Source organism: Streptomyces sp. NPDC052496, from assembly GCF_040679095.1.
Taxonomy (GTDB): domain Bacteria; phylum Actinomycetota; class Actinomycetes; order Streptomycetales; family Streptomycetaceae; genus Streptomyces.
The window spans coordinates 408,337-451,982 of record NZ_JBFAUH010000002.1 but is presented as its reverse complement, the minus strand read 5'-3'; the positions used below and the strand labels follow the sequence as shown (position 1 = coordinate 451,982).

Below are 43,646 nucleotides of genomic sequence, written 5' to 3'. Positions count from 1 at the left end.
CGGAGGGCGCGGGCGGCGCGGAGGGCGCGGGCGGCGCGGAGGGCGCGGGCGGCGCGGCGGGCGCGGAGGGCGCCACCCACTTTGGTCCAGACCTCTTGACCGTAGGTCTGGACCTTTTTACGCTCCCTTCACATCTTTGCGGTGAGCGCGCCCCACAGCGCTCACCGGGCGGCGCAGGTTCCCCCACCCTCCACCCCCTCACCTGGGAGCATCCGTGACACCCGGAACCCTGACACGCACCACCCACGCCCGACGAAGAGCCCTCGCGGCCCTCACCGCACTCCTCCTGCCCGTGGCCGCCCTCATCGGCCTGGCCGGGGCCACCCCCGCGCACGCCGCCGAGGCGGCGACCGCCACGTACACCAAGGTCTCCGACTGGGGTACCGGCTTCCAGGGGCAGTGGACGGTGAAGAACACCGGCACCACCACCATCCAAGGCTGGACCGTCGAGTGGGACTTCCCCGCCGGCACCACCGTCGGCTCCGCCTGGGACGCCCAGGTCAGCGGCTCGAACGGGCACTACACCGCCAAGAACGTCAACTGGAACGGCACCATCAACCCCGGCGCCTCGGTCAGCTTCGGCTTCGTCGGCACCGGCTCCGGCGGCGGCGAGGTGACCGGCTGCAAGCTCAACGGCGGCCCCTGCGACGGGGCGCAGCCCGGCGACACCCCGCCGTCCGCGCCCGGCAAGCCGGTGGCGGGTGAGGTCACCGACACCTCCGTACGGCTGACCTGGACCGCCGCCACCGACGACAAGGGCGTCAAGAACTACGACATCCTCCGCGACGGCACCAAGGTCGCCACCGTCGAAAAACTCGCCTACACCGACACCGGCCTGACCAAGGACACCTCGTACACCTACACCGTCGTCGCCCGCGACACCGCCGACCAGACCGGCCCCGCCAGCGCGCCCACCACCGTGCGCACCACCGGCGGCGGCGGACAGCCCGTGGACGCCGTCAAGCTGGGCTACTTCACCGAGTGGGGCGTCTACGACCGCAACTATCACGTCAAGAACCTGGTCACCTCCGGCTCCGCGAGCAAGCTGACGCACATCAACTACGCGTTCGGCAACGTCCAGGGCGGCCGGTGCACGATCGGCGACGCCTACGCGGCCACCGACAAGGCGTACACCGCCGACCAGAGCGTCGACGGCGTCGCCGACACCTGGGACCAGCCGCTGCGGGGCAACTTCAACCAGCTCAAGAAGCTCAAGGCGAAGTACCCGCACATCAAGATCCTGTGGTCCTTCGGCGGCTGGACCTGGTCCGGCGGCTTCACCGACGCGGTCAAGAACCCGGCGGCCTTCGCCGACTCCTGCTACCAGCTGGTCAACGACGCGCGCTGGGCCGGCCTCTTCGACGGCATCGACCTGGACTGGGAGTACCCCAACGCCTGCGGCCTGACCTGCGACACCAGCGGCCCGGCGGCGTTCGCCGAGATGATGAAGGCGATGCGCGCCAAGTTCGGCAAGCAGCTGGTCACCGCGGCGATCACCGCCGACGGCTCGGACGGTGGCAAGATCGACGCGGCGGACTACGGCGGCGGCTCGCAGTACGCCGACTGGTACAACGTCATGACGTACGACTTCTTCGGCGCCTGGGACAAGACCGGCCCCACGGCCCCCCACTCGCCCCTGACGTCGTACCCCGGCATCCCCAAACAGGGCTTCACCACCGACGCTGCCCTGCAGAAGCTGAAGGCCAAGGGCGTCCCCGCGAAGAAGCTGCTGATCGGCATCGGCTTCTACGGCCGCGGCTGGACCGGCGTCACCCAGGACGCACCCGGCGGCACCGCCACCGGCCCGGCCCCCGGCAAGTACGAGGCGGGCATCGAGGACTACAAGATCCTCAAGGCGAGCTGCCCGTCCACCGGCACCGTCGCCGGCACCGCCTACGCCCGCTGCGGCAGCAACTGGTGGAGCTACGACACCCCGGCGACCATCACCGGAAAGATGACCTACGCCAAGCAGCAGGGACTGGGCGGCGCCTTCTTCTGGGAGTTCAGCGGTGACACGGCCGACGGCGAACTGATGACCGCCATCGACAGCGGCCTGAAGTAACCCGGCTCACCACCCCGGACCGGCCGGGGAGGCGGCGTCGCCCCCGCCTTCCCGGCCTTCGGCCTGCGGAAACAGGTGGATCGGGTTACGCCACGTTCACTCTCCCCCAGACTCCGTCCGGGGGCACCCCCAACCAACGATCTCCTCTATTCAAGCCACATTGACTCTCCCCCAGACTCCGTCCGGGGGCACCCCCGACCAACGAGCTCCTCTATTCAAGCCACATTGACTCGTTGTCCAGGCGGCGCCGCCTCCAGCCACGCCAGGAAGCCCGTCAGGGCGTCCTCGCTCATGGCCAGCTCCAGCCTCGTACCGCGGTGGCGGCAGGCGAGCACGACGGAGTCGGAGAGGAGGGCGAGTTCTTCCTCGCCCTGGGGGGTGCGGCGTTCCAGCACCTCGATGGAGAAGCGTTCGAGGACGCGGCGCGGGCGGGGCGCGTAGGAGAAGACGCGGAACCACTCGACGCGGTCACCGTTGTAGCGGGCGACGCCGTAGATCCAGCCTTTGCCGCTGGGCTCGGCCTCCTCGTCGGGCACGTTCCAGCGCAGGCTGCAGTCGAACGTGCCGCCGGAGCGCTGGATGAGCCGTCGCCGTAGTCCGAAGACGAAGAGCCCCAGCAGCACCAGTACGACGACCGCGCCGCTCACGAGCAGAGCGAGGACCATCCGAACCGACCTCCTCGCCTCGATGGGGGTACCCACGCGCCGGTTCGGGCGCGAGGGGAAAACGCACCTGCATTGCCTCAGCCGCGGACCGCCCTGGAGGATTCCAGCGCAGCCCGCGGCTGAGGGACGAACTCGTCGGTGGTGGGCTTCAGTGCACGCCCGCCACCGCGCGCAGCCGGACATCGGCGCGGCGCTCGGCGGCCGCGTCGGCCTCCGACTTCGCCCGCTCCAAGGCCCGCTCCGCGCGCTGGACATCGATCTCGTCGGACAGCTCGGCGATCTCCGCGAGCAGAGACAGCTTGTTGTCGGCGAACGAGATGAAGCCGCCGTGCACGGCGGCGACGACGGTGCCGTCCCCGTCCTCGCCGGTCGTACGAATCGTCACCGGGCCGGACTCCAGCACGCCGAGCAGCGGCTGGTGCCCCGGCATGACGCCGATGTCGCCCGACGAGGTGCGCGCGACGACCAGGCTGGCCTCGCCCGACCAGACCTGACGGTCGGCGGCGACCAACTCGACGTGCAGCTCAGCCACGATGGCTCCTCGGGTCTCCACCTGCCGGGTGCGGCAGATGTTGGGTCAAATACTAGTGGTCGTACGGACCGGGGGCGGCCAGGGCCGCCCCCGGAACGCGGCCGGGCCTCAGGAGACGCCCAGCTCCTTGGCGTTCGCCTTCAGGTCCTCAAGGCCACCGCACATGAAGAACGCCTGCTCGGGGAAGTGGTCGTACTCACCGTCGGCGATCGCGTTGAACGCCGCGATGGACTCGTCCAGCGACACGTCCGAGCCGTCGACACCGGTGAACTGCTTCGCCACGTGGGTGTTCTGCGACAGGAAGCGCTCGATACGACGGGCACGGTGGACGGTGAGCTTGTCCTCCTCGCCCAGCTCGTCGATACCGAGGATCGCGATGATGTCCTGGAGGTCCTTGTACTTCTGCAGGATCGTCTTGACGCGCGAGGCGCAGTCGTAGTGGTCCTGCGAGATGTAGCGCGGGTCCAGGATGCGGGACGTCGAGTCCAGCGGGTCCACCGCCGGGTAGATGCCCTTCTCCGAGATCGGACGCGAGAGAACGGTGGTCGCGTCCAGGTGGGCGAAGGTGGTGGCCGGCGCCGGGTCGGTCAGGTCGTCCGCGGGGACGTAGATCGCCTGCATCGAGGTGATCGAGTGACCACGGGTCGAGGTAATGCGCTCCTGGAGGAGACCCATCTCGTCCGCCAGGTTCGGCTGGTAACCCACCGCGGAGGGCATGCGGCCCAGCAGGGTGGACACCTCGGAACCCGCCTGGGTGTACCGGAAGATGTTGTCGATGAAGAAGAGGACGTCCTGCTTCTGGACGTCACGGAAGTACTCCGCCATCGTCAGACCGGCCAGCGCGACCCGCAGACGGGTGCCCGGGGGCTCGTCCATCTGGCCGAAGACCAGCGCGGTCTTGTCGATGACGCCGGAGTCCGACATCTCCTCGATCAGGTCGTTGCCCTCACGGGTGCGCTCACCGACACCGGCGAACACCGACACACCGTCGTGGTTGTTGGCCACGCGGTAGATCATTTCCTGGATGAGGACGGTCTTGCCGACGCCCGCGCCGCCGAACAGACCGATCTTGCCGCCCTTGACGTACGGGGTCAGCAGGTCGATGACCTTGACGCCGGTCTCGAACATCTCGGTCTTCGACTCGAGCTGGTCGAAGTTCGGGGCCTTGCGGTGGATCGGCCAGCGCTCGGTGACCTCGACCGTGGACGGGTCCACGTTCAGGATCTCGCCGAGGGTGTTGAACACCTTGCCCTTGGTGACGTCACCGACCGGCACGGTGATGCCGGCGCCGGTGTCGGTCACCGTGGCCTGGCGGACCAGGCCGTCGGTGGGCTGCATGGAGATGGCGCGGACCAGGCCGTCACCCAGGTGCTGGGCGACCTCGAGGGTCAGCGTCTTGAGCTTGCCCTCTTCGGCCGGGTCGGCGACCTCGACGTGCAGAGCGTTGTAGATGTCCGGCATCGCGTCGACGGGGAACTCCACGTCGACGACCGGGCCGATGACCCGCGCGACGCGGCCCGTCGCCGTGGCCGTCTCAACAGTGGTGGTCATATTTGTCAGTCACTCCCCGCGGTCGCGTCGGCCAGTGCGCTCGCGCCACCGACGATCTCGCTGATTTCCTGGGTGATTTCGGCCTGGCGGGCCGCGTTGGCAAGCCGCGAGAGCGACTTGATGAGTTCTTCCGCGTTGTCGGTCGCCGACTTCATCGCGCGCCGCGTGGCGGCGTGCTTGGAGGCGGCGGCCTGCAGCAGCGCGTTGTAGATGCGCGACTCGACGTACCGCGGCAGCAGGGCGTCCAGGACGTCCTCCGCCGACGGCTCGAAGTCGAACAGCGGCAGGATCTCGCCCTTGGACGACGCCTGCGCCTCCTCGGCCGTCTTTTCGAGGCTGAGCGGCAGCAGCCGGTTGTCGACCGGCGTCTGCGTCATCATCGAGACGAACTCGGTGTAGACGATGTGCAGCTCGTCCACGCCGCCCTCGGCCGTGTCCTGCTGGACAGCGGCGATCAGCGGCCCGGCGACGGCCTTGGCGTCCGCGTACGTCGGGCTGTCGGTGAAGCCGGTCCACGACTCCGTGACCTTGCGCTCACGGAAGGCGTAGTACGAGACACCCTTGCGGCCGACGATGTAGCTGTCGACCTCCTTGCCCTCGGCCTTGAGCCGCTCGGTGAGCTGCTCGGCGGCCTTGATGGCGTTGGAGGAGTAGCCGCCGGCCAGACCACGGTCGCTCGTGATGAGCAGCACCGCGGCCCGGGACGGCTTCTCCACCTCGGTCGTCAGGGCGTGCTTGGTGTTCGATCCGGTGGCAACCGCCGTCACCGCGCGGGTCAGCTCACTCGCGTACGGCGTCGATGCCGCCACCTGGCGCTGCGCCTTGACGATGCGCGAGGCGGCGATCATCTCCATCGCCTTGGTGATCTTCTTGGTCGCGGTGACGGAGCGGATGCGACGCTTGTAGACCCGGAGCTTGGCTCCCATTGGTCAGGTCCCTTCCGTCGTCACTTGCTCGTGCTGACCGGTGCGTCCTCACCGAGAAGCTTGCCGTCCGAGGTCTCGAACTGCTGCTTGAAGGCGGTGACGGTGTCGGCGAGCGCCTGAAGGGTGTCGTCGGACATCTTGGCGCCCTCGGCGATGCTGGTGAGCAGCTCCTTCTTCTCGCGGCCCATCCAGTCCAGGAGCTCGCGCTCGAAGCGGCGGATGTCCGCGACCGGGACGTCGTCCATGTGGCCGTTGGTGCCGGCCCAGATGGAGACGACCTGCTCCTCGACCGGGTACGGCGCGTACTGGCCCTGCTTGAGCAGCTCGGTCATGCGCTGACCACGGGCGAGCTGGGCCTTGGACGCGGCGTCCAGGTCGGAACCGAAGGCGGCGAACGCCTCCAGCTCACGGAACTGGGCGAGGTCCACACGGAGGCGGCCGGACACCTGGCGCATGGCCTTGTGCTGGGCGGAGCCACCGACGCGGGAGACGGAGATACCGACGTTCAGCGCCGGGCGCTGGCCCGCGTTGAACAGGTCGGACTCCAGGAAGCACTGGCCGTCGGTGATGGAGATGACGTTGGTCGGGATGAACGCCGACACGTCGTTCGCCTTGGTCTCGACGATCGGCAGACCCGTCATCGAACCGGCGCCGAGCTCGTCGGAGAGCTTCGCGCAGCGCTCCAGCAGGCGGGAGTGCAGGTAGAAGACGTCACCCGGGTACGCCTCACGGCCCGGCGGGCGGCGCAGCAGCAGGGACACGGCGCGGTAGGCGTCGGCCTGCTTCGAGAGGTCGTCGAAGATGATCAGGACGTGCTTGCCCTGGTACATCCAGTGCTGACCGATGGCCGAGCCGGTGTAGGGCGCCAGGTACTTGAAGCCCGCCGGGTCGGACGCCGGGGCGGCGACGATGGTGGTGTACTCCAGGGCACCGGCCTCCTCCAGCGCGCCGCGCACGGACGCGATGGTGGAGCCCTTCTGGCCGATGGCGACGTAGATGCAGCGGACCTGCTTCTTCGGGTCGCCGGAGCGCCAGTTGTCGCGCTGGTTGATGATCGTGTCGACGGCCAGGGCGGTCTTGCCCGTCTGGCGGTCGCCGATGATCAGCTGACGCTGGCCACGGCCGATCGGCACCATCGAGTCGACGGCCTTGTAGCCGGTCTGCATCGGCTCGTGGACCGACTTGCGGACCATGACGCCCGGAGCCTGGAGCTCCAGGGCGCGGCGGCCCTCGGACTCGATCTCGCCGAGGCCGTCGACCGGGTTGCCCAGCGGGTCGACGACGCGGCCGAGGTAGCCCTCGCCCACGGCGACCGAGAGCACCTCACCGGTGCGGCGCACCGGCTGGCCCTCCTCGATACCGCTGAACTCACCGAGGACCACCGCGCCGATCTCGCGCTCTTCCAGGTTCAGCGCAAGACCGAGCGTGCCGTCCTCGAACTTCAGCAGCTCGTTCGCCATCGCCGAGGGAAGACCCTCGACCTTCGCGATGCCGTCACCGGCCTCGCTGACCGTCCCGACCTCCTCGCGCGAGGCCGCGTCCGGCTTGTACGCCTGGACGAAGTTCTCCAGCGCGTCCCGGATCTCCTCCGGCCGGATCGTGAGCTCCGCCATCTGGGTTCCCTGCTCTCCTTGTTGGGCCCGTCGTCGTTTACGGGGGTCATGCGTGTCCCCCGCCGCAGGCAGGGGCGGTTGCCCCCGTGATGTCACTGCGTCCACGGCCCAACTCGGGCCGCCGTACTACTTCTTGAGTTGGTGGGTGGGTCAGCCGGCCATCCGCCGGGACGCCTCTTCGAGGCGTGCCGCGATGCTGCCGTTGATGACCTCGTCGCCGATCCGGACCTGGACGCCGCCGAGGACCTCGGGGTCCACGTCGAGGTTCAGGTGGACCTGCCGTCCGTACACCGACGCCAGGGCCGCACCGAGGCGCTGCCGCTGGGTGTCGCTGAGCGGGACCGCGGAGGTGACGACCGCGACCATCCGGTCGCGGCGCGCCGCGGCCAGCTTGGACAGGGCGTTCAGCCCTGCTTCCAGGCTACGGCCCCGCGGCTGTGCGACAAGCCGGACCACGATGCGCTCGGTGACCGGGTTCGCCCGGCCGCCCAGCAGCGAGCGCAGCAGCTCGGCCTTGGCCGGGCCCTGCGCGTTGCGGTCGGTCAGTGCCGCGCGCAGCTCGTGCGACGAGGCGACGATCCGGTCGAACCGGAACAGCTCGTCCTCGACGTCGTCGAGGGCGCCCGCCCGCTGTGCCGCGACGAGGTCGGCGCTGTACGCCAGCTCCTCGGTCGCGTCCGCCAGGTCGCGCGAGCGCGACCAGCGGGAGCGGACCATGCCGGAGAGCAGGTCGACGGTCTCGCCGCCGACCTGGCCGCCCAGCAGGCGCCCGGCCAGCTCGGCCTTGGCCTCGCCGGCCTGCGCCGGGTCGGTCAGGACCCGACGCAGCGACACCTCACGGTCGAGCAGAGCGGTGACGGCAGCCAGCTCCTCGGCGAGCTTCGCCGCGTCGACGACCGTGTTGTCGGTCAGCGCGTCGAGCTGCTCGCGTGCGGAGGCGAGTGCCTCGCGGCTCGCTCCATTCATCGGCCGGCCTCTGCCTTCGTCGAGTCCGACGCCGCCTTGGCCTCAAGCTCGTCGAGGAAGCGGTCGATGGTCCGGCTCTGGCGGGCGTGGTCCTCGAGGGACTCGCCGACCAGCTTGCCCGCCAGCTCCGTGGCGAGCTTGCCCACGTCCTGGCGCAGCGACTGCGCGGCCTGCTTGCGGTCCGCCTCGATCTGCGCGTGGCCGGCCGCGATGATCTCCTCGCGCTGCCGCTGGCCCTCGGCACGCATCTCGGCGATCAGGGTCGCTCCCTGCTCCTGCGCCTCCTGGCGCAGCCGGGCGGCCTCGTGGCGCGCGTCGGCGAGCTGGGACCGGTAGTCCTCCAGGACCTGCTGGGCTTCGGCCTGTAGGGCCTCCGCCTTCTCGATACCGCCTTCGATCTGCTCGCGGCGCTGGTCCAGAACGTTGTTGATGTTCGGGAGAAGCTTCTTCGCGAGGAAGCCGAAGACGATGAAGAAAGCGACCAGGCCGATGACCAGCTCTGGAATCGGCGGGACGAGGGGGTTCTCAGGAACCTCCGCCGCCATGTTCACCAGGGCGCTCACATCAATGCCTTCCGTCTAAGTGGCGTCGTCGGTGCGTTCCGTGGTCAGGCCGACGGGTACGCGTAACCCATGACGATGCCGATGAGGGCGAGCGCCTCACAGAAGGCGAAGCCCATGATCTGGTTGGTGCGGATCAGGCCGGCGGCCTCGGGCTGACGGGCCAGGGCCTGGGTGCCGTTACCGAAGATGATGCCGACGCCGACGCCGGGGCCGATGGCGGCGAGGCCGTAGCCGATCGAAGCGACGTTGCCAGTGAGGCCGGCGGCGAGTTCGAGAGTCGCGGACATGCCGTGTCTTCCTTCTCTTTCATGGACCGGTGGGGGTTGGCCACCGGACGTCTGGTGGGACTGCTGGGTTCCTGGGGGCTCAGTGGTGCTCGGCGAGCGCGCCCTGGATGTAGTTACAGGCCAGGAGCACGAAGATGTACGCCTGAATGGCCTGGATGAAGAGCTCGAAGGCCGTCATCACGATGGTCATGACGAACGAGACGCCCGCGTAGGCGATGCCGATGCCGTTCAGCAGGTACCAGCTGGCGACCGTGAACATCAGGATGAGCATGTGGCCCGCGAACATGTTCGCGAACAGCCGGACCGCGTGCGTGAAGGGCCGGATGATCAGGTGCTGCAGCAGTTCCAGGAACATGATCAGCGGGAGGACCCAGCCGAGCGACTTGTCGTAGCCGGTGAGGTTCTTCAGACCGCCGACGAAGCCCTGCCGCTTGAACGTCAGCACGAGCCAGGTGATGTAGACCACCAGGGCCAGACCCATGGGGAACGCGATGACCGACGTCACCGGGAACTGGGCGACCGGAATGATCGACCACAAGTTCATGATCCACACGAAGAAGAACAGCGCGACCATGAAGGGGACGAACTTCTCGCCCTCCTTCTTGCCGAGCGCGTCGTAGACGAGCCCGCGGCGCACGAAGTCGTAACCCGCCTCACCGATCATCTGCAGCTTGCCGGGCACCACCTTGGCGCGGCCGAAGGCGGCCCAGAAGAACGCCACGATGATCACCGTGCTGACCAGGGCCAGCAGCATCGGCTTGTTGAACTCGTAGCCACCGATGGTGAAAAGGGGCTCGAAGACGAACGAATGAAGGCCCGGGGCCTCGAAGCCACACCCCGGGATGAAGAGGTGGCACTCCGTGTCGAGGGCGAGCATCGTTTCAGCACTCACCGCGAGCTCCTTCAGCGTGGCGCATGGGTACGGCAACCTCGTTGTGTCGGCGCGGCATTGAGCCACGGTGCGGCACTGGACTGGTCTTACGGATGGGGGGGCGGCTGACCGGCACGGGGCCGGATCGGTTCACAGGCGTCGGCCGGACGTGCCACCGGTTCCCTGACTCGGGACCTGGAAGCTCAGCCGCCTGCGCCGACTGCGCCGCAGTTGGCACCGGACGATAGCAGGCTCTCGCGTGGGCTTTTATTCCGGCCCTACGGCTCACGTCCGCGACCCCGTGGTTTCCGCCTTCTTGGACTCGGCGGATTCGGGATTCACGTAGAGAACCTTTGCCTTCATATAGCTGCGGGCCTGGAAGGCGATCCATACCAGGACGGTCGCGAGCAGGGTGAAGGCGAACGCCCTGACGTTGAAGAGCGTGGTGTCCTTGAAGACGATCATGAAGATCGCGACGGCCAGGATCTGCACCGCGTACAGCAGCAGTCCCATCATCTGGAACAGATCCGGGAGGCGCTTCGCGGTCTGCTGGAGGACCACCAGACCCGACCCCATCAGCACCAGCACCAGCACCGTTCCGATGGCAGCACCGATCGCGCCCTGCCCGCCCGCGACCACGGCGCTGATCACGACGCCGACGGCGCCGGTGGCAAGCGAGGGTACGGAGACATTGGCAAGTAGGCGGGCGTCAGTGGACTGCATGGCGGCGCTCCGGCAAGAAAATGGGGGTGGTGTCGTCAAGGACGAGCGTAGACCCGGCCTGAGGGAGATCCTGAGGCCGAAAGACCGTCGCACTTCGGTCCTTCGGCTCTGTCGCCGGGTTTCGTGAACGGTATCACAAACTATTTGATGAGGTCTTTACCTGCTCGGTGTGCTACCCGTCACACGTGAGCAGTAATCCGCGCGTTGGAGCGCGACACGGCGGCGTTCTGTCTGCTATGCGGCCCAATGGGGGCATTTTCGAGCGTCGCTCGTACGAGCGAAAACTCGCCTCAGCGATGACTTCCGGCCTTACGCCGATCGGTGAACCGCGACCGGTCGCCGATCGCGGTCGCCCCGTTGACGCCCGCCGGCACCGGCTGCCGCTCCCGTTCCGGAGCGCCCTCCGCGTCCGGCGCCCCCACGCCGTCCAGCTGCCCGGCCGCGTCGACCGCCGCGCTCTCCTCGGCCGCCGCGGCCACGGCCGCCGCCTGCACGCTGCGCCGGTACCGCGGCGGAACCATCCACTCCATCCAGCGCGGCGCCCGCGGCGTGAACCGCGGCAGCAGCAGGAGCACCAGCCCGATCGCGCTCAGCAGCACGATGCCCATCACGACCCACACGCTCGCGTTGTTGACCGAGTACGCCACGGCGCCGAAGGCGATCAGCGCGGACCAGAAGTACATGATCAGGACGGCCCGGCTGTGCGAGTGGCCGATCTCCAGCAGCCGGTGGTGCAGGTGGCCGCGGTCGGCGGCGAACGGCGACTGGCCCTTCCACGTACGGCGCACGATGGCCAGCACCAGGTCGGCGACCGGCACCGCGATGATCGTCAGCGGCAGCAGCAGCGGGATGTAGACCGGCACCATCGCGTGGGTGGCCTCGCGGACGCTGCCCGCCTTCAGGTTGAGCAGGTCGGGGTCGACCTGACCGGTCACCGAGACCGCGCCGGCCGCCATGACCAGCCCGATCAGCATCGAGCCCGAGTCGCCCATGAAGATCCGCGCCGGGTGCATGTTGTGCGGCAGGAAGCCCAGGCACATGCCCATCAGGACGACCGAGAACAGCGTCGCGGGCGCGGCCGCCTCGATGCCGTACCCGAACCACATGCGGTACGCGTACATGAAGAAGGCCGCGGCGGCGATGCACACCATGCCGGAGGCCAACCCGTCCAGGCCGTCCACGAAGTTGACGGCGTTGATGGTGATGACGACCAGAGCCACCGTCAGGAGCGTGCCCTGCCAGGGGCTCAGCGAGACGGTGCCGATGCCCGGGACCGGGATCCACAGGATCGTCAGGCCCTGAAGGACCATCACACCGGCGGCGATCATCTGCCCGCCGAGCTTGACCAGCGCGTCCACGCCCCACTTGTCGTCCAGCACGCCCAGCACCCAGATCAGCGCGGCGCCGGACAGCAGCGCGCGCGGCTCGTTGGAGTGCTCGAAGACGGACTTGAGGTTGGCGAGATGGGCCGCGACCAGCAGGCCCGCGCACAGTCCGCCGAACATGGCGATGCCGCCGAGGCGCGGGGTGGGTTCGCGGTGCACGTCGCGCGCGCGGATCTCCGGCATCGCGCCGGCCGCGATGGCGAACTTCCGCACCGGCCCGGTCAGCAGGTAAGTGACCGCGGCCGTGACGCACAGCGTCAGCAGGTATTCACGCACGGGCTGCCCCATTGGTATCGCTGGCCATCACAGCCACACACCATATGCGTGTCCGCCCCCTATCCGTGAACGTAAGGGAAGACAACCCCGTCGTGTGAATGGTTCCAGGTCTCAGCGCGGATCGGGATAAGGGGGAAAGCGCCGGACCAATGCCGCGGTCGCCGCGCGGGCCTGCGGGTCCTGCCGTACGGCCGCCGCGATCAGCGCGCCGACCCGCACCGCCTCGTCCTCCCCCATGCCCTGGGTGGTCAGGGCGGCGGCGCCCAGGCGCAGCCCTGGCCGGCGTCCGGACGGGTCCTCGGCGCACGGCAGGGCGCAGGTGTCCAGCACGATGCCGGCCGCCGCGCAACGCCCTCTGGCCGTACGGGCGTCCGCGCCCAGCGGCGCCGGGTCGGCGGTGATCAGGTGGGTGTCCGTACCGCCGGTGGTGACCGGCAGGCCCTCCGCGGCCAGCGAGGCGGCCAGGGCCCGCGCGTTGGCGACGACCTGCCGGGCGTACGCCGCGAAGGCGTCGGTGGCGGCCTCCCCGAAGGCCACGGCCTTGGCGGCGACCGCGTTCATCTGGGCGCCGCCCTGCGTGAAGGGGAAGACGGCCCGGTCGATGCGCTCGGCCAGCTCGGCGCCGCACAGGATCATGCCGCCGCGGGGGCCGCGCAGCACCTTGTGGGTGGTCGCGCACACCACGTCCGCGTACGGGACCGGGCTGGGCGCCAGGCCCGCGGCGACCAGCCCGATGGGGTGCGCGGCGTCCGCGATCAGATACGCGCCCACCTCGTCGGCGATGTCCCGGAAGGCGGCGTAGTCCAGGTGCCGCGGGTAGCAGATCGAGCCGCAGACGATGGCCTTGGGACGGTGGGCGCGGGCCAGCGCGCGCACCTCGTCGTAATCGAGCAGGCCGGTGTGCGGGTCGACGCCGTACCCGGCGAAGTCGAACCAGCGGCCGGAGAAGTTGGCCGGGGAGCCGTGGGTCAGGTGCCCGCCGTGCGGCAGCGCCATGGCCAGGACGGTGTCGCCGGGGCGCAGCAGGGCGGCGTACGCGGCCAGCACGGCCGAGGACCCGGAGTGCGGCTGGACGTTGGCGTGCTCGGCGCCGAACAGGGCCTTGGCACGTTCCACGGCGACCCGCTCGGCGAGGTCCACGACCTCGCACCCGCCGTGGTGCCGGGCGCCCGGGTACCCCTCGGCGTACTTGTTGGCGAGCGGTGAGCCGAGGGCGGCCAGCACGGCCCGGGAGGCGAAGTTCTCGGCGGCGACGAGCTGCAGCCCGTCGCCCTGCCGGGCCGCCTCGGCGAGCAGCATCCCGGCGATCTCGGGGTCCTGCTCCAGCAGCCCGGCGAAGTCGGGGCTCCAGGAGGGCGGCGGGTGTCCGCCGTACCCGGTACCCGGCACGGGCGCCTCCCTCCGGGCAGCCGTGGTCGCGCTCCGGGATGACGTGGTGGTGGCGGGCATGGCGTGCTCCGGGCCTCGTACGGGGACGTGCCTCCCAATGTAGGCGCGGTGCGTCGTCCGGGCGCGGCGGATGGCGCCGGCGGGTGCCGGGGCCCACCGGGGCGACGGCACGACGGGCCGGAGCAGCCCTCCGGGGCGGCTTTCGCAGCTCTGTACGAAGCCGGCGCCGCGGCCCTCAGAACGCCCTCCACGGCCTCCCTGGCCCGCGTTCCCGGGCCTGCCGCCCACTACCTCAGGCGCGGGCCGGAACTCCCGTCAGGGCCGTCACCACGGGGTCCAGGGCCTGGTTGATCTCGTCGCCGATGGAGCGGAAGAACGTGATGGGCGCGCCGTACGGGTCGTAGACCTCGTCCGCCTCCGGGTTCGGCGCCAGCAGCCAGCCGCGCAGCGCGGCGGCCGCGCCGACCAGGGCGCGGGCGCGCTCGACCAGCCCGCCGCCGGGCAGCGCCGGGTCGGGCTCGGGCAGCGTCGCCGGGTCTATGGCCCGTACCAGCCGGTTGAACTCCTTCAGCGTGAAGGTGCGCAGCCCCGCCGAATGGCCCATGGAGATGACCTGGGCGCGGTGGTCACGGGTGGCGGTCAGCACGAGGTCGGCGCGGATGACGTGCTCGTCCAGCAGCTCGCGGCCGGTGAAGTCGGCCGGATCGGCTCCGTAATCGGCCAGAACCGTGGCGGCGTGGGTCTCCATGGGCGCGCCTTCGTGGCCCCAGGTGCCGGCGCTCTCCACCACCAGGCCGCCGCGGTCCGCGCCCAGCCGCAGGTCGAGGGCGTGCCGGTGCAGCCGCTCGGTGATGGGCGAGCGGCAGACGTTGCCGGTGCTGACGTGGAGGATGCGGAACGTGCGGCAGCTGTCCTCTGGGGATCCCGCTATGCCACGCCCGAGGGGCGCAATCAATTCGCCACCTCAAGCCCGGGGGCCACCTTGCGCAGCTCCTCCGCGCTGATCGCGCCCTCGCGCAGCAGCAGCGGCGTCGGCCTGGTGACGTCCACGATGGAGGACGGCACGGCGGCGGGGGTGGGGCCGCCGTCCAGGTAGACGGAGACGGAGTCGCCGAGCATCTCCTGGGCCGCGTCGCAGTCCTGCGGCGACGGGTGCCCGGTGAGGTTGGCGCTGGAGACGGCCATCGGGCCGAACTCGGTCAGCAGCTCGATGGCGACCGGGTGCAGCGGCATGCGGACCGCGACCGTGCCGCGGGTCTCCCCCAGGTCCCAGGTCAGCGACGGCTGGTGGGTGGCGACCAGGGTGAGCGCGCCGGGCCAGAAGGCGTCGACCAGCTCCCAGGCCTGCTCGGAGAAGTCCGTGACGAGCCCGTGGAGGGTGTTCGGGGAGCCGACGAGGACCGGGGAGGGCATACCGCGCCCGCGCCCCTTGGCCTCCAGCAGGTCACCGACGGCCTCGGCGCTGAACGCGTCCGCGCCGATGCCGTAGACGGTGTCGGTCGGCAGCACGACCAGCTCGCCGCGGCGGACGGCCGATGCGGCCTCGCGCAGACCGGTCGCGCGGTCGGTCGCGTCGCTGCAGTCGTAACGCCGTGCCATTTAACGGACCTCCTCGTGCGGAACAGACAGATGACTCGTGGGGGCCGGGCTCGTCATGGCGTCGCCCTGCGCGCGGTGGCGAAGCGGGGCCGGTTGTTCAGGTCGGGGTGGTCGGCCGCGTCGGCCCAGCCCCGCTCCTCGGTGAAGATCCACGGAACCTGGCCGCCCTGGGTGTCGGCGTGCTCGATGACCACGACGCCGCCGGGCCGCAGCAGCCGGTGCGCGGTCCGCTCGATGCCGCGGATGGTGTCCAGGCCGTCCTGGCCCGAGAACAGCGCGAGCTCGGGGTCGTGGTCGCGTGCCTCGGGTGCGACGTACTCCCACTCGGTCAGCGGGATGTACGGCGGGTTGGAGATGACCAGGTCCACCTGGCCGTCCAGCTCGGGAAGCGCGGTCAGCGCGTCGCCCTGCTGGAGAACGACGCGGGAGCCCTCGACGTTCTTGCGGGCCCACTGCATGGCCTCGTCGGACAGCTCCACGGCGTGCACGCGCGAGCGCGGCACCTCCTGGGCCAGGGCGAGCGCGATGGCTCCGGAGCCGGTGCACAGGTCCACGATGAGCGGTTCGACGACGTCCATGGCCCGTACGGCGTCTATCGCCCAGCCGACGACCGACTCGGTCTCCGGGCGGGGTACGAAGACGCCGGGGCCGACGTGCAGCTCCAGGTAGCGGAAGAAGGCGCGCCCGGTGATGTGCTGGAGCGGCTCACGGGCCTCGCGGCGGGCGATCGCCTCCCAGTAGCGGGCGTCGAAGTCCGCGTCGGGAACCCGGTGCAGTTCACCGCGCTTGACGCCGTGGACGTGCGCGGCGAGCTCCTCCGCGTCGAAGCGCGGTGAGGGTACGCCGGCGTCGGCCAGCCGCTGGGTGGCCTGGGCCACCTCGGCGAGCAGCACGGTGCGGGGGTTGGGCCCGCGGCGGGGCCGCTGGGGGTCGTGACCCCCGGAAGGCGACGGCACGCTGTTCCTCCGGCTCGTTCTACGGGCGTGTTACGGGCGTTCTGCGGGCTTACTGGGCGGCGGCCAGCTTGGCGGCCGAGTCGGCGTCGACGCACGCCTGGATGACCGGGTCGAGGTCGCCGTCGAGCACCTGGTCCAGGTTGTACGCCTTGAAGCCGACGCGGTGGTCCGAAATGCGGTTCTCCGGGAAGTTGTACGTCCGGATGCGCTCGGAGCGGTCGACGGTGCGGACCTGGCTGCGCCGGGCGTCCGACGCCTCCTTCTCAGCCTCCTCCTGGGCGGCGGCCAGCAGCCGCGAGCGCAGGATGCGCAGGGCCTGCTCCTTGTTCTGGAGCTGGCTCTTCTCGTTCTGGCAGGAGACGACGATGCCGGTGGGCAGGTGGGTGATGCGTACGGCGGAGTCGGTGGTGTTGACCGACTGGCCGCCGGGGCCCGACGAGCGGTAGACGTCGATGCGCAGGTCGTTCGGGCCGATCTCGACCTCGACCTCCTCGGCCTCGGGCGTGACGAGCACGCCGGCGGCGGAGGTGTGGATGCGGCCCTGGGACTCGGTGGCGGGCACCCGCTGGACGCGGTGCACGCCGCCCTCGTACTTCAGGCGGGCCCACACGCCCTGGCCGGGCTCGGTGGCGCCGTTGCCGCCCTTGGTCTTCACGGCGACCTGGACGTCCTTGTAGCCGCCGAGGTCGGACTCGTTGGCGTCGAGGATCTCGGTCTTCCAGCCGACGCGCTCGGCGTAGCGCAGGTACATCCGCAGCAGGTCGCCGGCGAACAGCGCGGACTCCTCGCCGCCCTCGCCCGCCTTGACCTCCAGGATGACGTCCTTGTCGTCGCTGGGGTCGCGCGGGACGAGCAGCAGCCGCAGCTTCTCGGTCAGCTCCTCGCGGCGCGCTTCGAGGTCCTTGACCTCGTCGGCGAAGTCGGGGTCGTCGGCGGCCAGTTCGCGGGCGGTGCCGATGTCGTCGCCGGTCTGCTTCCAGGCGCGGTAGGCCGCGATGATCGGGGTCAGTTCGAAATAGCGCTTGTTGAGCCGCTTGGCCTCGCGCTGGTCGGCGTGGACCGCGGGGTCGGCCAGTCGCTTTTCAAGGTCGGCGTGCTCGCCGATCAGTTCTTCGACCGCCTCGAACATCGTGGGGGTTCCTCACCTGGCTGAGTCTTCCGGGATCCGGGGGTTCCCGGTTGCCGGCACCTGTGCGGCGTGCGCCGCGGCCCGGGACCTCCGGCGGGGTCCGTGGCCTGGACGACAAAACGCCGGTCCGCCGCCCCTTCGCGGGGGCGGGACGGAACCGGCGCCTTGCGGGTCGCTACTTCTTGGCGGAGCCGGCGGCCTTGCCGAAGCGGGCCTCGAAGCGGGCCACGCGGCCACCGGTGTCGAGGATCTTCTGCTTGCCCGTGTAGAACGGGTGGCACTCGGAGCAGATGTCGGCACGGATGGTGCCGCCGGCCACGGTGCTACGGGTGGTGAACGACGCGCCACAGGTGCAGCTGACCTGGGTCTCGACGTACTCCGGGTGGATGTCGCGCTTCAAGGGAATCTCCTAGGTTCGGGAGGGCTCCGGGTCGTTCCGCGGATTGCGGCGCGTGAACCGGGGCCGACGGTCCAGTCTGCCAGGACTGGCCTCATCTCCCAAAACCGGGGTGCTCCGGGATGTATTCCCAGCGGCCGGACGGTGCGGGGAGCGGGCCTGAGGGAACGATTCCGCTACTTCACGTAACTGTCGGTTCCGCCCTTGTCACCTGCGGAATCCTTGATCGCTTCCTTCGGGATGTCCTGATCCTGGCGCAGCGCGTCCCAGACCTGGCGCGACTGCTTGTCCAGCGGCAGCACACGGGACGGGTTCTTCGGGTCGTACGTGACCGGCAGCGTCACCATGTCGATGTTCTCCGACCCGATGCCGCCCATCTCCTTGGCGAGGCCCATGAGCGCGTTGACGGAGTTCAGGTCGGTGTCGGTGGTGATGGCCTTGGTCGCGGTGTCGGCGATGCCGTAGAGCTTCGTCGGGTTCGACAGCAGCCCGATGTTCTTGACCTGCTTCATCAGTGCCTTGATGAAGGTCTGCTGGAGCTGGATGCGGCCCAGGTCGCTGCCGTCGCCGCCGGGCACGCCGTGCCGGGTCCGGACGAGGCCGAGGGCGTCCTCACCGTTGAGGGTGTGCTTGCCGGGCTCCAGGTTCAGGTGGCTCTTGTTGTCGTGGATGGGCTTGGTGGTGGTGATGTCCACGCCGCCGAGGGCGTCGATGAGCTTCTTGAAGCCGGTGAAGTCGACCTCGACGAAGTGGTCCATGCGGATGCCGCTCATCGCCTCGACGGTCTTGACCGCGCAGGCCGGCCCGCCGACCTCGAAGGCGGTGTTGAACATCGCCTTGCGCTGGCCGGGTATGTTCTTGCCGTCCTTGGTGCAGTCCGGGCGCTCGACCATGGTGTCGCGCGGGACGCTGACCACGCTGGCCTTCTTGTGGCCCTTGAAGACGTGCACGATCATCGCGGTGTCGGAGCGGGCGTTGCCCCCGTCGCTGCCGTACTCGCTGTTCTTGCCCGCCCGGGAGTCCGAGCCCATGACGAGGATGTCCATCGACCCGTCGTCGTGGTCCTTGGGCCGGTCCTTGCCCAGGGCGGCGTTGATGTCGACGCCCTTCAGGTTGCCGTTGAGTTTGAAGTAGACGTAGCCGAGTCCCGCGCCACCGAGCAGTACGCAGCTGACCAGCGCGCACACGGTGATCGTCAGGGCGCGGCGGCGCCGGGTCGGGCCCTTGCGGCGGCGGCCCGTGGCACGTATGCCGCGGGAACGGCCCTTGGCCGTGTTCGCGGCGCTGCTGTCGTCCGCCATCTGCTCCTCAGTCCTCGTTCTCTCGGCTGCCCCACGCCGTCGCCGTGCACTGCCCGGCCCAGACTTGTTGCGCCTTGAAAGACGGGGGGCTGACCGGAAGGGTTGCACAACGGGGTTGAGAGCCATTCTTAGAACCGGGCCCGCGCCGGCTCCGGCCAAAAGTCGACTTTTGCCCGGGTGACCAGGTATTTCGTCCGGACCCGGAAAGCGGAGTGACGGCCTCCGCGGCCGGTGCGCGTGTGCGCAAGGCAACAATCTGCGGGTTTGTACGGGGAGCACGAAGCCCTCCCGGTCACCGAAGTGACCAGGAGGGCTCAGCCGAGCGGCTACGGCCGCGTCCGGCGCCTGTACGGGCGCCGGCGGGCCGTTCGCAGGGGGCGGGCGTCAGTCGTTGCCGTTGCCGTTGCCCATGCCGGGGGTCGTCTTCTGGATCTGGAGCAGGAACTCCGCGTTGGACTTCGTCTGCTTCATCTTGTCCAGCAGCAGCTCGATGGCCTGCTGCTGGTCCAGGGCGTGCAGCACCCGGCGCAGCTTCCAGACGACGGCCAGCTCGTCGCTGCCCATCAGGATCTCTTCCTTACGGGTGCTGGACGCGTCCACGTCCACCGCCGGGAAGATGCGCTTGTCCGAGAGCTTCCGGTCGAGCTTGAGCTCCATGTTGCCGGTGCCCTTGAACTCCTCGAAGATCACCTCGTCCATCCGCGAGCCGGTCTCGACCAGCGCGGTGGCCAGGATGGTCAGCGAGCCGCCGTCCTCGATGTTGCGCGCGGCACCGAAGAACTTCTTCGGCGGGTACAGCGCGGTCGAGTCGACACCACCGGACAGGATGCGGCCCGAGGCGGGCGCCGCGAGGTTGTACGCACGGCCCAGACGGGTGATCGAGTCCAGCAGGACGACCACGTCGTGCCCCAGCTCCACCAGGCGCTTGGCGCGCTCGATGGCCAGCTCGGCGACGGTGGTGTGGTCCTCGGCCGGGCGGTCGAAGGTCGAGGAGATGACCTCGCCCTTGACCGACCGCTGCATGTCGGTGACCTCTTCCGGACGCTCGTCGACCAGGACGACCATCAGGTGGCACTCGGGGCTGTTGCGGGTGATCGAGTTGGCGATCGCCTGCATGATCATGGTCTTGCCGGTCTTCGGCGGGGCCACGATCAGACCGCGCTGGCCCTTGCCGATCGGCGCGACCAGGTCGATGATCCGCGGCGTCAGCGCGCCCGGCTCACCTTCCAGGCGCAGCCGCTCCTGCGGGTACAGCGGCGTCAGCTTGCCGAACTCCGGGCGGCCGCGGCCCTGTTCGGGCGCGACGCTGTTGACGGTGTCCAGGCGCACCAGCGCGTTGAACTTCTCGCGCCGCTCGCCCTCGCGGGGCTGGCGGACCGCGCCGGTGACGTGGTCACCCTTGCGCAGGCCGTTCTTGCGGACCTGGGCGAGCGAGACGTACACGTCGTTCGGGCCGGGCAGGTAGCCGGACGTCCGGATGAACGCGTAGTTGTCCAGGATGTCGAGGATGCCCGCGACGGGGATCAGCACGTCGTCGTCGGAGACCTGCGGCTCGTTGCCGAAGTCCTCACGGCCGCGGCGGCCCCGGCGGTCCCGGTAACGGCCGCGGCGCCCGCGGCGCCCGCCCTCGAAGTCGTCCCCGTCCTCGTCCGCCCGGCGGTTGTCCCGGTTGTCCCGGCCGTCGCGCTGCTGACGGTTGCCGCCCTGCTGGTCGCCGCCGTCGTTGTTCTTGCTGCGGCGGTCGCGCTGGCCGCGCTCGCCACGCTCACCGCGGCCCTGGCGGTCGCCCTTCTGGCCGCGGTCCTGGCGGTCCCCGCGGTCCTGGCGCTCGCCCTTGCCCTGGCGGCCCTCGGCGCTGTCCGCCGCGGCCTCGGCCTTGGCGTCCTCGCGCGGCGCCGTACGGGTCTCGGCCTTCGGCTCGGTCCGGCCCTCGGCCTTCGCCTCACCGGCGCTGTCGGGGCTGCCCGCGGCGGCGGTGGCGCGGCGCCGGCGGCGCTCGCCGGCCGGCTGCTCGTCGCTCGGCTGGCCGGGGATGTCGATCTGCTGCTGGCCGGCGCCCTTGTCGGCGGCGGCCTTGCCGTCCGCCTTGCCCGTGGCCTTGGCGTCGCCGTCCTCGCCCGTACGGGCCTTGGAGGTCGCCCGGCGCTTGGGCTTGGTCTCGGTCTCTGCGGGCGCGTCGCCCTTGGCAGCGGCGCCGGAACCGGAGCCGGCGGCCTGCTTCTCCTTGATGACCTCGATCAGCTGGCTCTTGCGCATCCGCGCGGTGCCCTTGATACCGAGGCTGGAGGCGACCTGCTGCAGCTCTGCCAGGACCATGCCGTCCAGGCCGGTGCCGGAACGGCGGCGCCGCGCAGGCGCGGCGGGAGCGTCCGTGGCGGGCGCGGTGGCACTGCCATCGGTGCGTACGCCCATCAGATCGGTGGTGTCGCTCACGAAGGGTCCTTCCCTGGAGCGGGCGTCGGCCTGTCTGGCTCGGCGACCGGTTGTGCTGTCCGGCTGCGGTCCCGTACTTGCGGACCTGGCCGGGGCGGTGGTCCCGCCGGAAATGGCGGAGAGATCAGTTCATGGTTCCGGCGCGAAGAGATGTCTGTGACTCATGTCCGTCACGCCGATTCCGGAGCGTGCTCGCTTCTGCTCAGGCAACTGCTCCAAGCAGTTTGGGAGGCTCCCGGAAGAAAGGTGGTCCCGATGGGGGACACGGAGTACCGCGCCGCTGAGGCGTCACGTACTCACTTGAGGTTAACACTACCGGATCCAACAAACATTCCCCCTCTCGAAGACCGGCAATCGTCGATCACCCGGCGAGCGGCAGCACCGAAGTACCCGCCGCGTCGAGGGCCAGCCGGTTGGCCGCCCACCCCTCGCCCGCGAGGCCGGCGACCTTGTCGGCCGCGTCCTCCTGGACCAGCGCGAGGACCGTGGGGCCCGCGCCGGAGACGACCGCGGGGACGCCGTCCGCCCGCAGCCGGTTCACCAGGGCCACGCTCTCGGGCATCGCGGGAGCACGGTACTCCTGGTGAAGTCGGTCCTCGGTCGCGGCCAGCAGCAGCTCGGGGCGCCTGGTCAGGGCCTCGACGAGCAGTGCGGCGCGGCCGGCGTTGGCCGCCGCGTCCACGTGCGGGACGGTGCGCGGCAGCAGGCCCCGGGCGGTCTCGGTGAGCACCGGCTTGCCCGGTACGAAGACCACCGGAACGATGGAATCGGCGGGATCCATCCTGATCGCCCGCGCGGATCCGGTATCGGTCCAGGCCAGCGTGAAACCGCCGAGCAGACAGGCGGCGACGTTGTCCGGATGGCCCTCGATCTCGGTGGCCAGTTCGAGCAGCGCCGCGTCGTCCAGCTTCTGTTCGGCCCCTATGGTCACCGCGCGGGCGGCGACGATGCCGGCGCAGATCGCGGCGGAGGAGGAGCCCAGGCCGCGGCCGTGCGGGATGCGGTTGGCGCACACGATCTCCAGGCCGCGCGGCTGCCCGCCGAGCAGGTCGAAGGCGGCGCGCAGGGACCGTACGAGCAGGTGGCTCTCGTCGCGCGGCAGGGTCTCGGCGCCCTCACCCGCGATGTCGACGTGCAGGCCGGAATCGGCCACCCGCACCACGACGTCGTCGTACAGGCCCAGGGACAGCCCGAGGGCGTCGAAGCCGGGACCGAGATTGGCGCTGGTCGCGGGGGTGCGCACCCGGACGGCGGCGGCGCGGAACGCTGGACCGGCCATCGCTCGATGACTCTCCTTGATGTGATGCTGCGGCACTGCCCCGGAGCGCCGCGGCACCTGGGTGCCCGGCCGGCTCATGGGGACCGTTCTGACCTGCCCTGCACACCACTGCGGCATGCCGTGGGGAGGGGAGTTGGCTGCCAGCCTATCGAAGGAAGGTTCTGTGGCGACATAGGGCGCACAGGAGGCGCACGATGCGTGTCGCGCGCTGCCCGCGGCCGGCAGCCGTCTTTGCAGCCTTTGCAGGGTTTGCTCCGTCCGAGGTTACGGGGTTCCTGCGGGCTCCGTAACCCCTTTCGCGCGGTGTCGCACCTGCGGTCGCCGCGCGCTGTCGTACGGGGGGCGGGCACCCGGCCGCGGGAGACGGCCGGGTGCGTCGCGCCGTACGGAACGGTGTCCTACGCGAGGCCGAGGCGCTCGGCCGCGGCGTCCGCGTCGACCGGGACGGTGACCGGCTGCGGGGCGCCCGCGACGGCCCAGTCCGGGTCCTTGAGGCCGTTGCCGGTGACCGTGCAGACGATGCGCTGGCCCGGGTCGACCTTGCCCTCGTCGGCGGCCTTGAGCAGGCCGGCCACCGAGGCGGCCGAGGCGGGCTCCACGAAGACGCCCTCCTGGGAGGCCAGCAGCCGGTAGGCGGCCAGGATCTGACGGTCCGTCACCTCGTCGATGAAGCCGCCGGACTCATCCCGGGCGCGCTCGGCGAACTGCCAGGAGGCCGGGTTGCCGATCCGGATGGCGGTCGCGATCGTGTGCGGATCCTTGACGACTTCGCCACGTACGATCGGCGCGCTGCCGGACGCCTGGAAGCCCCACATGCGCGGGGTGCGCGCGGCGATGCCGTCGGCGGCGTACTCCTGGTACCCCTTCCAGTACGCGGTGATGTTGCCCGCGTTGCCGACCGGCAGCACATGGATGTCCGGCGCGTCGCCGAGCATGTCGACGATCTCGAAGGCGGCGGTCTTCTGGCCCTCGATCCGTACCGGGTTGACGGAGTTCACAAGTGCGACGGGGTACTTCTCGGAGAGGCCCCGGGCCAGCGTCAGACAGTCGTCGAAATTCCCGTCGACCTGGAGGATCTTGGCGCCGTGCACCAGCGCCTGGCCCATCTTGCCGAGCGCGATCTTGCCCTGCGGCACGAGGACGGCGCACACCATCCCGGCCCGTACGGCGTACGCGGCCGCCGAGGCGGAGGTGTTGCCGGTCGAGGCGCAGATGACCGCCTTGGCGCCCTCCTCCTTGGCCCGGGTGATGGCCATGGTCATGCCGCGGTCCTTGAAGGACCCGGTGGGGTTGGCGCCCTCTACCTTGAGATGCACCTCACAGCCCGTGCGCTCGGAGAGCACCTGGGCGGGCACCAGCGGCGTACCGCCCTCACGCAGCGTGACGACCTCGGTCGACGCCGCGACCGGCAGCCGGTCCCGGTACTCCTCGATGATTCCGCGCCACTGACGGCTCGCGGTGGAAATGGCAGACATGGGTTCCTTTACTCCCCTTCGACCCGCATGATGCTGGCGACGCCCCGGACGGTGTCCAGGTCGCGCAGCGCGCCGACGGTCGACGACAGGGCGGCGTCGGCCGCCCGGTGCGTGACGACGACGAGGGACGCCTCTCCCCCGTTCACGGTCTCACCGGAGCGGGCGGCACCCCCGTCCTTGCTCTGCTGGCGGACCGTGTCGATGGACACGCCGTGCTCGGCGAAGACCGTGGCGACCTGGGCGAGGACACCGGGCTTGTCGGCCACGTCCAGGCTGATGTGGTAGCGGGTGACGACGTCACCCATCGGGCCGACCGGCAGCTGCGTGTACGCGGACTCGCCGGGGCCGGTGGTTTCGGCCAGCTTGTTGCGGCAGACCGCCACCAGGTCGCCGAGGACCGCGGAGGCGGTCGGCGAGCCGCCCGCGCCGGGGCCGTAGAACATCAGCTGGCCGGCGGCCTCCGCCTCCACGAAGACCGCGTTGTACGCCTCGCGTACGGAGGCCAGCGGGTGCGTCAGCGGAATCATCGCGGGGTGCACGCGCGCGGTGACCGAGGCACCGTCGGCGGCCCGCTCGCAGATCGCCAGCAGCTTGACCGTGCAGCCCATCCGCTTGGCGGAGGCGATGTCGGAGGCGGTGACCTCGGTCAGCCCCTCGCGGTGCACGTCGTCGATGGTCACCCGGGTGTGGAAGGCGATACCGGCCAGGATGGCGGCCTTGGCGGCGGCGTCGAAGCCCTCGACGTCGGCGGTCGGGTCGGCCTCCGCGTACCCGAGGGCGGTGGCCTCGTCCAGCGCTTCCGAATACCCCGCCCCGGTGCTGTCCATCTTGTCCAGGATGAAGTTCGTCGTCCCGTTGACGATGCCCAGCACCCGGTTGACCTTGTCGCCGGCCAGCGACTCGCGCAGCGGCCGGACCAGCGGGATCGCGCCGGCCACGGCGGCCTCGTAGTACAGGTCGGCACCGTTGGCCTCGGCGGCGGCGTGCAGCGCGGCACCGTCCGCGGCGACCAGCGCCTTGTTGGCCGACACCACACTCGCACCGTGCTCGAACGCGGTGGTGATCAGGGACCGGGCGGGCTCGATCCCGCCGATCACCTCGACGACGACGTCGATGTCGTCCCGTTTGACCAGCTCTTTCGCGTCAGTGGTGATCAGCTCCGCGGGAACCCCGGCACGCACCCGGTCCGGGCGGCGCACCGCGATCCCGGCCAGCTCGACCGGCGCGCCGATGCGGGCCGTGAGGTCGTCGGCGTGCGTCGTCATGATGCGCGCCACCTCTGAGCCGACCACTCCACAGCCCAGCAGCGCCACCTTCAGCGGACGCGTACGCATCATTCGACCTCTTTCACTTTCCTGCTCGGTCTGCACCAGTCTCACGCACCGGACCGGGAATTCCGGCCCCGGTCCGGATACCGAGACATCTGTTCCACCATTGTCGGTCACCCGGCGGGGGTGGGGGACACCGGGCGGGCAGGCGGGTCCTGTGCCCGGCGGGTCCGGCTCCGCCGGGAGCCGGACCCGCCCTCCGGTACCGCGCCCGTCGTCACCCCACGTCGAGGCGGAGCAGGTCCTCCTCCGTCTCCCGCCGCACGATGACCCGGCCGGCTCCGTCGCGCACCGCGACCACCGGCGGGCGCAGCGCGTGGTTGTAGTTGCTCGCCATCGACCGGCAGTACGCGCCGGTCGCGGGCACCGCGAGCAGGTCACCGGGGGCCACGTCGGCGGGCAGGAACGCGTCCCGTACGACGATGTCGCCGCTCTCGCAGTGCTTGCCGACCACCCGCGAGAGCATCGGCGGGGCGTCCGAGACCCGCGAGGCCAGCGCCACGCTGTACTCGGCGTCGTAGAGAGCCGTACGGATGTTGTCCGACATGCCGCCGTCGACGGAGACGTAGGTCCGCAGCCCGTCCAGCTCCTTGACCGTGCCGACCTCGTACAGGGTGAAGGCGGTCGGCCCGACGATGGCGCGGCCCGGCTCCACGGACAGCCGCGGCACGGCCAGCCCGGCCGCCGCGCACTCCCGCGTCACGATGTCGCCCAGCGCCTTGGCGATCTCCTGCGGCTCGCGCGGGTCGTCGTCCGAGGTGTACGCGATACCGAGCCCACCGCCCAGGTCGATCTCCGGCAGCTCCACGCCGTGCTCGTCCCGTACCTCGGTCAGCAGCTGCACCACGCGCCGCGCGGACACCTCGAACCCGGCCATGTCGAAGATCTGCGACCCGATGTGCGAGTGGATGCCGGACAGCTCCAGGCCGTCCAGCTTCAGCACCCGCCGTACGGCCTCCGCGGCCTGCCCGCCGGCCAGCGCGATGCCGAACTTCTGGTCCTCGTGCGCGGTCGCGATGAACTCGTGCGTATGGGCCTCCACGCCCACCGTCACCCGGATCTGCACCCGCTGCCGCTTGCCCAGCCGGTCCGCGATGTGCGCCACCCGCACGATCTCCTGGAACGAGTCCAGCACGATCCGCCCGACCCCGGCCTCCACGGCCCGGGTGATCTCCTCGATGCTCTTGTTGTTGCCGTGCAGCGCGATCCGCTCGGCCGGCATCCCCGCCGCGAGCGCGGTGGCCAGCTCGCCACCGCTGCACACGTCGAGGTTCATCCCTTCCTCCGCGAGCCAGCGCACCACGGCCCGCGAGAGAAACGCCTTCCCCGCGTAGAAGACGTCCGCCTCCGTCCCGAAAGCGTCCTTCCAGGCCCGGCACCGGGCCCGGAAGTCCTCCTCGTCCAGGAAGTAGGCGGGCGTGCCGAACTCCTCGGCGAGCGCGGCGACGTCGACCCCGCCGACGGTGACCTGCCCGTCCTCGTTCCGGCTGACCGTACGGGACCACACCCGCGGGTCGAGAGTGTTCAGGTCGGTGGGCGGAGCGGAGTAGTGGCCCTCGGGCAGGACGTCGCCGTGGCGGGGGCCTGCGGGGTGTGCGGAGCGGCTCATGGCGTGGAGGTTCCCCTCGAGTACGGGTCCGGCGCCGCCGCGCGTAGGGCGCCGCCGGATGGTTCACAGACGTTCGGGCGTGGAGATGCCGAGCAGGTGCAGGCCGTTGGCGAGCACCGTTCCGGCGGCTTCGGCGAGGGCCAGCCGGGCACGGTGCACGGCCGAGGGTTTCTCCTCCCCGACGGGCAGCGGCGGACACACGTCATGACATCGCAGCCAGGCGTCGGCGGTCACTTCCAGATGCCGCGCGATCCGGTCCGGCGCGCGGTGCCGGGCGGCGGCCTCGACGACCCCCGGAAATTCGGCCAGCGCGGCCCAGACCTCCCGGGCCTCCCGGCCCTGCCACCCGTCCCCCGGATCCCCCGGCTCGGCCACGAACCCCAGCTCCCGGGCGTTCCGCGTCATCGCACACGTACGCGCATACGCGTACTGCACCCGGAACCGGCCGTTGCTCTCCCGCTGCACCGGCCGCCCGGGCACGCGCACAGCGTCGTGCGGGGCGGGCCGCAGCAGGACCCAGCGGGCTTCATCGGGGCCCAGGCGGGCGGTGAGGGCGGGCCAGTCCCCCAGGTTTCCCTCGACGGGACGGGGACGGATCACCTCGGGCGCCGTCCCCGCGGTCCGCTTCACGTCGGCCGTGGAACCGGCCCCCACACCCCCCGCCGGCAAAATCCGCTCCAGCGCTTCCACCATGACCGCAGCACGCACCCCCGGAGCAGCTCGCAGCACCACCGGGCCCTGGCCGTGGCTCTGCGACTGGCCCTGGTCCTGCCCCTGGGAGTGGCTCTGCGGCTGGCCCTGGCCCTGGTCCTGGCCCTGCCCCTGGCCGTGGCTCTGCGGCTGGCCTTGATCCTGGCCCTGCCCCAGATCCTGCCCTTCCCCCTGATGCTCACCGCCGCCGTGCCCGCCGCGGGCGCATCCGTACCCCCGCCCCTCAGCGATCACACTCGCCACGAACCCGGCGCGGGCGGGCCCCGTCAGCCTCACGTTCAGAAAACCGGCCCCGGCGATCTCCACAGCGCCGACCCCAGGCACCCCCACCAGCCGTTCACGCAACACCCGCGCCACCTCACGCGGCGGCCGCCGGGCCTCCTTGGCGACCTGCAACGCGACATTGCACGCCAAATCCGCTTCCCGGCCGCCGTCACCGTCACGGTCGCCGCCACCGCCGGCGCCACTCCGCAAGGCGGGCGCACGCACCACGACCCGCTCCGGAACGGTCACGGAGAGTTCTCCGTCCTCCACAGCGCCACGCACGGAGCGCAGAACGGCGCGGGAGAGCTCAGCGGGGGTCACGCCCCAAGCCTATGAGAGAAACAACCCCCCACCGCCACCCGGTTTCACCCACCGGACACCCCACACCCCTCACACCCTCCGTAACCACCGCACCCCCGCCCACCTGCCACCTGCCACCCCTGCCCCTCTCACCCCGCAGGCCGCCCCACAGACTCCTCATCCCCTTCACTGCCCACACCGCCCACACCGCCCACACCGCCCCCCGCGGCCCCGTCTCCCCCTGCACCCCCACCCGCATCCCCACCGCCCCCCGCATCAGTCAGCCCCTCACCCCTCAGCCCTTCGCCCCCCAATCCCTCATCCCCCAACCCCTCACCCTTCAGCCCCTCACCCCTCAGCTCCCCGCCACCACTCATCAGCCGCCGCACCATACGCACAAGATCCATCGGCTCGAACGGCTTCGCCAGAAACGCGTCCACCCCCACCGCCTGCCCGCTCTCCACCTCCCCCTGCGTACAGGCGGAGACGACAGCGAGCGGAATCCCCCGCGTCCGCGGATCGGCCCGCAACCGAGCCGCCGTCTGCAGCCCGTCGAGCCGGGGCATCACCACATCGAGCGTCACCACGTCCGGAGCGACCCGATGCACGATCTCCAGGCACTCGGCACCATCGGCCGCGGTCACGACCTCGAAGCCCTCAAGCTCAAGGTTGACCCTGATCAACTGCCGGATGACCTTGTTGTCGTCGACCACAAGGACCCGGCCGGACAAGCCAGGCACACCTTGAGACTAGGCGCGCGCCTCCGGCTGCGTCCGGGCTTTCCCCACTTCCGCCCCGTCCGAGGGACCTTCCCCCGACCCTCCCCACCCCCACTCCCCCATGCGCTACGCGCCCCTCCCCCGACCCGTTCATGAACACCCCGTCAGAGCTGGTAGTGTTCTACCCGTCGCCGCGAACAACGGCCGACACGCCCCCGTAGCTCAGGGGATAGAGCAACGGCCTCCGGAGCCGTGTGCGCAGGTTCGAATCCTGCCGGGGGCACTTCACCTGAAGTGCCAGAAGACCCCGCCACCAGCGAGAACGCTGGATGCGGGGTCTTTGCGTTGCATGCCGCAGTCGTGTGGCGGCTGGAACAGCCGTATGCCGGAGGCCGCGGGCGAGGCATGAACGGGATCGCGTGGCCCTCCGCCCGTCACCGGCGTACCGCTGGTGAGCGGGAGCCGACCGGGCAGGACGCCGATCGAACTCGCCCTGTTCCCCAGCTGTTTCGACGCCGCCGGCAGGTTCAGGGCCGCCACGACCTACCCGGCGGAAGCTGTCCTCCGGGGATCGGGACCATGATACGAAGAGCCGCATGCACCCGGACGCCCCACCACCTGTCACCAGCAAAGAGCTGGCGGCAGCCACCCAGGACCCCCTGAGCTTCGACGAGGAACCGAAGCGGCAGGCATCGAACGCTGAACTGGCTGATGAAGTCTCACGGATTCTTCACATCGACCAGCAGCAAGCCGCATTCATAGTCGCCGAAGCCGAACGGCTCTATGTGAACCGAATGCGCGAAAGGTTCTCAGACCTTCGAATCTCTGAACGCCTCAAGCGAACCAATCCGTTCCTGCTGCGAATCCGCGGCGCAGAGACAGTCCGAGACTGGGCGACACTGCAGGTGCAAAGCGCCTTGTACGCCTCGGAAGAGGAAGCCGTCGGGCATCTCCTCGAAGCAATCGTCAAGGCCTGCTTCCCCGGCGCCACTGAACCCGCCCTACCCGATGATTTCGACTTCGAAAGCATTGACTCAGACGGGGTCATTCACGGCTACCAGGTCAAGATGAGCTGGGACTGCATGCCGATGAGCTCGCGGAAGAACCTGTCGAACACCATCACCAGGGTAAAGGAACAATATCAGGCCCAGGGGAAGTCCTTCATAGGGTATTTTGCTCCATGTTACGGAAGGGCCAAAACGAAGAAACCGCCCGGGCAGGAGTACATCACACTCGCCAGCAAAGAATTCTGGCAGCGCGTCGGGGGCGGCACGGCCGACTATGACGTCAGGGTCGGGGAAGTCTGCGCTCTCTTGTGCTCGGAGTTCAGGACTGAAGTTCTCGACACCCTGGTTCCGGACCTGCTGCAGAGGCTGTCATTGGCGGCCCAGCCTGAGATCGGGGACCACGAAGGCCAGATCGACTATGCAAAACTCTTCCGCAGGGTGAACAAATAGCTGATGCCAGCGACGGCGGCACCTCCCCTGCACAGGGATGATGCCGCCTTCGCTCCTCTTCAGACAGAAACGGAAGTCACTGGGATGCCCGCTTCCAGCGTCGTCTTGACATGCTCACCTATAGCCTGCGCCAACAGCACAGGAACAGCATTCCCGACAAGCTTGTACTGATCCCGGCCCAAACCGTGGAATTCCCAGTCGTCGGGGAAGGTCTGGATACGAGCACACTCACGAACCGTGAGTGGCCTGTCCTCCACCGGGTGGCACAGCGCAGTGCTGGCATTCTGCGGCTCAGTGAGAATAGTCGGAGAAGGCGACTTGAACGACAGGCGCCGCCAGTACCCTGAGCGTCCGCCCTTCGCGTAGAAGGCGCGCCCCATGGATTCCTTCTGGATCTCCTCCGGAAGGTCCCTCCAGTTACCACCCTCAGGAACCATGCGCAGATACTTCAGCTTACGCTCACTGAACTTCGCGCAATGCGAATCATCATCGACCAGACCGTCAAGGGCCTCGCCGATGGTCCGCCAAGGCTCCAGAAAGAGACTGGGCTCCTTCGCATGCGTAGGCTCAGGGAAGGTTACCGGCGTCCCGTCCCGATATCCCAACAAGAATACGCGCTGCCTGGCCTGGGGAACGCCATAATCGGCCGAGTTGAATTCGCGATACTTGAGGCTGTACCCCAGCTGTTCCAGCCGGGCACAGAGCTCACGCAGAAGCGAACCATGCAGCTCGTCAATAATTTTGCCGTTGTTATTGTACGGCAGTTTCCGCCATCGGGTGGAAGCGGAGAGCAAGCCCTTGACGTTCTCCATCAAGAAGGCCTTGGGTTGCAGCTCTTCCACCAGACGAACGAACTCGAAAACAAGCGGGCCCTTGTCCTCGTCGTCGAGCCCGAGCCGCTTACCTGCGGTACTGAAGCTCTGGCACGGAGGGCCGCCGGCCAGAAGGTCCACGTCCCCTGGAGCAAGGCCTGCCGCCTGGAAGATCTGCCCTGCGGAGAGTTCTCTGATGTCACCGTCGTAGTACGGGAGCTCCGGACGATTCGCACGCGCCGTGGCAACGGCTGCGGGCATATTGTCCGCAGCAAATCGAATCGCGAACCCCGCTTGCTCCAAGCCCAGGTCCAGCCCCATCCCACCCGAGAAGAGCGACACGCAATTCGGTGCACCCATGGTTTGAAGCCACTCCTGACGATTTCCACTTTCCGAACTTGCTCGCGGCAGCCCGGAGTTGCACCGATGTGCCGCCCGCATTCTACACTGTTCTCACGAAATCTCAAGCATCGGCTCATCGTTTCACCTCTTTACGGAGCTCCCACTACTCCCCCCTCCATGAATTGCGCATTTTCTGTTGGAACTGCATAACAGGTCAGGCTTGAAGAGCGCTATCAGGTGCCGAAAAGGCATGAGCAACTCTCCCGCCCCTTCGCGCCGACCCTCCAAGCCGGCAGGGCTTGCGCAGAGGGCGAGTGGCGGCGCGAGCTGACAGGGGGGCGTTGTGGTGGGGCAGAATGCCCGTTCGTGGCCATTCGGGTGTTGATCGCTGATGATCAGGAGATGGTTCGTCGGGGGATGCGGCGGATCTTGGAGAGCCAGGCGGATGTGGAGGTGGTGGGGGAGGCGGTGGACGGGGTCGGGGCTGTGGAGATGGCTCGGGGCCTGGAGCCGGATGTCGTGTTGGTGGATGTCCGGATGCCGCGGATGGACGGGCTGGAGGTGACCAGGGTGCTCGCCGGGGATTCGGCGGGGTGGCGGACGAAGGTGGTCGTGGTGACCACGTTCGATCTGGATGAGTATGTGTATCCGGCGCTGCGGTACGGGGCTTCGGGGTTTCTGCTGAAGCGGTCGGGGCCGGCGTTGCTGGTGGAGGCGGTGCGGGCGGCGGTTTCGGGGGACAGCCTGATCAGTCCGGAGATCACGGTGCGGCTGCTCCGGCATGTCCAGGGGGCGGATGTGCGGGGGAAGAGGGGGAGTTCGCCGCTCACTGAGCGGGAGGTCGAGGTGGCGGCGCTGGTGGGTGAGGGGAAGACCAATGCCGATATCGCCGGCGAGCTGTTCATCTCGGCGGGGACGGTCAAGACGCATGTGGCGAGCATTCAGCGGAAGTTCGGGGTGCGTAATCGGGTGGGGGTGGCGGTGCGTGCGTGGGAGTTGGGGTATGTGGATGAACGGGGGCGGGAGCGTGGGCGCGGGGCGCGCTGATCCGCGTGTCTGCGTATCCGCGTGATCGCGTACGCCCATACACCCGTATGCCCGTATGCGCGAAGCGCGTAAGCGCGCCGGAGAGCGGCCGGCGGTGTGCGTAGCCTCGGGCGCGTGGACGGTGATGTGAGGCGCCCGGGGCGTAAGCGGTGTGTGTGGTGTGTGGTGCTTGTGGGAGTGGTGCTGCTGCCTGCTCTGGGGGCCTCGGTCGGTGCGCTTCCCCTGGCGCTCTGTGCGGCTGTGACGGTGGCGGTCGCGGTGCTGGGGCGGGGGGTGCGGCGGGTTTCGTTCGCGCAGGGGGTGAGCTTCGCCGCGGGGCTGTCGCTGGTGCTGGACTTCGCGTATTTCGGGGATCCGAAGCCGGTCGGCTTCTGGCTGCCCTTCGAGGGGGCCGCCCTGCTGGTTCTGCTGTACCGGGTGGCGCGGCGGGAGCCCGCGTCCCGGGTCGGCTGGGTCGGTGGGCTGGTGGGGGCCGCAGTCGTCTGTCTGCTGTTGCGGATCACGCTGCACATGCCGGAGCAGGGGTGGCGTGAGTCGGTTTTCGGGCTGTTTCTGGGGTTCTTTCCTGCTGCGTGTGTGGCCGGGGTCGGGCTCTATCTGAGGTCGTTGGACGGGCGGCGGGTGCGTGCGGTCGACCAGGCGCTGCGTGCCCAGCGTCTGGAAGTCGCCCGCGATCTGCATGACTTCGTCGCGCACGAGGTGACGGGGATCCTGCTGGAGGTTCAGGGGGCGCAGCTGGAGCAGGGCGTTCCGCAGCAGACGCGGGAGTTGTTGGAGCGTCTAGAGGGGGCGGGACTGCGGGCGCTGGACTCCATGGACCAGACGGTGCGGGCGCTGCGTCAGGTGGAGGGGAAGAAGTGGGAGGAGGCGCCGCCCACCCGGGTGTACGGGCTGGCCGATCTGGGTGAGCTGGTGGATCGATTCTCTGCGATGACGCGTGCGGAGACATGGTGGGCGGCGGAGGACGAGCCGGCGGAGATGTTGTCGCGGGAGGCCGGGGATACGGCGTACCGCGTGGTTCTGGAGGCGTTGACCAATGTGCGGCGCCACGCTCCGCACGCCACCCGGGTCGGCGTGGAGGTGCGCCGTACTGCCGAGGGTTCGGTCGAGGTGACGGTCACCGATGACGGGGGTGGGGTGGCTGGGGACGGCGAGGAGCCTAGGGACGGCAGGGTGGCTAGGGACGGCAGGGTGGCTGGAGGCAGTGGGGTGGCTTCAGGCAGCGGCGTGGCTGGAGGCAGCGGCGTGGCTGGAGGCAGCGGCGTGGCTGGAGGCAGCAGGGTGGCTGGGGACAGAGGCCATGGACGTGCCAGGACCGGTGGTGGCACAGGCCTGGCCGGGTTGTCGGAGCGGGTCGACGCGCTGGGTGGGGTGTTCCGGGCGGGGCCGCATGACGGGGGCTGGCAGGTCGGCTGCGTACTTCCGACGGCGAGGAAGGTCCGCTGAGAGCCCGGTGGCGGGGCCCCGCGCTGACCCCGGCCCGTCCGCGGATATCTGCCATTCGGTAGATGTGCCCCCTGTTCCCCGCTGGAAGGCTCGGTGGCGGTCAAGAAACGCGAGCCTGGAGGGGCAGATGAGGCGGGTGGGCCAGGTGGGGCGAGTAACACAGGCAAGGCAGGCAAGGCAGGCAAGGCAGTTGGAGCAGGCAGGGCCGGTGACGCAGACGCTCGGCAGGGGTACGTCGAAGCGGCGCCGTGCCCGTGGGACGGCCGTGCCTGCTGGTGTCACGGCGCTGGGGCTGGCGCTGGGCCTGGGGCTGACCGGCTGCTCGGTGAATGCCTCGGAGGCGACTCCCGAGTCGAAGACGTTCCCCTTTCAGGGCAGGACGCTGAAGGTGAAGACGCACGAGATCGCCACCGACCTGGTCGCGGTGGACCGTAAGGACGTCAAGGTCACCCGGTGGTTCGATGCCGCGGCCGGAAGTGCGCACCTGTCGTGGGAGTTGAAGGGGGACGTGCTGGACATCGACGCCGGGTGCAGCGGATTCGCTCTTTGTGACTCCAGGTTCCGGGTGGAGGTCCCGAAGGGGGTCACCGTGCTGCGTGACGGCGCGAAGACCGGCTTGCGGGGCAAGGGCTGATCGTGCTGCGGCTTTCCGGAATCACCAAGGTGTACAAGGGCGGCAGACGCGCCGTCGATGACGTGACCCTGCATATGGGTCCGGGCATGCTGGGGCTGCTGGGGCCCAATGGCGCCGGCAAGTCTTCTCTGATGCGGGTCGCCGCCACTGTCACCCGTCCCACCGAAGGTGAGGTCCTTTTTCAGGGTGAGGACGTGGTGGCCAGGCCCGATGTGCTGCGCAGGGCGCTCGGGTATCTGCCCCAGGATTTCGGGGTCTATCCGAATCTCACCTCGCGGGAGTTTCTGGGCTATCTGGCCGCGGCCAAGGGAATTTCGGCCCGGTCGGCCAGGGCCCGTATCGACGCATTGCTGGAACTGGTCAATCTCACCGAGGCGGTCAAGCGGCCCTTGGGCACGTACTCCGGCGGAATGCTGCGCCGGGTGGGCATCGCACAGGTACTGCTCGGTGATCCGCAGGTCGTCATCGTGGACGAGCCGACGGCCGGTCTCGACCCGGAGGAACGGGTGCGGTTCCGCAATCTGCTCAGCGAGCTGGCCTCGGACAAGGTGGTGCTGCTCTCCACCCACATCGTCTCCGACGTGGAGTCGGTCGCCTCCGACATCGCGGTGGTGGCGAACGGGCGGTTGCAGCGCCGTGGTACGCCGGAGGCGCTGCTGGGCGAGGTGGACGGGCAGGTGTGGGAGGCGCTGGTCGACCCGGCCGCCGTGCCGCGGGTGCAGGAGCGGTACCTCGTCAGCCGGATGGTGCGTACGGCCCAGGGCGTGAAGGTCCGGCTGCTGTCCCCGGAGCAGCCGTACGAGGGCGCGGTGCGGCTCACCCCCGACCTGGAGGACGCGTACCTCCACGTCATCAACGGAGCGTACGGGCCGAATGGTTCCGCCGCTCCCGAGCGGCAGCCGGCGTCGGCGCGAGCGAGGGCGGTGTGAGCCGATGACGCGTGTGCTCCGCGGCCTGGCGGTCGCCGACTTCAAGGACCGGGTACGGCGGCCCGCCTACCTGGTGACCCTGGCCGCGGCGGTGGCCCTGGGGTACGTGGCGGTGCCGGACGCGGGCGCCAAGTGGGTCATCATGCAGCTCGGTGACTACCGCGGCGTCTACAACAGCGCGTACGTCGGTACGGCGACCGCGCTCGCCTGCGGCCTGTGGATCTCGCTCGGCGGCTTCTACGTCGTACGCAACGCCATCGAGCGCGACCGCCGCACCCGAGTGGGGCAGTTGCTCGCGGCGACCCCGATGCGGACCTCGTCCTACCTGGCGGGAAAGTTCCTGAGCAATCTCATGGTGCTGACCTCGATGGTGGGCGTGCTCGCCGTCACCGCGCTGGTGATGCAGCTCGTACGCGGCGAGTCGACGAGCGTGGACCTGCTCGCGCTCTGGCGGCCGTTCCTGCTGCTCGCGATGCCCCTGGTGGCGCCGGCCGCCGCCTTCGCCCTGCTCTTCGAGGCGCTGCCGCTGCTGAGCGGCGGGCTGGGCAACATCCTGTGGTTCTGCATCTGGGTGGGGCTGGCCGTCGGCGGGCAGGGGCCCGGCCTGCCGCTGGGCGGCATCGGTGTGAACAGTGTCGCCATGTCGATGTACGAGGACATGGCGGCGCAGCGGGCCGAGGTGGACGGATCGTTCAGCCTGGGGCTGACGTACCTGGACGAGCCGCTGCGGGTGTTCGTCTGGCACGGCTTCACACCGGACGCCGGGTACGTGCTGGCCCGGGCGGCGTTCCTCGGCATCGCGGTGGTCGTCGCGCTGCTGCCCGCCCTGTGGTTCCGCCGCTTCGACCCGGCGCGGGCCAGGCAGCCGGCCGAGCGCCCGGAGCAGGGCCAGGCGGCGGGCGTGGTCCCGGCCGTATACGTGGACGAGGTGCCACGCTCGGCGGGCGGCCATGACGCCGCCGTCAGCACCGTACTGAAGACACCACCGCGCCCCGGCCGCGTCCTGCTCCGCCTATGGACCGGTGAGCTGCGCATTCTGCTCAAGGGCGGGTCGAAATGGTGGTGGTGGGGTGCCGGACTCTGGATGCTCCTCGGCGTCTGCTCACCGATGCCCGGCGCCACGCGGCTGATGCTGCCGGTGTCCTGGCTCTGGCCGGTGCTGATCTGGTCGCGGCTGGGGACGCAGCGCTACGAGCACGAGGTCGAGGGCGTGCTCGGCGCCTACCCTGCGCCGCGCCGCCGGGTGGTCGCGGAGTGGGCGGCGGGCGCCACGCTGACCGCGGTGGTGGGCCTGGGTCCACTGGTGCGGCTGATCATCACCGGGGACGTCACGGGGATCGCCTGCTGGGCCGCCGGCGCGCTGCTCGTGCCGTCGCTGGCGCTGGCACTGGGCACCCTCAGCCGTACCCACCGCCTCTTCCAGGCCGTCTACCTCCCCCTCTGGTACACGATCGCCAACGGTCTGCCGGTCTTCGACTTCATGGGCGCCATCCGGATCGAGGGCCGGCCGGCGGGGCTGCCCCCGGTGGTGGTGCTCGCGCTGGCGGCGGCACTGGTCACGGTGGCTTTTCTGACCGACGCGGCACGGCGGCTCAGCCGGGACTGACGCGCGGCGGCCGGGCGGCACGAGGCGGAACGGCGGAGGCGCCCCGCACCTCAGTCCTCCCGCCCCGTCCCCCGGTCCGACGACGGCCACACATACGGCAGCCCCTCCGGGACCTCGGGGAAGAGGCCGCGGTAGTGCTCCGGGGCCTTGGTGACCAGGGCCGACTGGTGGCTGCGGTGGAAGGCCGGGTCGCCCAGCCAGTTCGGGAGGTCGCCGGCCGCGGACAGTTCGGCGTAGGAACGGACGGGCGTACGGGGGCGGTGGGCCGTGAAGTCGTGGGTGAGGGTGGTGGCGCAGGTGTCCTGGCGGCCGGCGTCGGTCCATTCACGGCACATTTCGAGGCCGTACCGGACCAGGGCCTCCTCGTAACCCGCCCACATGCGCACGGCCGGGTGATGCCGCCAGCCGTAACCGGGCACGGTGAGGCCGCGCAGCACCTGAAGGGTCTCCACCCGCTGCTTTCCGAGTCGGCGCACGTCGAGGACGGCGGCGGAGGCGGCGAAGTCGGGGTACGGGAGGAAGGTCTGCATGGGGCAGGTGTAGCCCCTGCGCCGGGGTGGCGCAGGGGCGGTTGCTTCCTATGACCCAGCGGCGGGCGCGCCGGCCCGGCGGCCGGGCCCGTCCTACTCCGACAGTTTGGACAGCGGTTCGTCCGGCGTGGCGACGGCCGCGGTCAGCAGCCTGATCAGCGCCCCCGCCACCCCCTCCACCGTCCCCCGCTCGAAGAGGTCCGTGTTGTATTCCACGAAGCCGTCGAGGCCTTCGGGGGTGCCTTGGGGGGTGCGTTGTTCGGTGAGGCCGAAGGAGAGGTCGAAGTGGGCGACGCCCAGGTCGAGGGGTTCGGGGTGGGCGTGGTGGCCGCCGAGGGTGAAGTGGCGTTCGGGGGCGTTGTCGAGGGTGAGGAGGGTCTGGAAGAGGGGGTGGCGGGCGGTGGAGCGGGCGGGGTTGAGGGCTTCCACGAGTTGTTCGAAGGGGAGGTCCTGGTGGGACCAGGCGGCCAGGTCGGTGGCGCGGACGCGGTGCAGCAGCTCGCGGAAGGTGGGGTCGCCCGAGGTGTCCGTACGGAGGACGAGGGTGTTGACGAAGAAGCCGACGAGGTCGTCCAGGGCCTGGTCGGTGCGGCCGGCGACGGGGCTGCCGAGGGGGATGTCGGTGCCGGCGCCGAGGTGGGTCAGGAGGGCCGCCAGGCCGGCTTGGACGACCATGAAGAGGCTGGTTCCGGTGTCGCCGGCCAGGGCGTGCAGGCCTTGGTGGAGGTCGGCGGGGAGGTGGATCGGGAACATGTCGCCGCGGTAGGTGGTGACCTCCGGGCGGGGCCGGTCGAGGGGGAGGGGGATTTCGGCGGGCAGGCCGGCGAGTTGGTCGCGCCAGTACGCCAGTTGCCGGTTGTACGTGCTGTCGGGGTCGGCCGGGTCGCCGAGGAAGTCCTGCTGCCAGAGGGTGTGGTCGGCGTACTGGACGGGGAGCGGGGACCACTGCGGGTCCTCGCCGGCGCTGCGCGCGTCGTAGGCGGCGGCGAGGTCGCGGGAGAGCGGGGCCATGGACCAGCCGTCGCCGGCGATGTGGTGCAGGAGCAGGAGGAGGACGTGGTCGGTGGGGCCGGTGGAGAAGAGGGTGGCGCGCAGGGGGTGTTCGGTGGTGATGTCGAAGCAGTGGCGGGCGGCTTCGTGCAGGGCGGGGGCCAGGTCGTCGGGCGTGACCTCGGCGACGGTCAGCAGGTCGCGGCCGGAGTCGGGCGGGAGGATGATCTGCTGGGCGGCGCGGGCCCGGCGCGGGAAGACGGTGCGCAGGCTCTCGTGGCGGGCGACGAGGTCGCCGATGGCGGCGCGCAGGGCGCCGGGGTCGAGTGTGCCGGAGAAGCGCAGGGCGAGCGGGATGTTGTAGGTGGGGCTGGGGCCTTCGAGGCGGTGCAGGAACCACAGGCGGCGCTGGGCGTAGGAGAGAGGTACGGCGTCGGGGCGTACGGCGGGTTTCACCGGCGGGCGGGCCTCGGCCGTGGCGGAGTCGATGCGCTGGACGAGGGCGGCGACGGTGGGGGCCTCGAAGAGGGCGCCGATGGGCAGTTCGACGTTCAGGGCGGTGCGGATGCGGCTGATCAGGCGGGTCGCCATCAGGGAGTGGCCGCCGAGGACGAAGAAGCTGTCGTCGATGCCGACGCGGGGCACGCGCAGCACGTCGGCGTACAGCCCGCAGAGGATTTCTTCCTTCGGGGAGCGGGGGCCGCGGCCGCCGAGTTCGGAGCGGGGGTCGGGGGCGGGCAGGGCCTTGCGGTCGACCTTGCCGTTCGGGGTGAGCGGCATGGCGTCGAGCGCCACGAGGGCGGACGGCACCATGTAGGCGGGCAGGCGGTCGCGCAGGTGGCGGCGGAGGGCGGTGGCGTCGAAGGCTTCCCGGGAGACGGGGACGAGGTGGGCGACCAGGCGTGCGTCGCCCGGGGTGATCTCGCGCAGGTTGACGGTGGCCTGGGCGACGGCGGGGTGGGAGGTCAGGACCGTCTCGATCTCGCCGAGTTCGATGCGGAAGCCGCGCATCTTGACCTGGGAGTCGGCGCGGCCGATGTAGTCGAGTTGTCCGTCCGCGGTCCAGCGGACCAGGTCGCCGGTGCGGTACATGCGGGCGCCGGGGGCGCCGAAGGGGTCGGCGACGAAGCGTTCGGCGGTGAGGCCGGGGCGGTTGAGGTAGCCGCGGGCCGGGCCGGTGCCGCCGACGTACAGTTCGCCGGTCACCGACGGGGCGACGGGGCGCAGGGCGCTGTCGAGGACGTAGACGCGCATATTGTCCATGGGGCGGCCGATGGGGACCGTGCCGGCGATCCGCCGCGGTGCGCGCATCGCGTGGTACGTGGCCGACATGGTGACCTCGGTGGGCCCGTAGACATTGCAGACGCGGGTGTCCGGGCAGGCGTTGAGGATCTTCTGTACGGCGGACGGGGAGGCCGCTTCGCCGCCCGTCCAGACCTGCCGTACGCCCGCGAGCGCGCCGGGGCACTCCTCGGCGAGCAGGTTGAACAGGGCGGTGGTGAGGAGGACCGCGGTGATGCGGTGGGTGGTGAGCAGGTCGCGGTAATCGTCCGGGGTGAGGTCGCCGGGCGGGGCCATGACCAGGTGGCCGCCGTTCAGGAGCGGTACCCACAGGTCGAACGTCGAGGCGTCGAAAGCGGTGGAGGCGTGGCCGAGCACGGTGTGCCGGGCGCCGTCCGACCCGTCCTCGGCCCAGCAGCGGTCGGCGGTCAGGGCCACCACGTCGCCCTGGGTGACGGCGATGCCCTTGGGGGTGCCGGTCGAGCCGGAGGTGTACATGATGTACGCGGCGGAGTCGGCGTACGCGGCGGGAGGGGCGACGTCGGCGGCGGGGAGGTCCGCCACCGGGGCGGTGACGGGCAGGTCCACCGCCCCCGCGCACCCGTCCACAGCCAGCGCCGGCACGCCGGGCAGGTAGGCGGCGGCCGGCAGGTCCCGCTGGGTCAGGACGAGGACCGCTTCGGTGTCGGCCGCGATCAGCCGCATCCGGGCCGCCGGGTAGCGCTTGTCGAGCGGTACGTACACGCCGCCCGCCTTGAGGACGGCGAGGATCGCGACGACCAGGTCGGCGGAGCGGTCGAGCAGGACGGCGACGCGGCTCTCGGCGCCGACGCCGTGCCCGGCCAGGCGCCGCGCGAGGCGGTCGGCGCGGGCGTCGAGTCCGGCGTACGTGAGGGTGTCGTCCCCGAAGGTGAGGGCGGGCGCGTCCGGGGTCTCGGCCACCCTGGCCTGGAACGCCTCGGCGAGTGAGGTACGCCGGACCGGCCGGTCGGTGGCGTTGACCTCGCCGAGCAGCAGGGCCCGTTCGTCGGCGGTCAGCACGTCGAGGCGGGCGATCGACTGGTCGGGGTCGGCGGTCACCGCGTCGAGCAGCGCGACGAACCGGGCGGCCAGCGCCTGGACCGTACGCCGGTCGAAGAGGTCGGTGCTGTACTCGATCGCGCCGTCCACGCCGGGGCGTTCGCCGTGCGCGCCGCGCCGTTCGGTCAGGAAGACGGACAGGTCGAAGCGGGCGGCGTCGACGTGCACGGGTTCGGTGCGGGCGGCGTGGCCGCCGAGGGTGAACTCCCCCGCGGGCGCGTTGTCGAGGGTGAGCATGGTCTGGAAGAGGGAGTTGCGGGCCGCCGAGCGGACCGGGTTGAGGGCTTCGACCAGCTGCTCGAAGGGCAGGTCCTGGTGGGCCCAGCCGGCGAGGGCGGTGCTCCGTACGCGCTGGAGCAGTTCGCGGAAGGTGGGGTCGCCGGAGGTGTCCGTGCGCAGGACGAGGGTGTTGACGAAGAAGCCGATGTGGTCGTCCAGGGCCTGGTCGGTACGGCCGGCGACGGGGCTGCCGAGCGGGATGTCGGTACCGGCGCCGAGCCGGGTGAAGAGGGTGGCCAGGCCCGCCTGGAGCACCATGTAGAGGCTGGTGCCGGTCTCGCCCGCGAGGGCGTGCAGGTGCTGGTGCAGCCGTGCGGGGATCTCCCAGGTGATGGAGTCGCCGCGGAAGGAGGCGCGCTGCGGCCGGGGGCGGTCGAAGGGCAGCGCGATCTCTTCGGGCAGGCCCTTCAGCTGCTCGCGCCAGTAGGCGATCTGGCGTCCGTAGACGCTGTCGGTGTCCTCGGGGTCGCCGAGGAAGTCCCGCTGCCAGAGGGTGTATTCGGCGTACTGGACGGGCAGCGGGGCCCACTGCGGTGCCCGGCCCTGGCGCCGCGCGTCGTACGCGGTCGCCACGTCGCGGGAGAGCGGTGCCATCGACCAGCCGTCGCCGGCGACGTGGTGGAGCAGCAGGAGCAGGACGTTCTCGGCCGGGCCGGCGCGGAAGAGCCGTACGTGCAGGGGCAGGTCGGCGGTCAGGTCGAAGCGGTGCCGGGCGCCTTCCTTGAGGAGCGCGCGGAAGGCGCCCGGGTCGGCGGGCACGTCCTCGGTGACGCTGAGGATGTCGAAGGCGTCCGGGTCGGTGGCCGGGTCGAGGATCACCTGCTGCGGGGTGCCGCCGGTCTCGCGGAAGACGGTGCGCAGGCTCTCGTGCCGGGCGAGCAGGTCGCCGAGGGCGGCGCGCAGCGCGTCCTCGTCCACCGGGCCCGCGATGCGCAGCATGAGGGGGATGTTGTAGGTGGGGCTGGGGCCTTCGAGGCGGTACTGGAACCACAGGCGGCGCTGGGCGTACGACAGCGGCAGGACGTCGGGGCGCGGCATGGGGCGCAGGGCGCTGCGGGTGCGTGCGGTGGACAGGCCGAGCCGTTCGACCAGGGCCTCGACGGTGGGGGCCTCGAAGAGGGCGGCGATGGGCAGCTCCACGCCGAGGACCGCCCGGATGCGGCTGACCAGGCGGGTGGCGAGCAGCGAGTGGCCGCCGAGGGCGAAGAAGCTGTCGTCGATGCCGACGCCCGGGACGCCGAGGAGGTCGGCGTACAGCTCGCACAGGATCTCCTCCTGCGGTGAGCGCGGGGCACGGCCGCCCGCGCCGGTGCGGGCCGGGTCGGGGGCGGGCAGCGCCTTGCGGTCCACCTTGCCGTTCGGGGTCAGCGGCAGCGCGTCGAGGACCGTGATGACGGACGGCACCAGGTGTTCGGGCAGCCGGGCCAGCAGGTCGCGGCGCAGCTCCGCGGCGAGGGTCTGCCGGGCGGCGTCCTCGGCGGGCACCACGTAACCGGTCAGCCGGAGGTCGCCGGTGCGGTCGGGGCGCGCCGCCACGGCGGCCTGCCGCACCGCCGGATGGGCGGCGAGCGCCTGCTCGACCTCGCCCGGCTCGATGCGGTGGCCGCGCACCTTGACCTGGTCGTCGGCGCGGCCGACGAACTCCAGGTCGCCGTCGCCGCGGCGCCGTACCAGGTCGCCCGTACGGTACATCCGCGTACCCGCCGGGCCGAACGGGCAGGCCACGAACCGTTCCGCGGTCAGCGCGGCGCGCCCGAGGTAGCCGCGGGCCAGGCCGGAGCCCGCGAGGTACAGCTCGCCCGCGGCGCCGTCCGGCACCGGCCGCAGCAGCGCGTCGAGCACGAAGAGCCGTACGTCGCCGAGCGGCGCGCCGAGCGAGGGCACCACGCGGCCGGACAGCGGCT

35 protein-coding genes and 1 tRNA gene (1 of these 36 running past the window's edge) are annotated in these 43,646 nt (G+C 70.4%); 8 read left to right on the top strand and 28 right to left on the bottom strand.

The annotated features are described in order from the left end of the window. Nucleotides 1-214 precede the first annotated feature (214 nt). Complete coding sequence (locus AB0L45_RS05430; RefSeq protein ID WP_365836325.1) at nt 215-2,062, top strand: glycoside hydrolase family 18 chitinase; 1,848 nt, start codon at nt 215-217, stop codon at nt 2,060-2,062. Nucleotides 2,063-2,277: 215 nt separating this feature from the next. Here AB0L45_RS05430 and AB0L45_RS05425 read toward each other — a convergent pair whose 3' ends face one another. The 25 genes from AB0L45_RS05425 to AB0L45_RS05305 all read right to left on the bottom strand — a co-directional run bounded on the left by AB0L45_RS05425 (nt 2,278) and on the right by AB0L45_RS05305 (nt 29,330). Continuing rightward, nucleotides 2,278-2,727 carry a DUF2550 domain-containing protein gene (locus AB0L45_RS05425; RefSeq protein WP_360132083.1) on the bottom strand — a complete coding sequence of 150 codons (450 nt, stop codon included), beginning with the start codon at nt 2,725-2,727 and terminating at the stop codon, nt 2,278-2,280. Between the two features lie 148 nt (nt 2,728-2,875). Continuing rightward, on the bottom strand, nt 2,876-3,259 hold the full coding sequence (locus tag AB0L45_RS05420; RefSeq protein WP_003981308.1) for a F0F1 ATP synthase subunit epsilon: 384 nt from the start codon (nt 3,257-3,259) through the stop codon (nt 2,876-2,878). 108 nt (nt 3,260-3,367) lie between these two features. Then, complete coding sequence (gene atpD / locus AB0L45_RS05415) at nt 3,368-4,810, bottom strand: F0F1 ATP synthase subunit beta (protein ID WP_365836323.1); 1,443 nt, start codon at nt 4,808-4,810, stop codon at nt 3,368-3,370. Between the two features lie 5 nt (nt 4,811-4,815). Next, entirely contained in the window at nt 4,816-5,736 is a 921-nt protein-coding gene (locus AB0L45_RS05410; protein ID WP_365836321.1) for a F0F1 ATP synthase subunit gamma, read from the bottom strand. 20 nt (nt 5,737-5,756) lie between these two features. Then, nucleotides 5,757-7,349: a F0F1 ATP synthase subunit alpha gene (atpA, locus tag AB0L45_RS05405; protein WP_365836319.1), complete on the bottom strand. Its 1,593-nt coding sequence runs from the start codon at nt 7,347-7,349 to the stop codon at nt 5,757-5,759. 150 nt (nt 7,350-7,499) lie between these two features. Next, nucleotides 7,500-8,315 carry a F0F1 ATP synthase subunit delta gene (locus tag AB0L45_RS05400; RefSeq protein ID WP_365836317.1) on the bottom strand — a complete coding sequence of 272 codons (816 nt, stop codon included), beginning with the start codon at nt 8,313-8,315 and terminating at the stop codon, nt 7,500-7,502. After that, on the bottom strand, nt 8,312-8,878 hold the full coding sequence (locus AB0L45_RS05395; protein ID WP_365836315.1) for a F0F1 ATP synthase subunit B: 567 nt from the start codon (nt 8,876-8,878) through the stop codon (nt 8,312-8,314). The genes AB0L45_RS05400 and AB0L45_RS05395 overlap by 4 nt, the downstream gene beginning before the upstream one ends. 44 nt (nt 8,879-8,922) lie before the next feature. Further along, complete coding sequence (atpE, locus tag AB0L45_RS05390; RefSeq protein WP_030595669.1) at nt 8,923-9,165, bottom strand: ATP synthase F0 subunit C; 243 nt, start codon at nt 9,163-9,165, stop codon at nt 8,923-8,925. A gap of 79 nt (nt 9,166-9,244) precedes the next feature. Next, a complete protein-coding gene (atpB, locus tag AB0L45_RS05385) occupies nt 9,245-10,042 on the bottom strand; it encodes a F0F1 ATP synthase subunit A (protein ID WP_030022193.1) in 798 nt (265 codons plus the stop codon). Nucleotides 10,043-10,321: 279 nt separating this feature from the next. Continuing rightward, complete coding sequence (locus tag AB0L45_RS05380) at nt 10,322-10,759, bottom strand: hypothetical protein (protein ID WP_365836313.1); 438 nt, start codon at nt 10,757-10,759, stop codon at nt 10,322-10,324. A 290-nt stretch (nt 10,760-11,049) separates the two neighbouring features. Beyond that, a complete protein-coding gene (locus AB0L45_RS05375) occupies nt 11,050-12,432 on the bottom strand; it encodes an MraY family glycosyltransferase (protein WP_365836311.1) in 1,383 nt (460 codons plus the stop codon). A gap of 99 nt (nt 12,433-12,531) precedes the next feature. Then, nucleotides 12,532-13,869: a serine hydroxymethyltransferase gene (gene glyA, locus AB0L45_RS05370; RefSeq protein ID WP_365836309.1), complete on the bottom strand. Its 1,338-nt coding sequence runs from the start codon at nt 13,867-13,869 to the stop codon at nt 12,532-12,534. Between the two features lie 232 nt (nt 13,870-14,101). After that, nucleotides 14,102-14,764, bottom strand: a complete 663-nt coding sequence (locus AB0L45_RS05365; RefSeq protein ID WP_365836307.1) for a protein-tyrosine-phosphatase — start codon at nt 14,762-14,764, stop codon at nt 14,102-14,104. Continuing rightward, complete coding sequence (locus tag AB0L45_RS05360; protein ID WP_365836305.1) at nt 14,761-15,408, bottom strand: L-threonylcarbamoyladenylate synthase; 648 nt, start codon at nt 15,406-15,408, stop codon at nt 14,761-14,763. Before AB0L45_RS05360 ends, AB0L45_RS05365 begins: the two co-directional genes overlap by 4 nt. A 53-nt stretch (nt 15,409-15,461) precedes the next feature. After that, complete coding sequence (gene prmC / locus AB0L45_RS05355) at nt 15,462-16,301, bottom strand: peptide chain release factor N(5)-glutamine methyltransferase (protein WP_365836385.1); 840 nt, start codon at nt 16,299-16,301, stop codon at nt 15,462-15,464. 112 nt (nt 16,302-16,413) lie between these two features. Beyond that, nucleotides 16,414-17,493, bottom strand: a complete 1,080-nt coding sequence (gene prfA, locus AB0L45_RS05350; protein ID WP_365836303.1) for a peptide chain release factor 1 — start codon at nt 17,491-17,493, stop codon at nt 16,414-16,416. 175 nt (nt 17,494-17,668) lie between these two features. Continuing rightward, nucleotides 17,669-17,893 (bottom strand): 50S ribosomal protein L31, encoded by a 225-nt coding sequence (rpmE, locus tag AB0L45_RS05345; protein ID WP_003981327.1) that lies wholly within the window; start codon nt 17,891-17,893, stop codon nt 17,669-17,671. Nucleotides 17,894-18,066: 173 nt separating this feature from the next. Continuing rightward, nucleotides 18,067-19,191, bottom strand: coding sequence for an LCP family protein (locus AB0L45_RS05340; RefSeq protein ID WP_365836301.1), 1,125 nt, complete (start codon nt 19,189-19,191; stop codon nt 18,067-18,069). A gap of 384 nt (nt 19,192-19,575) precedes the next feature. Then, on the bottom strand, nt 19,576-21,624 hold the full coding sequence (rho, locus tag AB0L45_RS05335) for a transcription termination factor Rho (RefSeq protein WP_365836299.1): 2,049 nt from the start codon (nt 21,622-21,624) through the stop codon (nt 19,576-19,578). Nucleotides 21,625-21,985: 361 nt separating this feature from the next. Then, entirely contained in the window at nt 21,986-22,903 is a 918-nt protein-coding gene (gene thrB / locus AB0L45_RS05330) for a homoserine kinase (protein WP_125054241.1), read from the bottom strand. Between the two features lie 398 nt (nt 22,904-23,301). Then, nucleotides 23,302-24,378 carry a threonine synthase gene (gene thrC / locus AB0L45_RS05325; RefSeq protein WP_365836297.1) on the bottom strand — a complete coding sequence of 359 codons (1,077 nt, stop codon included), beginning with the start codon at nt 24,376-24,378 and terminating at the stop codon, nt 23,302-23,304. Nucleotides 24,379-24,386: 8 nt separating this feature from the next. Beyond that, on the bottom strand, nt 24,387-25,715 hold the full coding sequence (locus AB0L45_RS05320) for a homoserine dehydrogenase (protein ID WP_365836295.1): 1,329 nt from the start codon (nt 25,713-25,715) through the stop codon (nt 24,387-24,389). 208 nt (nt 25,716-25,923) lie between these two features. Further along, entirely contained in the window at nt 25,924-27,315 is a 1,392-nt protein-coding gene (gene lysA / locus AB0L45_RS05315) for a diaminopimelate decarboxylase (RefSeq protein ID WP_365836293.1), read from the bottom strand. Between the two features lie 63 nt (nt 27,316-27,378). After that, nucleotides 27,379-28,611 (bottom strand): ArgS-related anticodon-binding protein NrtL, encoded by a 1,233-nt coding sequence (nrtL, locus tag AB0L45_RS05310; RefSeq protein ID WP_365836291.1) that lies wholly within the window; start codon nt 28,609-28,611, stop codon nt 27,379-27,381. A 128-nt stretch (nt 28,612-28,739) separates the two neighbouring features. Further along, entirely contained in the window at nt 28,740-29,330 is a 591-nt protein-coding gene (locus tag AB0L45_RS05305; protein ID WP_365836290.1) for a response regulator, read from the bottom strand. Between the two features lie 190 nt (nt 29,331-29,520). Between AB0L45_RS05305 and AB0L45_RS05300 the strand changes: the two genes are divergently transcribed. Further along, nucleotides 29,521-29,592: transfer RNA gene (locus tag AB0L45_RS05300), tRNA-Arg, on the top strand. 313 nt (nt 29,593-29,905) lie between these two features. Then, nucleotides 29,906-30,766 (top strand): PmeII family type II restriction endonuclease, encoded by an 861-nt coding sequence (locus AB0L45_RS05295; protein ID WP_365836288.1) that lies wholly within the window; start codon nt 29,906-29,908, stop codon nt 30,764-30,766. A 59-nt stretch (nt 30,767-30,825) separates the two neighbouring features. On the opposite strand, the gene AB0L45_RS05290 is transcribed toward AB0L45_RS05295, so the two are convergent. Beyond that, nucleotides 30,826-31,938: a DNA cytosine methyltransferase gene (locus AB0L45_RS05290; RefSeq protein ID WP_365836286.1), complete on the bottom strand. Its 1,113-nt coding sequence runs from the start codon at nt 31,936-31,938 to the stop codon at nt 30,826-30,828. Nucleotides 31,939-32,286: 348 nt separating this feature from the next. On the opposite strand from AB0L45_RS05290, the gene AB0L45_RS05285 reads away from it, so the two are divergent. From AB0L45_RS05285 to AB0L45_RS05265, 5 genes are all read left to right on the top strand, one after another. Further along, on the top strand, nt 32,287-32,967 hold the full coding sequence (locus AB0L45_RS05285; protein ID WP_365836284.1) for a response regulator transcription factor: 681 nt from the start codon (nt 32,287-32,289) through the stop codon (nt 32,965-32,967). A 177-nt stretch (nt 32,968-33,144) separates the two neighbouring features. Further along, nucleotides 33,145-34,413, top strand: coding sequence for an ATP-binding protein (locus AB0L45_RS05280; RefSeq protein WP_365836282.1), 1,269 nt, complete (start codon nt 33,145-33,147; stop codon nt 34,411-34,413). A gap of 265 nt (nt 34,414-34,678) precedes the next feature. Continuing rightward, nucleotides 34,679-35,047: a hypothetical protein gene (locus AB0L45_RS05275; RefSeq protein ID WP_365836280.1), complete on the top strand. Its 369-nt coding sequence runs from the start codon at nt 34,679-34,681 to the stop codon at nt 35,045-35,047. 2 nt (nt 35,048-35,049) lie between these two features. After that, the gene (locus tag AB0L45_RS05270; protein WP_365836278.1) at nt 35,050-35,976 is read left to right on the top strand and encodes an ABC transporter ATP-binding protein; all 927 of its coding nucleotides are present in this window, start codon (nt 35,050-35,052) and stop codon (nt 35,974-35,976) included. A gap of 4 nt (nt 35,977-35,980) precedes the next feature. Further along, nucleotides 35,981-37,582 (top strand): hypothetical protein, encoded by a 1,602-nt coding sequence (locus AB0L45_RS05265; RefSeq protein WP_365836276.1) that lies wholly within the window; start codon nt 35,981-35,983, stop codon nt 37,580-37,582. A gap of 50 nt (nt 37,583-37,632) precedes the next feature. Here the strand turns inward: AB0L45_RS05265 and AB0L45_RS05260 are convergent, their stop codons facing one another. Then, on the bottom strand, nt 37,633-38,112 hold the full coding sequence (locus AB0L45_RS05260) for an MSMEG_6728 family protein (RefSeq protein WP_365836274.1): 480 nt from the start codon (nt 38,110-38,112) through the stop codon (nt 37,633-37,635). A gap of 93 nt (nt 38,113-38,205) precedes the next feature. Then, nucleotides 38,206-43,646: the 3' portion of an amino acid adenylation domain-containing protein gene (locus tag AB0L45_RS05255; protein WP_365836383.1), read on the bottom strand. Its footprint extends 5,251 nt past the window's final position; 5,441 of the gene's 10,692 nt are visible here — the last part of the coding sequence; the start codon falls outside the window, past its right edge — the gene reads right to left on this strand; the stop codon is at nt 38,206-38,208.

Bases quoted from the DNA above. Each gene is read 5' to 3' on its own strand.
- AB0L45_RS05425 (WP_360132083.1), bottom strand. From the start codon at position 2,727: ATGGTCCTCGCTCTGCTCGTGAGCGGCGCGGTCGTCGTACTGGTGCTG.
- atpD (WP_365836323.1), bottom strand. From the start codon at position 4,810: ATGACCACCACTGTTGAGACGGCCACGGCGACGGGCCGCGTCGCGCGG.
- AB0L45_RS05410 (WP_365836321.1), bottom strand. From the start codon at position 5,736: ATGGGAGCCAAGCTCCGGGTCTACAAGCGTCGCATCCGCTCCGTCACC.
- atpA (WP_365836319.1), bottom strand. From the start codon at position 7,349: ATGGCGGAGCTCACGATCCGGCCGGAGGAGATCCGGGACGCGCTGGAG.
- AB0L45_RS05400 (WP_365836317.1), bottom strand. From the start codon at position 8,315: ATGAATGGAGCGAGCCGCGAGGCACTCGCCTCCGCACGCGAGCAGCTC.
- atpE (WP_030595669.1), bottom strand. From the start codon at position 9,165: ATGTCCGCGACTCTCGAACTCGCCGCCGGCCTCACTGGCAACGTCGCT.
- atpB (WP_030022193.1), bottom strand. From the start codon at position 10,042: ATGCTCGCCCTCGACACGGAGTGCCACCTCTTCATCCCGGGGTGTGGC.
- AB0L45_RS05380 (WP_365836313.1), bottom strand. From the start codon at position 10,759: ATGCAGTCCACTGACGCCCGCCTACTTGCCAATGTCTCCGTACCCTCG.
- AB0L45_RS05375 (WP_365836311.1), bottom strand. From the start codon at position 12,432: ATGGGGCAGCCCGTGCGTGAATACCTGCTGACGCTGTGCGTCACGGCC.
- glyA (WP_365836309.1), bottom strand. From the start codon at position 13,869: ATGCCCGCCACCACCACGTCATCCCGGAGCGCGACCACGGCTGCCCGG.
- AB0L45_RS05360 (WP_365836305.1), bottom strand. From the start codon at position 15,408: ATGGCACGGCGTTACGACTGCAGCGACGCGACCGACCGCGCGACCGGT.
- prfA (WP_365836303.1), bottom strand. From the start codon at position 17,493: ATGTTCGAGGCGGTCGAAGAACTGATCGGCGAGCACGCCGACCTTGAA.
- AB0L45_RS05340 (WP_365836301.1), bottom strand. From the start codon at position 19,191: ATGGCGGACGACAGCAGCGCCGCGAACACGGCCAAGGGCCGTTCCCGC.
- thrB (WP_125054241.1), bottom strand. From the start codon at position 22,903: ATGGCCGGTCCAGCGTTCCGCGCCGCCGCCGTCCGGGTGCGCACCCCC.
- thrC (WP_365836297.1), bottom strand. From the start codon at position 24,378: ATGTCTGCCATTTCCACCGCGAGCCGTCAGTGGCGCGGAATCATCGAG.
- AB0L45_RS05320 (WP_365836295.1), bottom strand. From the start codon at position 25,715: ATGATGCGTACGCGTCCGCTGAAGGTGGCGCTGCTGGGCTGTGGAGTG.
- lysA (WP_365836293.1), bottom strand. From the start codon at position 27,315: ATGAGCCGCTCCGCACACCCCGCAGGCCCCCGCCACGGCGACGTCCTG.
- AB0L45_RS05295 (WP_365836288.1), top strand. From the start codon at position 29,906: ATGCACCCGGACGCCCCACCACCTGTCACCAGCAAAGAGCTGGCGGCA.
- AB0L45_RS05290 (WP_365836286.1), bottom strand. From the start codon at position 31,938: ATGGGTGCACCGAATTGCGTGTCGCTCTTCTCGGGTGGGATGGGGCTG.
- AB0L45_RS05265 (WP_365836276.1), top strand. From the start codon at position 35,981: ATGACGCGTGTGCTCCGCGGCCTGGCGGTCGCCGACTTCAAGGACCGG.
- AB0L45_RS05260 (WP_365836274.1), bottom strand. From the start codon at position 38,112: ATGCAGACCTTCCTCCCGTACCCCGACTTCGCCGCCTCCGCCGCCGTC.